This window comes from Celeribacter halophilus, assembly GCF_900114135.1.
GTDB classification, from domain to species: Bacteria; Pseudomonadota; Alphaproteobacteria; order Rhodobacterales; family Rhodobacteraceae; genus Celeribacter; species Celeribacter halophilus.
Genome location: NZ_FORY01000013.1, coordinates 52,113 through 95,200 on the forward strand (window position 1 = coordinate 52,113; position 43,088 = coordinate 95,200).

A 43,088-nucleotide genomic window follows, 5' to 3' on the forward strand; every position below is an offset into this window, starting at 1 on the left:
GCGAAAGAACTCCGGATAATCAATGAGCCCTTGCACCGGCTCATGGCGCTCCGGTGCGCCTGCGATCTGGATATGGCGCACATAGGGGGCATAGCGCGTCCAGGCAGCCAGAGCGTCTCCGGTGATGATCTGGGCATGATAGGCGTCGAATTGCAGCCCCAGATTCGGCGCATTCACCGCGTCGAGCACCTCGACGGCCAGATCGAAATCATCAAGGAAATAGCCTGGCATATCCTGCCCGTTGATCGGCTCGATGGTGAGGCTCAGCTCGGGCGCTTCTTTCGCGGCCCATGCCAGATTGCGCGTGTAGGTTTCATGCGCGGCCTCGCCTTTGGCCTTTCCCGCCATGATATGCATGTGCTGTGCGCCCAGAAATTGCGCATAGCGCAAGGCTCGTTTGAAATCGCGCCGGAACCGCTCTTCCAGCTCCGGCACGGCGGCAAAGCCGCGCTGTCCGCCGGTGTAATTCGGGGGCGGCACATTGATGAGCACCATGTCGAGCCCCAGATCCGCCATACGCTGCGCCACCTCGGAGGCAGGTTCGTCATAGGGGAACAGCACTTCCACAGCCGTGAAACCGCAGGCTTTGGCCTCCGCAAACCGCTCAAGGAGCGGGTATTCCTTGAACAGAAAGGACAGGTTCGCGGCAAATCTGGGCATGATGTCCTTTCGCAAATCTTGGCTCGGATGGTCTTGTCGGAATGTTAGGCGAGGTCCGCCGCCTTGGCAATTTCGAAGAAAGACCCGGCAGACCAGACACCGAACAGCGCCTCTCCGTCGATCTCTTCCGTCACCGCGTGATCGACGAGGCGAAAAAAGCTCTTGCGGTCTATGAGTGCCTCAAGTCCCGCGCGCACCTCGACATAGGGCGCAGGCTCACCGTCGCGGGTCTCGACGCGAATCGGGTGTTCCGCATCGGCGGTCACCTTATCGCCCACGGAGGTGTGGAAGGTGAGCCGCTGGTCCTTGCCTTCGCCTTCGATGTCGAAATCCACCGCCAGAAACGGCGCATCATCCACGGTGATGCCGACTTTCTCCACGGGGGTCACAAGGAAATACTTGTCGCCCTCGCGTTTGAGCACGGTCGAGAACAGCCGCACCAAGGGCGCACGGCCAATCGGCGTGCCCAGATAGAACCACGTTCCGTCCCGCGCAATGCGCATGTCGAGATCGCCGCAAAACGGCGGATTCCACTTGTCCACCGGCGGTAATCCGCGCCCTTTTGCGGCTTTCACGGCGCTGGCGATGCTTTCTGCAGAAACTGCCATGGAAAAATCTCCTTCTGACCCTTTTGTCATTTGTGCTTTGCATGCGACACGGGTCTAATAGTGCCATGGTTCGACCCGAGGAGTAAGACATGACCGACACCGACCTCGTAGCCGAGATCGAAACGCTGGGCGCAAAGCTTGGTGAAGCGAAAGCCTCCATCACCCGCCGCTTTGTCGGTCAGGAGGCTGTGGTCGATCTGGTGCTGTCCTCCATGCTCTGCGGAGGACATGCGCTCTTGCTGGGCCTTCCGGGGCTGGGCAAGACGCGGCTGGTCGATACGCTGTCCACCGTGATGGGGCTCAATGGCGCACGGGTGCAGTTCACGCCCGATCTGATGCCCGCCGATATTCTGGGTTCCGAAGTGCTGGAAACCGCCACGGATGGCTCGCGGGCCTTCCGCTTTATCAAGGGGCCGGTGTTCTGCCAGTTGCTTCTGGCCGATGAGATCAACCGTGCCAGCCCGCGCACCCAGTCCGCGCTCTTGCAGGCGATGCAGGAGAAAACCGTCACCATCGCGGGCCAGCCGCATGAACTGGACGCACCGTTTCATGTTCTGGCGACGCAGAACCCTCTGGAGCAGGAGGGCACCTATCCGCTGCCCGAGGCCCAGCTTGACCGCTTTCTGGTGCAGGTCGATGTGGACTATCCCGACCGCGACACGGAGCGCGACATACTTCTGGCCACCACAGGGGCGCAGGAGGACGAGGCGCATCAGGTGTTCACCGCGGAAGAATTGATTAACGCCCAGAAATTGTTGCGCAAGATGCCGGTGGGCGAACAGGTGGTGGAAATGATTCTCGACCTCGTGCGCGCCTGTCGTCCGCATGAACCTGAAGCCGGCGAGGCGGTGAATGCCGCTGTCGCATGGGGTCCGGGTCCGCGTGCGGCTCAGGCCTTGATGCTCACAACCCGCGCCCGTGCGCTTCTTGACGGGCGTCTTGCACCCGGTCCCGAAGATGTGCTGGCGATGGCGCGTCCTGTTCTCATTCACCGCATGGCGCTGACATTCGCGGCGCGGGCGCGTGGGGACGATCTCGGCGCGATCATCGCCGATGTGGCCGAAACCTCTCTGAAAGTCCGGTCTGCCGCGTGACTCAACCCCGCTCCACTTCCGGTTTGAACACTGGCCCGAACACAGGTCCGAATACTGGCCTGCGCGCCCGCGCCGAAACGCTCAGCTCCCCCTTGCCGCCGTTGCAGGCACGGGCGGAGCAATTGGCCCGCACGCTTTTGATGGGCGGGCACGGGCGGCGACAATCGGGCATGGGTGACGAATTCTGGCAATACCGCCCCGCGCAGGCGGGTGATCCGGGCCGCTCTATCGACTGGCGCAGGTCGGGACGCTCCGACGGGCATTTCGTGCGCGAAAAGGAATGGCAGGCGGCGCAATCCGTGCATCTCTGGGTCGATCTGTCGGCCTCGATGGGTTTTGCCTCGGATACGGCCCTGCCGCAGAAATCCGGTCGAGCGGCCTTGCTCGCAATGGCGCTCTCGATCCTGCTGATGAAAGGCGGGGAGCGTGTGGCGCTGGCCTCTTTGGGCACGCCGCCGCGCATCGGGGCCTTGCAACTCCGGCGCATTGCCGAGGGCCTGTCGCAAACGGCGGGCGAGGACTATGGCGCACCGGATGCCGCGCTGTTCCTGCCACATGCCCGCGCGGTCTTCCTCTCCGATTTTCTCGGCCCTGTTGAAGCGGTGGAAAAGGCTGTTGCTGCCGCCTCGGATCGCGGCATTTCCGGTGTGCTCTACCAGATTCTCGATCCCGCCGAAGAAGCATTCCCCTATCGCGGACGCACGGTGTTCACCTCCATGACAGGCGCGCTCCGGCATGAGACATTGCGCGCCACCGACCTGAAAACCCGCTATCTGGAGCGGCTGGCCGAACGCAAGGACCGGTTGCGCGAAATCGCCCGTCATGCGGGCTGGCGCTTTGCCACGCATCACACGGATCACAGCGAACTGTCCGCGCTCTTGTGGCTTTACGAAGCTTTGGAGGGGCCGCGCTGATGTGGGTTCTGGGTCCGATCGGATTTACCGCGCCTTGGGCGTTGCTGGGACTTCTGGTCCTGCCGCTGCTCTGGCTCTTGCTGCGTGCCGTGCCGCCCGCACCGGTCAAACGCCGCTTTCCCGGTGTCGCGCTGTTGCTGGGTCTCAAGGATGAAGAGGTCGAGGCGGACCGCACCCCATGGTGGCTTTTGCTGTTGCGAATGCTCGCCGTGGCCGCGCTGGTCGTGGCCTTTGCGGGCCCTGTGCTCAACCCGCGTGTGGAGCGCGGCGGTTCGACCGACCCGCTGCTGGTGCTGATGGACGCAAGCTGGGCCTCCGCGCCGGATTGGTCCGTGCGTATGGGGCGGGTGTCGCAGGCGCTTGACGAGGCCGAAGCGGACGGGCGTGTGGTCTGTCTCCTGCCTGCCACGGCGCTTCCGGCGGAGGGCTGCGCCTTTCTCGCCCCTGCGGACTGGCGCTCGCGTCTGGCGGGACTTGCACCTGCGGGGTTTGCTCCTGACATGGATGCTTTGAGCGGTGTGGTCTCAGCCTTGCCGCAGGACGTGGAAACGCTCTGGCTCTCCGATGGTCTGGCCCGCGAGGGCCGTGCGGAGGTTCTTGCGGATTTGCAGGGCTTGGGGCCGGTCTCCGTCTTTGAAACCGCGCGGCCCATAATGGCGCTGGGCCCGTTGAGCCTGACCGAAGAGGGTGTGTCTGTGCCGGTTCTGCGTGCGGATGCCTCGGATGAGGCTTTGGTGACGCTTCTGGCGCATGGTCCCGATCCGGCTGGGGTGCCGCGTGTGCTGGACCGTCAGGAGGTTGTGTTACCTGCCGGTGCCGCCTCGGTGCCCGCCGTTTTTGACCTGCCGCCGGAACTGCGTGCCCGAGTGACACGGTTCGAGATCGAAGGTCTGCGCTCGGCAGGGGCGAAACGGCTCACAGATGACAGTCTCAAACGCCGCGAAGTCGGTCTCGTCGTGGTGCGCGAAGGCGGCGAGGGGCTTCAGCTTTTGTCGCAACTCCACTACCTGCGTGCGGCGCTGGCGGGCAAGGCGGATGTGCTCGAAGGGGCGTTGCCTGATCTGATTCTGGCCAATCCCGATGTGATCATCCTTGCCGACGTGGCGCGGCTTTCCGGTGGCGAAGTGGCTGACCTTCTCGATTGGGTGAATGAGGGCGGAATGCTGCTGCGCTTTGCCGGACCCAATCTTGCCGCCTCCGATGTGGCGCGGGAGGGGGATGATCCCCTGATGCCCGTGCGGTTGCGTGCTGGCGGGCGCACATTGGGCGGTGCGATGAGCTGGGGCGAGCCGAAACGCCTGCGCCCCTTTGCCGAGACCTCGCCCTTTTACGGTCTGCCCGTGCCGGAAGATGTCGAAATCTCCGCGCAGGTCATGGCACAGCCCGACCCCGACCTCGCCAGCCGCGTGATCGCTACGTTGGAAGACGGCACGCCCTTGGTCACGCGCAAGGCGGTGGGGCAGGGGCAGGTGGTCCTGTTCCATGTCACGGCCAATGCCGAATGGTCTACCCTGCCTTTGTCGGGGCTGTTTGTCTCCATGCTCGACCGTCTGGCGGTGACATCGCGTGCGGCGATTCTCGATGCGGAGGATCTGGTCGGGCAGAGCTTGCAGCCGTTGCGGGTGATGGATGGGTTCGGACGGTTTGAAGACGCCGGAAACCTCCTGCCTGTGGCGGGTGAGGAGTTTGTATCTGCGCGGGCCTCAAACGCCACCCCGCCGGGCCTGTATCAGGGGCGCGACAGCCTGCGCGCGCTCAATGTGCTGGCTGAGGGAGAGGCGCTTACGTCCATGCGCTGGCCCGCTGATGTTGTGGTGTCCGGTGTCGAGCACCGTGGCGAGCGGGTTTTGACTCCGTTGCTCTTGCTGGCGGCGCTGGCGATTCTGGCGACCGATCTGATCGCTTCGCTCTGGTTGTCGGGGCGTTTGTTCAGGGCGCGGGTTCTGTCCTCTGTGCTGGCGGCTGTGTTTGCAGCCACTCTGGCCACGCCTCAGGCTCGTGCGCAGGAAGTGCCGGACGATTTCGCGCTGCGGGCCGCGTCGGAACTGGTGCTGGCCTATGTGCGCACCGGCGATGCCGAATTGGACCGGATGTCCGAGGCGGGGCTTGCGGGCATTTCCAATGTGCTGACCATGCGCACCTCGGTGGAGCCTGCTGCGCCCGTTGGTGTGGATCTGGAGACCGACCCGCTGGGCTTCTTCCCGATGCTCTACTGGCCGGTGACACCGGAGCAACCCATGCCTTCGGCGGCCGCCTATACCAAGCTCAACGCCTATCTGCGCACCGGTGGCGTGATTCTCTTTGACACGCGGGATGCCGATATTGCGGGCTTTGGCGCGGCCACGCCCAATGGCACCAAGCTGCAAGCCCTTGCCAGCCCGCTCGACATTCCCGCGCTTGAGCCGATCCCTGAAGATCACGTTCTCAACCGTGCCTTCTATCTCCTGCGGGAGTTTCCGGGCCGTCATGCCGGGGGCACGATCTGGGTCGAGGCCGCACCGGAGGGCGAATTGGCCGATGGCATGCCGTTTCGCAACCTCAACGACAATGTCACCCCGGTGATCGTCGGAGGTGGCGACTGGGCTGCGGCTTGGGCGATGGACGACAGCGGCGCGCCGCTTGTGCCTGTGGGGCGCGGTTTCTCCGGTGAGCATCAGCGTGAACTGTCCTATCGCTTCGGCGTCAATCTGGTGATCTATGTGCTGACCGGAAATTACAAATCCGATCAGGTCCATGTTCCCGCACTTCTCGACAGGTTGGGCCAATGATCCGCGATATCGTCTTTTCCCCGCTCGTCCCGCTGCCCGTTCTTATCGCTCTGGCCGGTCTCGTCACCGCTCTGGTGATCTTCGCGGCATGGCGCGGCCTGTCGGGCTGGGCGCTGCGGGCTGTGGCGGCGCTGGGCATTGTGGCCGCACTGGCCGGACCGTCACTCAAAGAGGAAACCCGCGAGCCGCTCTCGGATATTGTCTTCCTCGTCATCGACGAAAGCGCCTCCCAAGACCTCGCGGACCGCCCCGCACAGATCATGCAGGCCCGCGCCGCGCTGGAGGCACGGATCACCGCCCTGCCCAATGTGGAACTGCGCGAGATCACCTTGGCGGATGCGCCGGACAATCAGGGCACGCTGTTGATGACCGCCCTGAGCGAAGCCATGGCCGACGAGCCGCGCGGGCGTCTGGCGGGGGCGGTCCTGCTCTCGGATGGCCAGCTTCACGATGTTGACCTCGCCCCCGATTTCCCCGCGCCTGTGCATCTCATGCTGACCGGCACGCCCGAGGACTGGGACCGCCGCCTTGTGATCGAGAGCGCGCCGAGCTTTGCCATCATGGGCGAGGAGGTGACGCTCAAACTCCGCGTCGAGGATCAGGGCGCGGCCCCCGAAGACATGACCACCAGCTCGATCCTGATTTCCATCGATGGCGACGCGCCGATGCGGTTCACCATTCCGGTCGGGCGCTCGATTGACCTGCCGTTAGTCCTGCCGCACGGGGGGATGAACGTGATCCAGTTCACCCTGCCCGAAGCCGAAGGCGAACTGACCACGCGCAACAACTCCGCGATGGTGCAGATCAACGGCGTGCGCGACCGCCTGCGTGTGCTTCTGGTCTCCGGCGAGCCGCACAATGGCGAGCGCACATGGCGCAACCTGCTGAAATCCGACCCGAGCGTTGATCTCGTGCATTTCACCATTCTGCGCCCGCCCTCGAAACAGGACGGCGTGCCGGTCACGGAACTTTCGCTCATTGCCTTTCCAACCCGTGAATTGTTCATGGAAAAGGTCGATGATTTCGATCTGATCATTTTCGATCGCTACAAGCTGCGCGGCATCCTGCCCGCCTCCTATCTCGACAATATCGCACGCTATGTCGAACAAGGCGGCGCGGTGCTGTTTGCCGCAGGGCCGGATTTCGCCTCTGCCGACAGTCTCTATCGCTCGCCTTTGGCTCGGATCATTCCGGCCACGCCGACAGGGCGGGTGATCGAAGCCCCTTACCGCCCACGTCTCACCGATCTGGGCGCGCGCCATCCGGTGACGGAGGGGCTGGGTGGTCTGCAATTTGCCGATGACGAACCCGCATGGGGCCGCTGGTTCCGGCAGGTGGAGCTTGAACCGGAAGATCAGGCGGAAACCGTGATGTCGGGGATCGATGGGCGGCCCTTGCTGGTGCTGGACCGCGTGGGCGAGGGGCGCGTGGCCGTGCTTGGCTCCGATCATGCGTGGCTCTGGACGCGCGGTGTCGAGGGCGGCGGGCCGCAGCTTGAACTGCTGCGCCGCCTTGCGCACTGGATGATGAAAGAACCGGAACTGGAAGAAGAGGCGCTCACGGCCACCGCCGAGGGCAACACGCTCACCATCACACGGCGCAGCCTCACCGAAGGCGCGCGTTCCGTGACGGTCGAAGCGCCCGATGGCACCGTGACCGAAGTGCCGATGGAAGAGGTCGCCCCCGGTCGCCATATGGCCGAGGTCACGGGCGGGGAGATGGGGCTGTATCGCCTGTCCGAAGGAGATCAGAGTGCGGTCATGGTGCTTGGTCCATCCGCACCGCGCGAATTCGAGGAAACCATTGCCACAGGGGACAAGCTGTCGCCGGTGATCAAGGCGCGTTCCGGCGGTGTTTTTGCGCTCTCTGACGGTGTGCCGCGTCTGCGTCTGGTCGAGGAGGGACGCGTTGCGGCTGGACGCGGCTGGTTCGGCATCACTCCGCGCGAGGCCTATGTGACCCAATCGACCCGTCTCACAGCGCTCTTGCCCGGCTGGCTCTGGCTGGTGCTTCTGGCGGGGCTGTCCGTGGCGGCGTGGCTGCGCGAAGGGCGGCGGTGAAGGGTCGGCGGTGAGGGCTTGTCGCCCGTCACCTGACGCTTGTTTCCGAACGCTTTCACATGGCACTCGCGCCGCCGGTTTCTCAGCAGGCGTAAAGCGCCGGACATGCTGGTGCCGGTGTGAATGTGGCGTGTGACTGTCGGGAAGGCCCCTTCGGACAGTGTCCTGCGGGTGCGGGCCAGTCGCGGGCCTTCCGCAATCAACCGATCTCTCCAGTCGATTGCGAAAGGCGTTAGCGTCAGAGGGCTTTCGCTTGGGCGAAAGACACAAGGCGTCGGGAGTTTTCGTCCCAAAGGTGAAGCCGGACACTGTGAAAGCTCTGACGGATCGTCATGCGGTTGCTTTCGGCCAGTTCCTTGTGATCGCGTAGCACTTCGGGCAGGCGATAGAAGGGGATGCGGCTATACAGGTGATGCACATGATGCACCCCGATATTGGCGCTCACCCATTGCAGCACCGGCGGCAGCACATAGTAGGAACTGCCCTTGAGCGCGGCGTCGTGCAACTGCCAGTCTTCTTCGCTGTCCCAATGTGTGGTCTCGAACTGGTGCTGGACATAGAACAGCCAGACCCCTGCCGTGGCCGCCAGCAATGTGGTGGGCAGGAAGATCAGCAGCACAGGGGCCAGCCCGCCGAAATACCAAACCAGCGCCACCCACAGGACAAGGGCGATATTTGTGCCCATTGCGCTGATCCAGTATTTGACGCTGCCCATCAGGCCCAGCGGCAGTCTGTTTTGCAGGATGAACAGATAGCCCGGTCCAAGACAGAACAGGACAACAGGGTTGCGATACAGGCGGTAGAGCAATTTCTTGTGCGGCTTGAGAGCGCGGTATTCTGCCAGCGTCAGGGTCTGGATGTCGCCCACGCCACGGCGTCCGAGGTTGCCCGCCGAACTGTGGTGGATGGAATGCGAGCGCCGCCATACGTCATAGGGCGTCAGGGTAAGAACCCCGATCGTGCGCCCGATCCAGTCACTCAGGGTCCGGTTGCGAAAGAGCGATCCGTGTCCGCAATCGTGCTGGATGGCAAACAGGCGCAGCAGGAAGCCCGCGTTGAGCAGAGAGAGTGTGAAGGTCAGCCAGTAGCTGATCGACATGGACCACCATGCGAGGGCCCAGAGAATGAGGAATGGCCCCACAGTGACCGCAAGCTCGAAAGAGCTGCGGATCGGATCGGGATCACGGTATTTCGCGAGAACTCTGGCCCATTTTTTAGCGGAATGGGCTTCGCTGCGCTGACTTGCAGCTTCGATTTGATCAAACATCAGCTACTGTCATCTCTGGCGCTGGCTTTGTCAACGCAGAAACGGAGTGGGACAGGGGTGATGTCGTTTTTCGTTGCGTCGTGAGTGAGGGGGCAAGGGAGGGATTACGCATTCGTGAAAAGACCGGTCGCGGACACGGTCACGCGCGCTTTAAAAGACCGGTCGCGGACACGGTCACGCGCGCTTTACCTGACAGATGCCCGACACATGTCCGACAGAAGTCCGACGTTTTGCCGACAGGGCATAATCGGGGCGAGCCGGTCCGGTTTGTGAGCCGATCCGGTCGCGCGTTGTTTGCGGTTTTCGGAGGGTTAGGTTTCGTCGCTGAGCAGGATTTCACGCGAGGTAGAGGCAAACTCCCGCCGCAGCATGATGAAGATCACCAAGGTGCCGCCAAGCAAAAGCCCCTCCGGTCCCAACAGCCATGACAGCGCGCCCAAAGCGAAATAAATCCCGCGAATTCCGGCATTAAAGGCGCGGGCCGCTGTGATGTTGAGTTCGCCAGCCTTGCGTGCGCGGGGGAGGGCTTGGGGGTCGGCTTCATCGTTGCTGACCGAGGCCATCACCACGCCGCAATAGCCGAAGAGACGGTTCGACCAGATGAATTTCAGAAAGGCGTTTGTGATGAAAAACAGCGCCAGAAGGATTTTCACCTCCCATATGATTGCAGGCGCATCCAGCGCCAGATCCCGCGCCACACCACTCAATCGCTCCGCATTTGAAATCGCCGCCAGCCCGCCACCAATCGCGATCAGGCAGGCCGAAGCGAGAAAGGATGTGCCCTCCCGCAGCGTTGCAAGCACGGTGGCATCAAAGATGCGGGGTTTGCGGGTGATCATATGGACCATCCACTCGCGCCGGTAGTCGGCGACAAGCACGGAGGTTGAAATCCGCTTTTTTGGCGGATTCTCGATCACATAGCCCAGAATGCCCCACGCCGAGAGCAGGTAGATTACGGCGAGGCCGTCGAGCACGGTGAAATATCGAAGCTGATCAAAGAGTTCCATGTGTGCAGCATTACGCAAGAGCATCGCCCTTGTCACATCTAAAAATTGGTTATAAAATCTGACCAATAGGAGAGGAGCCCCCATGGATATGCCAGCCCCGAATTCGGGCATACAAGCCCGAAAGCCGGAGATTGCACGCCGTCTCCGTGCTGTGCTCCCGCCGGATGCGGTGATTGAAGCACAGGAAGAATTAAAAGCCTATGAATGCGACGCGCTGACGGCCTACCGCTGTCCGCCGCTTCTGGCTGTTTTGCCGGAAACGACAGAGCAGGTCGCGCAGATCATGGCCATCTGTCATGACATCGGTGTGCCTGTGGTGCCGCGTGGCGCGGGGACTTCTTTGGCGGGCGGGGCCTTGCCCACGGAGGATGCGGTGATTCTCGGCGTGGCGCGGCTGCGTGATGTTCTGGAGATCAACACGGACGACCGCTATATCCGCGTGCAAACAGGCATGACCAACCTTGCCGTGAGTGCTGCTGTCGAGGACGAGGGCTTTTTCTACGCTCCCGATCCGTCCAGCCAGCTGGCCTGCGCGATTGCGGGCAATATCGCGATGAATTCCGGCGGCGCGCATTGTCTCAAATACGGGGTGACGACGAATAACCTTCTGGGCGTGACGATGGTCATGGCCGATGGGGATATTGTCGAGATCGGTGGCGCGGAGATGGAGGCCGCCGGACTTGACCTTCTGGGGCTGATCTGCGGGTCCGAAGGGCAATTGGGGATCGTGACAGAGGCGACCCTGCGTATTCTGCCAAAACCCGAAGGGGCGCGGCCTGTGCTCTTGGGTTTTGACAGCAACGAAGTGGCAGGGGCCTGTGTGGCCGACATCATCCGCTCCGGTCTGATCCCCGTGGCAATCGAATTCATGGACCGCCCCATCATCCGCGCAACCGAAGAGTTTTCGGGCGCGGGCTATCCCGATTGCGAGGCGCTTTTGATTGTCGAGGTCGAAGGCTCCGCACAGGAAATAGACGACCAGCTTGCCCGCATTGTCGAGATTGCGAAACGGCATGATCCGGTCACGATCCGCGAAAGCGAAAGCGCGGAAGAAAGCGCCCGCATCTGGCTTGGTCGCAAATCGGCCTTTGGTGCGATGGGGCAACGTGGTGACTATATCTGCCTCGACGGCACGATTCCGGTGGGCGAATTGCCTTCCGTGCTGACGCGTATCGCGGAACTGGGTGCGCAATACGGCCATATGGTTGGCAATGTGTTCCACGCGGGCGACGGGAATATGCACCCTTTGATCCTGTATAATGCCAATGAGCCGGGGCAGCTGGAAAGCGCGGAACAGCTTGGTGCGGAGATTTTGAAACTCTGCGTCGATGCTGGCGGCTGTTTGACCGGAGAGCATGGTGTCGGGGTCGAGAAACGCGAGTTGATGACGCATCAGTTCGCCCCTGTTGATCTGGAGGCGCAGATGGACGTCAAGGACGTGTTCGATCCGGCATGGCTTCTGAACCCTGCGAAGGTCTTTCCGCTCGCGGTCAGTGCATCGCGGAGGACGGCAGAATGAGTATTTCGGTAGCAAAGGAAACAGGCGCACCGCAAAGCGAGGCGGAGTTGCGCGATGTGATCCGCGCTGGTGGGCCGTTTGTGATCGAAGGCGGCGGCACGCGGCGCATCGGACTGGCGCAGGGAGAGGTGCTCTCGACACGGGCGCTGACGGGGGTAAGCCTTTATGAGCCGGGCGCACTGACACTGGTGGTCAAGGCGGGCACGCTCCTGTCGGAGATCACTGCGCTGCTGGCGTCTGAAAACCAGCGGCTTGCGTTTGAAGTGCCGGATATGCGCGGCTTGCTCGGGCGTGATGGCGAAAGCACCATCGGCGGTGTGGTGGCCACGAATGCTTCGGGGCCGCGACGTGTGGCGCTTGGGGCCTGTCGCGATTTTTGCCTCGGTGTGCGCTATGTCGACGGGCGCGGGCAGGTGGTGAAGAACGGCGGGCGGGTGATGAAGAACGTCACCGGGCTGGATCTGGTGAAGCTGATGGCGGGAAGCCACGGGACGCTGGGTGTGATCACCGAAGTGAGCCTCAAGGTGCAGCCTTTGCCGGAGACTGTGGTGACGTTGAAAGTGCCGCAATGTGAGGCTTTGGACGCGGTCGGGATCATGTCCGACATTCTGGGCCAGCCCTTTGATCTGACGGGGGCGGCGTGGTCGGACACAACTGTGTTCTTGCGTCTGGAAGGCATTGAGACCGCACTCAAATACCGGATCGGCCGGATCAGGGCGCGTTTGGGTCGGGATGTGGCAGAGCTGTGGGGTGCCGCACTTAGTGACCCGATCTGGCAGGCGCTTCGCGATGTGGAGCAGTTTCATGATCGCGCGGGGGATGTGTGGCAACTGTCCGTGAGGCCGTCTGATGCGGCAGCACTTGTCGAGGCAATCTGTCCCGAAGATGTCATCTATGATTGGGGTGGCAACCGGCTTTGGCTGTTGACCGCAGAAGGCACGGATGTGCGGGCCAAGATGCACAGAGGCCATGCCACACTGGTCCGCGCCAGTGACGGGACCAAAGCGCGGCTCGGCGTGTTTCATCCGCAAAGCGCGGCGATTGAGCGGGTCAGTGCGGGGCTTCGGCACAAATTCGACCCTGAAGGCAAATTCAACCGTGGGATGATGGGCTGATGGCGATTATTGTGATTTTGTTCGTTATCCCCGTGGCCACGCTGGTCGGATTGGCGGTTTTGCCTGCGGGGCGGCCCGCGCTTGTCGGGCACATCGTAGTGGCATCGGTCGCGGCATTGGCGGCGATGACTTTCCTGCCTTTGAGTGCGTCGAACGGTCCTGACGACTGGTTCCACGGGATTGAATTGGTGCCTATTTTTTCGGCCGGGATCAGCGTCGTGCTCGTTGGTATCGCGCAAGGGTGGCGGTGGTATCGTATCCGCAAGGGCAAGGAGACCTACTACATTGCGGCTCTCCTACTGTGCCTGCTCCCCATTCTTGTAATTGCCGCGCAGATGTAAGGGACGGACGATGCAAACAAATTTTACAGCCGAACAGCTGACCGATCCCGGAAACGAGCGCGCCAATGAAATCCTGCGGGCCTGTGTCCATTGCGGGTTCTGCACAGCGACCTGTCCGACCTATGCGGTGCTGGGCGACGAGTTGGACAGCCCGCGCGGGCGTATCTATCTCATCAAGGATATGCTGGAAAACGACCGGCCCGCTGACGAGAAAACTGTTAAACATCTGGACCGCTGCCTGTCCTGTCTGGCCTGTATGACCACATGTCCGTCGGGGGTGCATTATATGCATCTGATCGACCATGCGCGGGTGCATGTGGAAAAGACCTACAAGCGGCCTTTGACGGACCGGCTGCTGCGTTGGGTGCTTGCGAAGATTCTGCCTTATCCCTCGCGCTTCCGGATGGCTTTGCGCGGGGCGAAACTTGCGCGGCCCTTCCGCCATTTGATGCCTGATCCGCGGCTCAAGGCCATGCTCGATATGGCCCCCAAACATATCCCGCCCGTTTCGCGCAATGATGATGCGCAGGTGTTTCCGGCACAGGGCGGGCGTCGGATGCGTGTGGCTTTGATGACGGGTTGCGCGCAAAAGGCGCTTGATACGGACATCAACGACGCAACCATCCGGTTGCTCAGGCGGATGGGATGCGAGGTCGTGGTTGCTCAGGGCGCAGGGTGTTGCGGTGCGCTGACCCATCACATGGGCAAGGAGGCCGAGGCGCACGGGACTGCGGTGAAGAACATTCACGCATGGATGCGGGAAATCTCGGGCGAGGGGCTGGATGCGATTGTGATCAACACGTCGGGCTGTGGCACGACCGTGAAGGATTACGGCCATATGTTCCGCAATACGGAACTGGCGGGGGAGGCGGCGCAGGTGGCTGCACTGGCGAAGGATATCTCCGAAGTGCTCATGCAGCTCGACCTGCCCGATGGGAAACAGGACCTCAAAGTGGCCTATCACGCCGCCTGTTCGCTGCAACATGGTCAACAGATCAAGAATCACCCGAAGGCGTTGTTGAAGCGAGTCGGATTCGAGGTTGTCGAGCCGCGTGACAGCCATCTGTGCTGCGGTTCTGCGGGCACCTACAACTTGTTGCAGCCGGAATTGTCAAAAAAATTGAAAGAGCGGAAAATAAAATCGCTCTCGGCGAAGACCCCAGATGTGGTGGCTGCAGGCAATATCGGCTGCATGATGCAGATCGGATCGGGCATGGATGTGCCGGTTGTGCATACGGTCGAGCTCCTCGATTGGGCAACAGGTGGCCCAAAACCGCCCAAATTGTTCTCGAATCGGTCATAATGGTGCCTTGAACGCCCTCTAGCGCTTAGGGGGAACCGGACCAGAGGGCTGTTATGAAGAAAATTCTAACCATCTTTTTCATCTTCCTGATGGCAGGTCAGGCGCATGCGGATAGCAAGCTCAAGACCTTCCGCACGGGTGATGACAGCAAGGGGTGGGAAGCCGTCGGACGTCTCGATTTTGACGGGCGCAGCTTTTGCACCGGTGCCCTGATCACCGAAACACTGGTCCTCACTGCGGCGCATTGCATGTATGACATTGACGATCATACGCCGCACAGACCGAAAGACATCACTTTCAAGGCCGGATGGCGCAATGGTCAGGCGCAAGCTTACCGTGCCGCCAAAGCAATCTACGTGCATCCGGGTTTCGCGCTCAATTCCGGCGACTTGCATGACCGTCTGGTGAATGACGTGGCGCTTGTCGAACTGGATCGCCCTGTGCGCAATAGCTCCGTGCGGCCGTTCTCGGTCTCAGCGCGCCCTGAAAAGGGGCAGGCCGTGGGTGTCGTTTCTTATGCCCATGACCGCGCGGAAAGCCCGTCCCTGCAGGAACTCTGTCATGTGGTGGCCCGTCAGGGCGGGGTGCTTGTGACCTCTTGCGAAGTGGACTTCGGATCATCCGGTGCGCCGATTTTTGACATGACCGGCGCAACGCCTCGGATCGTCTCTGTTGTCTCCGCCAAAGCGAAGTTCCGTGGCGATCGTGTGTCTGTCGGCACCTCTTTGGACGGTGCCCTGTCCGACCTTTTGCAAATGGCATCGGCAGGGCGCAGCACGTTCAAAAAAGCCAGCACAGAGCCGCTTCCCGAGTTGACCCATACAGAATATGTGGTGGGAATTTCCGGTCAGTAAGCGGCCCTCACCCTCTTGAAATCGCATGGTTTGATCCCCAGATTCCTGATGTCGGATGCCTCAATAGGGTCCGGCATCCCGCCTGTCCGATGATCGGAAGGCACCAAACTGGAATCGCTCAATGGAGGATACCCATGCGTAATTTTGATATGACACCGCTTTACCGTGCCACCGTCGGCTTCGACCAAATCGCCGACCTGATGGACCGTGTGCTGACCCAAGACGTCAGCCAGCCCAGCTACCCGCCCTACAATATCGAAAAGACCGCTGAGGACGCCTGGCGTATTTCGCTTGCCGTGGCGGGGTTCTCGACCGAGGACATTGCCATCGAGCAGCGTGAAAATGCTCTGGTGATTTCGGCGCGTCGTGCCGATAGCGAGGAAGATAAGGGCAAAACCTATCTCCATCGCGGCATCGCCACCCGCGCCTTCGAGCGCCGGTTCACATTGGCCGAACATGTGAAGGTCACGGGCGCAAGCCATGAAAACGGCATGTTGCACATCGATCTGAAACGCGAAGTGCCCGAAGCACTCAAACCGCGTCAGATCGCGATTGCCGGACCCAAGACGGTCGAAACCAAGGTAATCGAAAAAGACGCCGAGGCTGTTGAGGTCTGATTGCGGTCCGTTTCCTTTGTGGGAAAAATACTCACTCAAACGCCCGCCTTTGGCGGGCGTTGCCGTTTTCGTTGTGTGGAAATGCGGTTTTGTGAAAGGAAATATCGCGAGAATGTGGGATCTGCGTCATTTTCGTAAAGGGGGGTGTGCTTCACATCATATGTCAGTCGCATTGACATAAATGCTCAAAAGCGCGAGATCGGGGCGCTGAATGGAGAATATTATGAGTCTGTCCGAGAAACCGCTTGAGAAAACAACCGCACGCCTGACCGCACTTTTTGCCGACAGGACACAGCGTATGAAGGCGTCTGAAATCCGCGAGCTTCTCAAACTTCTGGATCAGCCGGACATTATTTCCTTTGCCGGCGGCATTCCCGATCCGGCATATTTCCCGCGCGAAGCCTTTGCCGAAGCGATGAGCAAGGCGTTGAGCGAACAGGCGGCTTCTGTGGCGCTGCAATATTCCACCTCGGAAGGCTACACACCGCTGCGCGACTGGATCGTGGGCTACATGGCACGCCACGGTGTGACCTGCACCCGTGACAACATCCTGATCACCGCAGGGTCACAGCAGGCGCTGGATTATCTCGGGAAAATCTTTCTGGACCAAGGCGATACCGCACTTGTGACCTGGCCGACCTATATGGGCGCTCTGGGGGCGTTCAATGCCTATGAGCCGCGTTATGACCGGATTGACCCGCAAACCAACCGTCCGGTCGAGGATGTGTTGGCGGATGCCAAAGCCGCAGGCGGCGCGGTCAAATTTGCCTATCTCTCGACAGATTTTGCCAATCCGACAGGGGTGACCCTGACCGAGGAACAGCGACGCATGGTTCTGGCGCGGGCGGACGCTTTGGGCTGTGCCGTGATCGAAGACGCGGCCTATCAGGAATTGCGCTATCGTGGCGAGGAGATCAAACCGATCCTTGCGCTGGAGATCGAGGAGAAGAGCGACATTGACGCCTGCCGCACGATCTATCTCGGCTCTTTCTCGAAAACGCTGGCACCGGGGTTGCGTGTCGGCTGGGCCGTGGCGGCGAAACCTGTCATCAGCCAGTTGGTTCTGACCAAACAAGCCGCAGATCTTCAGACCGCTACCATCAATCAGATCGCGGTGAGCGAAGTGGCGCATGGTGTCTTTGACGCACATGTTGCGACGCTGCGCGAAGTCTACGGCGCACGGTTGCAGGCGATGCTGGCCGCTCTGGAACGCCATATGCCGGAGGGGATCGCATGGACGAAACCCGATGGCGGGATGTTCGTCTGGGTGACCTTGCCGCGTGACATGGACGGGGCGGAGCTGCTCAAAGAGGCGCTCAAGGCCAATGTCGCCTTTGTGCCGGGCGGGGCTTTCTATGCGGACGGGTCGAATACCAACACGCTGCGGCTCAATTTCTCCATGTCGGCGGCGTCGAAAATCGAAGAGGGCATCGCGCGGCTCGGTCAGGTCATTCGGGACCAGATGTGACCCTCGTGGGATAGCGGCCACGGCACTACGCCCTGCAATCACGTGCCGGTTGATGTGATTGAGGTGAACGCTGGCGAGGGTCGCGATGTGGTGGTGTGCAAACCGTTCGGACACAAAAGAGGGGCTTCATGCCCCTCTTTCTATATGTGGTCCTGCGCAGGTCTCAGTCGGGTCAGTAGCCGAACCGGCCAAGTGCGCGGTAGTCGATGGCCTCAAGCAGCGGCAGAACCACTTCGCGCGGTTCGCCGGTTGCCTGCACCAGAATCCGGCCTTCGATCAGAGCGGAAAGATCCCCCTCGTTGTCGAGGAATTTCTCGCGCCCGACACGCACGGTCTTCATGCCCATATTGCCCGCATTCTGGATCATGCCGCCCATCATGGCGATCATTGGGCTGTCAACGAGTATGGTGAGGGTGATCTCTTCGCCTGCGTCATTGGAATACCGTTTCGCCGTAACCGTGCCGCCACCCATCATGGCATAGCCGGCGGAGGCATCTGTGTCCTCCTCTGCGGTCCAGCCCTCAGGTGCTTCCGGCAAGAATCCTGCCAGTGCGCCGGTTTGCATCTCTTGCAGCAACTGTTTGGCGTAATTTAGTTCTTCAATCGCATAGGTGACATCGCCATCTTCGTAGGCCGTCATTGCGCTTTGTAGCGTGTCAGTGATTTCATCTGCCACTGCAGTTGAAGCGAGTAAAACCGTGAGGCTGCCGCCGAGCAAGGTTTGTATCAGTTTCATATGGATCCCCTCCGATGATGATAGGCTTATAAAATACCCTGAATTCTGTGCCGACAGGGGAGGAAAAAAGGTTTGACCACCAGATCGGCATGTTGCCGCGTATTGTGAGCAGATCAGTTGGTATAAGCGCAATCAACAGGGTCGACCTGATGGGGCACCCTCACTGGCCTTGACCACGCGTCAAATCACCTCGCGCTTTTGCGGGCGGGCGGTTAAGATGCGACGAGCCGGACCGATCCGGCGCGGCAGATGGAGTGCCATGTTGGGCTTTTTACGATTTCTTGTCATCGGTTTCGTTCTCATGACGGTGCTTTACGGGCTTTTGACCGTCTATGTTCGCTCGCTGACCCGAGAGCGCCTCGAAGAAGAGTGGGAAAAAGAGGGTTCCATTGGCGAGCGTGATGCCTATGTGGAGGAGGGGATCAAAGACTACGAGCGTTCCTTTCGCCCGAAACTCCTGCTTCTGGTCTATATCCTGCCGCTGATTGCGTTTTGTGCAATCTTTTACGTTACGAATTTCATGTGAGGCCACCCGATGCGCTACGTTAAATGGACCCTGATTGCCCTGATCGTGCTCTTTATCGGAGGGTTCTTTCATTACACCTTGCCACAGCATGACATCGTGCGGATCGTGAACACCTACGAAGAACGTCAGGATATTGACGGATGGACCACGCTGTTCTGGCAAGAGGCGGGCAATGGCACCGTCAATCAGCAAAGCCGTGATGTGCAGTTCATTCAGGCCGTGCGCCCCAATGGCAAAAGCATCGTCTACCGCAACGAGGACACGGGCTGGGGCTGGCCGCCGTATTTCAAATTCGACACGGCCAATCTCTATACCGAGGCCAATGACGCGATCTCGACCAAGGACAATCCCGAATGGGTGTCTGTGACCCACTATGGCTGGCGGTCGGAAATTCTGTCGATTTTCCCCAATGCTATCGCGATCAAGCCGGTGTCGGGACCGGATGCGCGGATTATCCCTTGGGTCAACATCATTATCCTGACGCTGCTCGCGGTTCTGATCCTGACGCTTTATCGCATGTGGCAGCAATTCCGCGAACGCACCATCGAGCCGCTGGTCGAGGATGTCGAAGACGTCTTGGAACTTGCCGACGAGAAAAAAGACAGCGCCGTGGACAAGGTCAAACGCTGGTTCAAACGGTAAGGCCGCGTAGGCCGGACAGGTATGAGACAGAAAGGCCGCAGAGTGTTGCTCTGCGGCCTTTCCTTTATTCTCCGTAAGGCACCCAGATCGTCTTGACCTCGGTCGCCTGTGCCAGCCAGTCCCGCGCAGGGTATTCACGGGTTTGCCCGTTGTTCACCCATGTGCGCTTCAGGTTTCCGGCGCTTTCGCGTTCGATCCCGCCGGAGATTTCGGCGGAGGAAAAGCTCCACACCGCATCCACATCAAGATGTCCGGCCATAGTCTTGGCCAAGTCTCCGTGCGGGCCGGTCAGGATATTGACCACGCCTGCGGGCACATCCGATGTGTCGAGCACCTGATAGAAATCGGTCGCGGTCAGCGGGTAGGCTTCGGAAGCCACCGCGACCACGCGGTTGCCCATAGCGATGGTGGGCGCGATCACGTCGATCAGCCCACCCAGAGGTCGGTCGTCACAAAACGCCCCGATCACGCCCACGGCTTCGTTCATGGCCAGAGCAACGCCGCGCATCGGCACGGGTTTCGCCGCTCCGTCGAGCTTGTCGCACCATGCCGCGTAGGTGAAGAGCGTATCAATCGCCCCTGTCACTTCGGCTTGCGCCTTGGCCTCTGTGGTGCCTGTCATATCCCGAATGCGCGTGGCAAATTCATCGGCGCGGGCAGAGAGGTTCTCGCCCACGAAATACAACACTTGCGCGCGGTTGTGCGCGGTGGCCTTTGTCCAGCCGCCTGCCTTCTGCGCGGCTTCGACAGCGTTACGGATGTCTTTGCGCGAGGCAATCGAACTGTGGCCCAGCAGCTTGCCCTTGGGGGAATAGACCGCCTGCGAATAGCCGCTGTCCGGCCGTGCCTGCTTGCCGCCGATGTAGAGTTTCGCCGTGCGATCCAGCCCCAAGACTTCGATATCGTCGGGCTTCACATGCGCCTTCGCGGGTTTCACAGCTGTGGCTTTGCCCTTGGGCTTTGTGTAAGCCATGAGACCTTCCCAGCCACCTTCGCGCCCGTAGCCGCTTTCGCGCACCCCGCCAAAACCCGCCGCCGCGTCGAATATGTTCGAGCCGTTGACCCAGACAACACCGGCCACCAGCTTCGGCGCGATGTCGAGCGCCAGATTGACATTCTCGGTCCAGACCGAAGCCGCCAGCCCGTAGCGCGTGTTATTCGCCACCTGCACCGCCTCCGCAGGGGTGCGGAAGGTCGTGGAGGCCAGCACGGGGCCGAAGATTTCTTCCTGCATCAAAAGGGAGGACGGCGCCAGATCGGAGATCAGCGTGGGCGGGTAATAGCAGCCCTCCGGCGCTTTCACCGGCTGGTGCACCGTGCCCTCAGGGCCTCCCTTGGCCACAAGGTTTTGGATGCGATCCAGTTGCACGGGGTCGACAATCGCGCCCACATCAATGCATTTGTCCAGAGGGTTGCCGATGCGCAGCTTGGACATGCGCGCAACGAGGCGTTTGTGGAAATCCTCCGCAATGCCTTCCTGCACCAAAAGCCGCGATCCGGCGCAACAGACCTGACCTTGGTTAAAGAAAATCGCATCCACCAGCCCCTCAATGGCGCTGTCGATATCGGCATCCTCGAACACGATGTAAGGCGACTTTCCGCCCAGTTCCAAGGTGAGCGACTTGCCCGATCCTGCGGTCGCCTCGCGAATGCGCCGCCCCACAGCGGTGGAGCCGGTAAAGGCGATCTTGTCCACGTCGGGATGGGTCACGATCATCTCGCCCACAGCCCCGTCGCCCGTCACGATGTTGACGACACCTTTCGGCACGCCGGCCTCCTGACAAATCTGCGCAAACAAAAGCGCAGTAAGAGAGGTATATTCCGCAGGTTTCAGCACCACGGTGTTGCCCATAGCAATGGCGGGGGCCACCTTCCATGCCAGCATCAAAAGCGGGAAGTTCCACGGGATGATCTGTCCGCAGACGCCAAGCGCCTCGCGGTCGGGCAATTCCGCATCCATAAGCTGCGCCATGCCCGCGTGGTAATAGAAATGCCGCGCCACAAGCGCTACGTCGATGTCGCGGCTCTCGCGGATCGGCTTGCCATTGTCGAGCGTCTCCAGAACGGCAAAGAGACGCGCGTGTTTCTGCACCAGACGCGCCAGCGCATAGAGCACACGGGCGCGGGCCTTGCTGTCCTTGGCCCATTTGCCCTGCGCCTTGCGCGCCGCGGCCACAGCCGCCTCCACATCCGCCTCATTCGCCTGCGTCAGATGCGCCAGAACCTCGCCCGTGGCCGGATTCCTCGCCTCGAACACCTCGCCCGGCTCTGTCATCTTCCCGCCAATGAAATGGCCGAACCGGTCGCCATTATCCATCAGCCAACGCAGCGCCTCTGCCGCGCTTTCGAGGGCATCTCCGTAATCCATGGTCTCGAAAATCTCTTTCACGCTCATTGCGCTGCTCCCGTATCGGCTGTTGCGGGTTTTCTGATGGCAAAAATACTCATATGTCACCCGATCGCATGGCGCCATGAGGCCGAATACTGTCCGGTGACGTGATGCTCCAACTGCCGTTCAATGTCGCCCAGGAGCGACGACGCGCCAAAGCGGAACAGATGGGGCGAGAGCCAGTGGTTGCCCAGTTCTTCCTTGATGAGGGACAGATAGACCAGAGCATCCTTGGCCTTGGAGATCCCGCCTGCGGGTTTGTAGCCCACTCGGTAGCCGGTGCGGGCGTAGTAGTCGCGGATTGCGCGGATCATGACCAGAGAGACGGGCAGGGTGGCGTTCACGCTTTCCTTGCCGGTGGAGGTCTTGATGAAATCCGCGCCCGCCATCATGCAGACCTGACTGGCTTTGGCGACATTGCGCAGCGATCCGAGTTCGCCCGTGGCCAGAATGGCCTTCACATGGGCCTCGCCACAGGTGGCGCGGAATTCGCGCATCTCGTCATAGAGCGCCTGCCAGTTGCCGGTGAGGACATGCCGCCGCGAGATCACGATGTCGATTTCTTTCGCGCCTGCCCTGACGCTTTCTTCGATCTCTTTGACGCGCAGGTGATAGGGTGAAAGCCCTGCCGGAAAGCCTGTCGAAACGGCGGCCACGGGAATCCCTGTGCCGTCGAGGGCCTCCTCGGCGGTCTCCACCATATCGTGATAGACACAGACCGCGCCGGTGGTGATCGGCCCCATGCCCAAGGCCTCCAGCAGATCGGCACGCACCGGATGGGCGGCTTTGGCGCAAAGTCTGCGCACGCGACCCGCGGTGTCATCTCCTGCCAGTGTGGTCAGGTCGATCATGGTGATGGCCTTCAACAGCCATGCCGCTTGATGGTCCTTTTTCACCGACCGCCGTCCGGGCAGGGTGGCACAGCGGCGTTCGACTGCCGAGGTGTTCACCCGCTGGCCCTGAATGATGTCGAGATCAAGCGCCATCCCCGGATTGCGCGGCTCGTGGACTTGCGGCAGATGGGGTGTTGTGCTGCGTGCATCTGTGGCAGCGGCAGATATATCGGTCGTGCTCATCGAAAGCTCCGTTTTCACTTCCCTGCAAGCTGGCACGGACGGAAGGATTTGGCAATCATTGACCAGATGGTCAAACAGGTTGAACCACGCCTTTTTGATGTTTCACACGATAATGCCGCGGCGTCATGCCAAAGCGCGCGCGAAACAGGCGGTGGAAATGGCTCATATTGTGGATGCCGATCTCGTCTGCGATCTCGGCGAGTGTGTCCGGCGTGCCCTTGAGTTGACGTGCGGCATAGTCCATCCGCAGCGCATTGATATAGTCCGAAGGGGTCTGGCCGAGACGCGCCTGCATGGTGCGCGCGACATGGGCATGGGCCTTGCCGCACAGCGCCACCAACCCCGCAGCGCCTTCGCGAAACACTTCGGGGTCTTCGGCACGCAAAAGCGCAGCGCTAAGCCAGTCCGGCAGGGCTCCGGTTTCCTCACGGGCTTCAAGCGCCAGTTCCGCGACCAGCGGCAGCAGGAATGCCTCCAGATAGAGCGCAGTCCTCGGCGCGGCTTCAAGGGCTTTGGCACTTGTGGACAGACGGGACAGATGGCGAATGTCGCGATGCACGCGCACAGGAAGTGTTTTAGGGCCGGAAAAATAGTGCGCCGCTTCGGGAAAGCGTTCGACAAGATCCTTGATGCGCTTGCGCCGCAGGATGATGTTTATGATATGGCTCTCGTCTCCGATGCCTTGAAGCGCGTGCGGAAATTCGGGGGACAGAAAGACCAGATCGCCCTCGGACAGGGTCATGTGTCCAGCCTCGGTTATGAGCCGCGCACGCCCGTTGTGCAGCCAGAACAGTTCGTAATAATCCTGATCGTGCAGCGTTTTCGGACGCTTCCGTGTCAGAACCGTGCGGGAGAAATGGAACTGTTCTCCCTTGGCCAAAATATCGGATTGCCGCAACTCGGTGATACTCATGGCTGGGATTTAACATATATCCACGCCGGAATCGTGACATTTTCTGCGGGCGTCTTGAAAGAAATCGCCGGAAATATCCGGAAATGCCACATTTGCGCGCATTTGAAGCGGCAAGTCACGGGTGACAGGGTCTGGCAAACCGGATAGATGCAGCGCAAAGACTGCCAGTTTGAGGAATCGTCCATGTCCAGCCAGAGCTTTGATCGCGATATCAAGATCGCCCCGTCCATCCTTGCCGCCGATTTTGCGAATTTCGGTCAGGAAATCGAAGCGGTCGAGTCGCAAGGGGCCGACTGGATTCACGTCGATGTCATGGACGGGCATTTCGTGCCGAACCTGACCTTTGGCCCCGCGATGTGCAAGGCGATCCGCCCGCATATCAAGACGGTGATGGATGTGCATCTGATGATCTCTCCGGTCGATCCCTATATCGAGGCTTTCGCTGAGGCCGGTGCCGACATCATCACCGCCCATGTCGAAGCTGGCCCGCATATTCACCGCACGGTTCAGGCGATCCGCGCCAACGGGGCCAAGGCCGGTGTTGCGCTCAATCCCGGCACGCCTGCCGAGAGCGTGGACTATCTGCTCGACATGGTGGATTTGATCTGTGTGATGACCGTGAACCCCGGCTTTGGCGGGCAGAAGTTCATTCACTCTCAGATCGAGAAGGTCAAACAGCTGCGCGAGATGATCGGTGATCGTCCGATCCATATCGAGATCGACGGCGGTGTGGACCCGACAACCGCACCTTTGGTCGCAGCAGCCGGTGCCGATGCGCTGGTGGCCGGTTCCGCCGTGTTCAAAGGCGGTTCGGTGACAAATCCGGCCCCCTATGGCGACAACATCCGCACCATTCGCGCCGCCGCCGAAGCCGCGCGCTAACAGATTCCGCAAACCGCTTGGGGTTTTATCCGGCGCTGAGGCGCAGCCTTTTGGTGTGGGCTGGATGCAGATTGTTGGCTGTGCGCAGAAAGTCTATGGGCGATTGGGGATATGTTGGGCTAAGATGTTTCTCACCGAAAGGGAGGAAAACATCATGTGTCAGGTATTTGCCGGGCAGGACCCGGCGCGATATGCGTCGCGCACCCGTCGTCTGCGCCTGAACGGGCAGAGTACAAGCATCCGGCTGGAGAACGCGTTTTGGGATATTCTTGACCAGATCGCCGAGGCGGACAACGTCTCGACACCGGCTTTCATCTCGAAACTGCATTCCGAAGTGCTGGAAACGCGCGGCGAACCGGTGAACTTCACGTCCCTGCTGCGGACGGCATGCCTCATCTTTGTGGCGCAGTCGGAGGGGACGGATCACAGGGACCAGAGTGTGGGGCTGGCGGCGGAATAAGCGTCATCGTGAAAATTTGCAGTGTAGTATGCCCCTACTACCTATGGGGAGGCTGAAGGGATCATCCTGAATTGGTAAGAAAATAGAACCGCTTCAGGAGGCCCAATTGGCCAAAACCATCCACAGCATGATCCGCGTTCTCGATGAGGCGCGTTCGGTCGATTTCTATCGTCGTGCCTTCGGCCTTGAGGTCGCGGCACGACTCGATTTTTCCGATTTCACGCTTGTGTATCTGAGCAATTCGGAAAGCGAGTTCGAATTGGAACTGACCGTCAATAAAGGGCAGAGCGAGCCCTATGATCTCGGCAACGGCTACGGTCATCTGGCCGTGTCGGTCGAGAATCTCGCAGAAGAACACGCGCGTCTTGAGGCTGAAGGCTTTGCGCCGCGCAAGCTGGTTGAATTCGCTCCCGATGGCGAACTCGTCGGCCGCTTTTTCTTTGTTGCCGATCCGGACGGATACCAGATCGAAGTTCTGGAGCGTTCCGGACGTTTTAAATGACATAGACGGTGCCCGCGCGAGCGGGCGCTGTTTCACTTGGTATAGGGAGGAGACCAATGACCAAGCCAGCAATGCGGGGATTAACCCGCCGCGAGCTTCTGTCGCGCGCCAGCGCCACGGGGGCGTCATTCCTGATCGGCTCAGGATTCATTGCCGCATCAGACGCCGCATGGGCGGCGGAAACCACACATCTGGACCCAAAGGTCTTTGCGACGCTCGTCCAGATGGCACGCGATATCTATCCCCACGACCGGATCCCTGACGAGAACTATGTCATCGCCGTGAAAGGCTATGACAGTGCTGAAAATGCAGAGGCGATCACCGCTGGCATCAATGCATTGAATGCGGCGGCACAGGGCAAAGGCTTTGCCTCCTATCTCGATATGGGCTGGGAAAAGGATCGGGTCGAAATCCTGCGCGGTATGGAAGAGAGCGTTTTCTTCCAGCGTATCCGCGGGGGTCTTGTGACCGGTCTTTACAACCAGAAAACGGTTTGGCCGATCTTTGGCTACGAAGGCGAGAGCTTTTCCAAAGGCGGCTACATCGACCGCGGTTTCAACGATATCAACTGGCTGTAAGGCCATAGGGGAGGAGAGAGACTATGGCTGCACCTTTTGACATGAACGACGACAGCGTGGTCGTCATTATCGGAACGGGCGCCGGTGGTGGTGTGCTGGCGAATGAACTGGCCCAGAAGGGCATCAGCGTCGTCGCACTGGAAGCTGGCGGGCGCTATATGCCGGAAGATTACATCAATGATGAATGGGAGAGTTTCGGCCAGTTGGCATGGACCGACGCGCGCACCACATCTGGTGACTGGCGCGTGGCGGATGATTTTAGCGGCTTGCCCGCATGGATCGTCAAAGCCGTCGGGGGCACGACAACTCACTGGGCGGGCGCTTCGCTGCGGTTTCAGGAACATGAGTGGAAACCCGCGACGAATTATGGCGAGGTTCAGGGGGCGAACCTTCTGGACTGGCCGATTGACGGGGCGGAGATGGCGCCTTGGTATGACAAGGCCGAAAAGAAACTGGGCGTGACGCGCACCAACGGCTGGCCGGGCCTGCCGGGCAACAACAACTACAAGGTTCTGGAAGCCGGAGCCAAGGCGCTTGGCTATGAAGAGGTTCACACAGGACGCATGGCGATCATGTCGCATGAGGATGGCGACCGGATCATGTGCCAACAGACCGGCTTTTGTTTCCAGGGCTGTAAATGGGGCGCGAAGTGGTCCTCGGCTTATACCGACATTCCGGAAGGCGAAGCGACCGGCAACCTTGAAGTGCGCGATCATGCCCATGTGGCACGTATCCTGCACGATGACGAAGGCAAGGTCACCGGCGTCGAATATTACGATGCGGATGGCGTTTTGCAGCTTCAGAAGGCCCGCGTGGTCTGCGTGGCAGGCAACTCGATTGAAAGCCCGCGTCTGCTGCTGAATTCGGCCTCAAGCATGTTCCCTGACGGGCTTGCGAACTCCTCGGGTCAGGTCGGGCGCAACTATATGCGCCATTTGACCGGCTCGGTCTATGGTGTGTTCGACAAGCCTGTGCGGATGTGGCGTGGCACGACGATGGCGGGGATCGTTCAGGACGAGGCACGCCATGACCCCGAACGCGGTTTTGTCGGCGGTTATGAGCTGGAGACCCTGAGCCTTGGCCTTCCATTCATGGCGGCCTTCCTTGATCCGGGCGGCTGGGGGCGTGAGTTTACCACGGCGCTGGACAGCTACGAGAACATGGCTGGCATGTGGATCGTGGGCGAGGACATGCCGCAGGAGACCAACCGTGTCACGTTGAACCACGACGTGACCGATCAGTTCGGCTTGCCGGTGGCCAATGTGCATTACGATGATCACCCCAATGACATCGCCATGCGCGATCATGCCTATAAACAGGGGATGGCGATCTATGATGCGGTTGGCGCAACGCGGGTTTTGCCGACGCCGCCTTATCCGTCCACGCATAACCTTGGCACCAACCGGATGTCCGAGAACCCGCGTGATGGCGTGGTCAACAAGCATGGGCAGACCCACGATATTGCCAACCTGTTCATCTCGGACGGGTCGCAATTTACCTCGGGGGCTGCGGAAAATCCGACGCTGACCATTGTGGCTCTGGCGATCCGTCAGGCGGATTTCCTGTCGTCTGAAATGTCAAAGGGCAATCTCTGATCCTTTGATCTGATCTTGCGAAACCTGAAGCGCGCGCCGGTAAAACGGTGCGCGTTTTATGTTTTGAGACCGAAGCGGTTGCCTATTGAATCGTCGTGGGCCGGTTTGAACTGTTAGATATGTGCGTAGTATTTAGGCAGGTGCGACAAAACTTTGCCTTCATATCAGTGGCTTTCGCCGCATTGCAGCGGAGTCGGGTTGAAACTTGGGCCTGATCTGTTACCTTTTCGTCAGGGTCCACGCGACGGACCTGTTCGGTCTGGCTCCGCGTTGAGCCCCATATGCATGACCGACCCGCATGGCGCTGACACGAGTTGAATGTCTTTAGCCCCTTGTCGCGCGGCCTCGACATACGAGGCGGGTGGGGCGCGCGGAACCTGAAGAGAACATATCTGAGAAAGAGCACCCAAAAGGAGCTCCCCATCAAGGATTCTATATCCCACACCCCGTCGCAGCCCTATGCCCGCGTCGCCGTTCTTGGCGCCGGAAGCTGGGGGACTGCACTCGCTTCCGTTCTTGCGCGCAATGGTCGGGAGGTGCGCCTCTGGGCGCGTCGTCCTGATCTGGCGCAACGGGTCAATGAAACCCGACAGAATGCGGACTATCTGTCAGAGGTTGATCTTCCAAACGGTCTGACAGCCACGGCTGATCTGTCGGAGGCGCTTGACGGCGCAGAGGCCGTTTTGATGGTGACCCCGTCATCGACGCTGCGCCCGATGTGTCAGGCGATTGCCCCGCATATCCCGAAAGGCATCCCGATTGCGCTGGCCTGCAAAGGCGTCGAGCGACGCACGGGGTATCTTTTGTCCGAAGTTGTTGGCGAAGAGCTTCCCGGCCATCCGGTCGGGGCCGTCTCCGGTCCGACATTTGCGCGTGAAACCGCGCTGGATCATCCGACCGCAGCGACCGTGGCCTTTCCTTTTTCCTATGCTGACCGTCTAAATCCGGCGAAAAGTCCGGCGGCGCGGCTGGCCATGTCGCTTTCGGGCGGCGGGTTCCGGCCCTATGTCTCGGACGATCTGGTGGGCGTCGAAGTGGGCGGCGCGGTCAAGAATGTCATCGCTATCGCATGCGGCATGATGTCGGGCGCGGGCTTTGCCGAGAACACCCGCGCGGCGCTGATCACGCGCGGCACCGACGAGATGAAGCAGCTTGCGCAAGCCTTGGGCGGTTCGCGTGAAACCGTGACGGGTCTTTCGGGGGCGGGTGATTTGACGCTGACCTGTAGCTCGATCACCTCGCGCAATATGTTTCTGGGCTATCAACTTGGCCAAGGCATCCCGCGCCCCTCCTGTTTCGAGGGCCGTCCTGTGGTCGTCGAGGGCGAGGTCAATGCGGTCTCTGTTACCGATCTGGCGCATCGCATCCATGTGCCCATGCCGATTTGTGAAACCGTGAATGCGGTGCTGCACAAGGGGGCCGATCTGCAAGAGGCCTTTTCCGCGCTCTGGGCCCGCCCGATTGAGGCGGAACCCAATGCGCTCGATCTGGCACTCACCCATCCCATCCCTGACATGCCTCTGCAATTCGGAGCTGACTGACCTATGACTGTTCATGTTACACCGCGTCCCGCCATTGCCGCGCGCCGCTTTACCCTTGCGACCGATCTGGACGGGACGTTTCTTGGCGGCTCGCAAGAGGCGCGCAGGGTGCTTTACGACTGGATCGAAGCCAATCGCGACACTGTCGGGCTTATCTTTGTGACCGGACGCGATCCGGAATTCATCATGGAGATGTGCCGCGAAGAGGGGCTGCCTTGGCCCGAATATGTCGTCGGCGATGTGGGCACCACGATTGCCCATGTCCGCGACGATGGCCATGTGGAGCCGATCCCCGAGCTTGAGGCGGATATTGCCGCCTGCTGGAGTGATCGCGGCGATCTCGTCCGCGCCACGCTCGAAGGTGTTTCCGGACTGACGCTCCAGCCCACCGCCTTTCGCTACCGCGTGAGCTACGATTTGACGCCCGAGACCTATGACGCCGCCGCCGAACGTCTGGTCGAAGAGCTTGGGCTGGACTGGCTCATTTCCGACAACCGCTATTTCGACGTGCTGCCCAAAGGGATTTCCAAAGGCCCGTCGATCAAGCGGCTCATTTCCCATCTGGGCATTCCCGAGGCCCGCGTGTTGTGCGCGGGTGACACGATGAACGATCTGTCGATGCTGGTCTCCGGCCTCAATGCGGTCGCTGTCGGCAACTCGGAAACCGCCCTTACACAGCGTTTGCATGGCCACGAGAGCGTCTACCACGCCCGCAGTGCCGGTGCCTCCGGCATCCTTGAAGCCATCCATGCGCTTGACCTTCATGACGCCCCGAAAGGAGTCTGATATGTCGTCCAATCTTGTGATCGTCTACCACCGCCAGCCTTACGAAGAGGTCGAGGTGGATGGTAAAATCGAATATCGCGAAAACAAAAGCCCGAACGGGATCGTGCCCACGCTCAAGAGCTTCTTTGGCCGTGTCGACAAAGGCGCGTGGATCGCATGGAAACATGCCGATGATCCGGCCAACCCCGACTTCGAGCAGGTCATCGAGATTGATGACCACTACGGCAAATATACCGTCTCGCGCCTGCCTTTGACGCCGGAACAGGTGACGAGTTTCTACCATGTCTCGTCGAAAGAGGCGTTCTGGCCGATCCTGCACGGGTTCAAGGAACGCTACAATTACGACCCTGTCGACTGGCCGACCTTCCGCGAGGTGAACTGGGCCTTTGCCGAGGCCGCCGCCGCAGAAGCCGCCGAGGGGGCTGTGGTCTGGATACACGACTATAACCTGTGGCTGGTGCCGGGCTATCTGCGCACCTTGCGGCCTGATGTGAAGATCAGCTTTTTCCACCACACGCCATTTCCGAGCGCGGATATTTTCAACGTGCTGCCTTGGCGCAAGGAGATTCTGGAAAGCCTTCTGGCCTGCGATGTCGTGGGGTTCCACATCCCGCGCTATGTGAACAATTTCGTCTCTGCGGCTCGCTCGCTGCTGGAGGTCGAGACGCTCAAACGCGAGAAGGTCAAACCTGAACTGGCCTCGGAAACTTCGGCTTTGTCGGAGCAGTCCGTGGTCACCGAGATCGGGTTCGAGGATCGCGTGGTCCGGCTTCAGGCCAGCCCCGTTGGCGTGGATGTGGAGTATATCGAAATCGTGGCCGAAAGCGACAGAACTGCCGCGAAGGTCAGGGAAATCAAGGAGGAGATCGGCGGCGCCCAGTTGATCCTTTCTGTCGGGCGCACGGATTACACGAAAGGCGGGATCGAACAGCTTGAGAGCTATGAACGCCTGCTGGAAACCCGTCCGGACCTGCGCGGCAAGGTGCGGTTGATGCATGTCTCTGTGGCGGCCAATTCGGGCATGACCGCCTATGAGGAAATCCAGCGCGACCTCGAACATCTCGCGGGGAAGATCAACGGGCGCTACGGCTCGTTTGAATGGCAACCCATCGCACTGATTTCCCGCCCTGTGCCGTTCGAGGATCTCGTGGCCTATTACCGTGCGGCGGATGTGGCGTGGATCACGCCTCTGGCCGATGGGATGAACCTTGTGTGCAAGGAATACTGCGCCGCGCGCACCGATGAGGACGGGGTTCTGGTTCTGTCCGAATTTGCGGGGGCTGCGGTGGAAGTGGCCGCCGCCGTGCCCACCAACCCCTTCTCGCACAAGTCGATGGACGGGGCGATCCAGTTCGCGCTTGATCTGCCGAAAGAGGAGCGCCGCGGGCGGATGATCTCCAACCGCAAGATGGTCAAGCTGCAAGACATCCGCTATTGGGCCGAAGACCAGATGCAGGCTTTCGGCACGGGAGACATCCCCGTGGAACTGACGCCAGAGGTGGCCTCGGCTTAAAGCGCGAAGACGGTTTCGGGCAGGCGCAAGATCAGGTTCGGGTTGGGAGAAATCTCGGCCCAGACCGGCCAGAGGCTGTCATGCCCGACGCCGAAGAAATTGCCGCCGGTTTGCGCCAGCAGGCTGGTGATGATCTGGAAATGCAGATGCGGGGCCCAGCCGCCGTTTTCATGCCAGTCGCCCAGCGGTGCAATGCTCTTGCCCGCGTCAACGGATGCGCCTTCTGCGACAAGGGGCTGTCCGAGATGGCCATAGAGCGTCCAGAACGGCGTGCCATCCTCGGTTTTATGTTCCAAAATCACCGTATGGCCGTAATCCAGAGGATCGGCATTGTAAGCCACCTGATGCACGCGGCCCGATAAGGGCGCGGTGACGGGCGTGCCTGCGGGGGCGAAAATGTCGATGCCGAGATGGCGTGCGCGTGGCTCCGGTCCGGAGGCATCGCGATACTGGTCGGCCTGATACACACGCCGCTTTTCGCCATAAAGACCATAGCCATAGAGCATGTCATCGCCTGTGCGCAGTGCTGCGAACCACGGATCAAAGGCGCGATCCGAAAAAGCGGGCATGCCCGCACGGTCGGAGGGCAGTGCGGTTGCGGGCATGTCTTGCGGGGCTGGCATCATGACGGGAGCCACAGCGGTGCGGCGCAGGTGCGATTGGATCGCGGCGGCTGTCGGGACGGGGGCATGGCCTGCGGCGTGGCGGATCACGGCGGTCAGGAACCCTGCGTCCAACTGATCGAGCCGTGCGGCGAGGGCTGTGCTCGCCTCGGCGCGGATCATGGGAAACAGCGCATCCGCCTCGCCATCCGAGAGCGCACCCTCCGTCACGCCCGCCAGAATGGCGTGGTGCAGATCGTCTGCTGCGTCCAGTCCGGCGGCAAGGCTGTGGGCAAGTTCTGTCATCTGGTCTGGCGTCATGGGGGAACTCTGATCGAAATGCTGGCGGGTGCCAATGGGACGCCGGTCATAAACGGCATCGACAGAAAGAAAAAGGCCCTCGCGGGGAGGGCCTTTGATGGGATTATTTCATCGAGCCGGTGTCGATAAAGCGCTGGTGCCAACTCAAGGCCTCGCGCAGATCGTGCGGGGCGTGGCCGCCGAAAGAGCTTTTCTTGGCGCGTTCGTAGTAATCACGCAGCATGTCGCGATACACCGGATGGGCGCATTTTTCGATGATTTGTTCGGCCTTCTTCTTCGGGTCCAGCCCGCGCAGGTCGGCAAGGCCCTGTTCGGTGACGATGACCTGAACGTCCTGATTGATGTGGTCCACATGGCTTGCCATCGGAACAATCGCGGAGATCGCGCCACCTTTGGCGGTCGACGGGGTCATGAAGATCGACACAGAGGCGTTGCGGGCAAAGTCGCCGGAGCCACCGATGCCGTTCATGATGCGAGAGCCCATGACGTGGGTGGAGTTCACATTGCCGTAGATGTCCGCTTCAATCAGCCCGTTCATCGCCACACAGCCCAGACGGCGCACCAGTTCGGGGTGGTTGGAGATCTCTTGCGGGCGCAGGATCAGCTTGTCACGGTAGCGATGCGCCTCGGCGTTGAATTTCTCCGCCGCTTCCGGTGAGAGCGAGAAGGCCGTGGCCGACGCCATGCGCAGCTTGCCCGCATCCAGCATGTCGAGCATGCCGTCCTGAATGACCTCGGTGAAGGCGGTCATGTTTTCAAACGGGCTGTCCAGCAGCCCCGCGAGCACGGCGTTGGTCACATTGCCCACACCGGATTGCAGCGGCAGAAGCTCTTTCGGCATCCGGCCCATTTTCAACTCATGGGACAGGAATTCGAGCAAGTGCCCCGCAATGTCGAGCGCGGTCTTGTCCGGTTTGGCGAAAGGCGCGTTACGGTCCGGTGTCTCGGTCTCGACAATGGCGACAATCTTGGACGGGTCCACTTTGAAATGCGGCTGGCCGATGCGGTCGTCCGCCTTGTCGAGCGGGATCGCCACACGGTTCGGCGGTAGCGCCGTGCCGTAGTAGATGTCGTGCATCCCGTTGAGATGTTCGCTTTGCCATGAGTTCAGCTCAAGGATGATCTTGTCCGCACATTCCAGCCAGGTCTTGTTGTTGCCAACAGAGGAGGAGGGGATCAGATCACCTTCGGGCGTGATGCCGGAGATTTCGATCACGGCAGTGTCGAGCTTGCCCAGAAAACCTTGCCACGCCATCGGCGCAACCTGGCTCAGGTGCATGTCGAAATAGTTCATCTCGCCCGTGTTGATCTTTTCGCGGGCAATGGGATCGGAGTTGTAAGGCAGGCGGAAGTCGATGCCGTTGGCCTTCGCCAAAGCCCCGTCAAGCTCCGGGCCGGTCGATGCGCCGGACCAGATCTTGATGCGGAAATCTTCGCCTTTGGCGTGGCGGTCTTCGATCAGGGCGGCCAATGCCAGCGGCACGGCTTTCGGATAGCCCGAACCGGTAAAGCCGCTCATGCCGACAGTCGCTCCGTTATGGACAAGGGCGGCGGCATCTTCGGCGGACATGATTTTGGATTGCAGGAAGGCGGGAACAGGACGGCGTGCAATGGTCACGAGGGAACTCTCCGGCTAGAAAATTTGCGTGGGCGCAATTCGGGAAGAGATGTCGCAATTATGTCCGACCGTTTCCTCCCAAACGCCCGTTGTCAGCATCTACGCCCGATCCGGCGGGGGCTTCCAGCCCTAATTCGACCCTAGGCGACAAGGGCAACCCCGATATACATTTTGCGCACAGATTTTTGAATCAATTTTTGCAATTGCGAATTTCGCGGAAAACTTTGCAAAGCGGTTTTGCTTGCAAACTGGCCCGCGAGGGTGGCGGGCCAGTTGGATGCCGGATTTCCGGCGGGTTGTCAGGCGGTCAGGCCGCGGTCAATCCGCAGGAACTGTTTGACGCGCGAGGCGTCTTTGGGGCCTTTGCGGGCGCGATCCATCTGGGTCCAGACCCGAGAGCGGCCAGCGGCGCGTTCTTGGGCAATATAGTGGACCAAGCGGCTGGAACCGGCATTGCGGTGGGATGTGTCAGCGATATGACGTGTCATAAGCTTTCCTCCTTTTCACATGAGTCACGGCTGTGCGAACAGCGGCCAAGGTCACTGCCGCGCACCCGTGGCGAAAGACTTCAGGCTTTGCAGTATAACAGATTCTCCCGAATTTTTATGGGCCCAGATCAAATTCGGTGCAATTGATGCCAGCGCCACAGGATTACGCCGCCAATTATGACAATCGCCAGAGACAGAAGAAATGGTGCACCGGGCAGGTAATGCGCTGTGCCGGGGCGTGAGAATATGGCGAAGGTTTCGGTCATCAGCAGCGGGCTGAAGATGGTGGCCAGCGCGGCGATGGAACTGGTCACGCCCTGTAATTCACCCTGCTGGTTGTCCGGCGTGGCGCGGCTCATCATGCCTTGCAGCGCGGGAATGGAAATGGCGGAAATGCCCGACAGGATGCTCATGATCCAGACCAGAGGCACCAAGGAGGTCAGCCCGAGGGTGAGAAACACTACGCTGTCCAGACAGATGCCCGCCATTGCCACGCGGTAGGGGCCGAAGCGGTTGACCAGAGGTCCGACCAGAAGCGCCTGCGCCAGCCCCATGCTGACGCCGAAGGTGAATAGCGTCATCCCGATGGTGGCCGTATCAAAGCCGAAGCGTTCCTCGGTGAAAAAGGCCCAGATCGCGGGATAGACGAAATAGGCCAGTTCGTAGAGGCCAAAGACGGTGAGCAGGCCGGTTAGGCCCTTGAGCTGGCCAATGGCACGGAAAGCGCCGAAGGGATTGGCTCGCCGCCATTGGAAGCTGCGGCGGTTCTCCGGCGCAAGGCTTTCGGGCATGACAATGAGGCCAAAGAGCATATTGGCACCGGCCATGGCGGCTGCGGCGAAAAACGGTGCGCGGGTGTCGACCCCTGCCAGAAATCCGCCGACCATCGGGCCGAGGGCAAAGCCCACGCCGAAAGCGGCATGGACATAGCCGAAATTGCGCGCGCGGTCTTCGGGGGCGGAGATGTCGGCCATGAAGGCCGCCGCAGTTCCGGGCGTTGCGGCGGTGATCCCCGCGACGAGCCGCCCGATGAGCAGAAGCCAGATGGTCGGCGCCAGTGCCATCACCAGATAGTCGAGCATCATCACGCCAAGGGCGGTCAGCAGGACCGGCTTGCGCCCGAAACGGTCGGAGAGGTTGCCGACGAGCGGGCCGAAGAGGAATTGCATCACGGCAAACCCGGTCGCCAGAACCCCGCCCCAGAGGGCGGCATCGGCCAATGCTCTGCCGGTCAGTTCGCGGATGAGTGAGGGCATGACCGGAAAGATCAGCCCGATCCCGATGCCGTCGATCAGAACCGTGATGGTGATGAAGAGGATGGGTAGGCGTCGGGACATGGCGTGATCCGGAATAGAGAACCTTGCCTTTGTGACCTCATGTCACAGGTCTGTCCATCATCCATCCTGCTGTTTCGGGCGCACAAGTGGTTGCAACACATCGGCAAGGCGTTCGGGCATCGAGAAATAGGGAGAATGGCCGGATGGCAGGCTGTGAACGCAGTCTTCGGGCCAGTCCGCGACCATCTTGCGTTGCTCTTCCGGCGGGACCACGCGGTCGTTTTCGCAGATCACATAGTGCCGTGGCAGGTTGCGGGAGGCGTCGGTGATGTGCAGCGGCGTGTCTTGCGGTTTGATAGCTTGCGCGCCGAGACGGGTCTTTGCGTAATCTGCTACCTCCGCCGGACAGTCGTGGAACAGCGCTTCCATGCCTTCGGCATTGAACCGGAAGGCGCGGCCATCATCGGTGCGTTCGATCAGCTTAAGGATCGGTTGGTCCTCCGCCGTCCTGCGCAGATCGGCGAGGCTCATGCCGTCTTGTGGCACATAGGCGCAGAGATAGACGAGCGCGGCGATTTTGTCGGGGGCTTTCTCTGCCGCCGCCGCGATGGCAAAGCCGCCTGCGGAATGGCCCACCAGAACGACAGGGCCACCGTGTTTGGCAATGTCGGCCAGAATGGCGTCGCGATAGCGCTCCAGCGTGACTTCGGTGTAATCCGTTAGACTCTCTCCGTGAGAGGGGAGATCAAGCGCGCGGGCCTTGAGACCACGCGCATGCAGGGCGCTTAGAAGATCACGCCAGCACCATGCCCCGTGGGCAGAGCCGTGGACCAGAAGAAAGGCAGGATCAGCCACAGCAGCCTCCATCATGGTCATGGTTGTGGGAATGGGACTGCGTGTGACCGGTCAAGTCTGGCACCGGATCATGCGGATCGGGATCGCGTTTGTCATGGGCGATTTCGGTCAGGAAATCAGTCAACAGCGCGGCATAGTCTTCTGGTGCATCAACCGGCGGGAGGTGACCGGATCGACGCATCAACTCAAACCTTGAACCGGGGATGACGCCCAAGGTCTCGCGCACCAGATCGGGCGGGGTGGAGCCGTCATACCCGCCAGCAATGCCCAGACAGGACAGGCGCAGGCCGGAGGTCGGTGTGTAGAAATCCGTGCCCGCAACCGCCGCCGCGCAGCCCAGATAGCCTTTGAGCGGCGTCTCGGTGATGGCGCGGCCCCAGCGTTGCGCCTCTTCGGTTTTGCGAAAGGCCGGTGCGAACCAGCGTTCCAGCGTGGGGGCAACGATGGACTCCAGCCCTTTTTCACGGATTTCCGAGATGCGTTTGTCCCAAACGCTGCGCACGCCGATTTTGGCCGCTGTGTTTGACAGCACCAGCGCGCGGATCTGGTCAAGGCGCTTGACCGCCAGTCCCTGCGCGATCAACCCTCCGATGGAGATGCCGACAAAGACCGCGTCTGTGACGTCGAGCGCGTCGAGAAGCTGTTCGGCGTCGCGCACCAGAGTGCCCATGGCATAGGGGCCATCGGGAGCGTCCGATCCGCCATGCCCACGCAGGTCATACCGGATGAGCCGAAGCCCCTCCGGCAGATGTGGCAGGACCGCGTCCCAGAGATGCAGGTTGGTCCCCAAAGCATGGGCGAAGACCACCGCGGGCGCGTCTTTCGGGCCGCTGTCCTCGACGTTGAGGGTGATGTTGGGCAGGTCTAGTCTCATGAGAGGGCCTCGATGAATTTGGCGATGACGGCGCGGCTTTCCGGCTCGTCGAGAAAGGGCACATGACCGCGATCCCTGACCTCGGTCGAGATCATGTCGGGGCGGCGTCTTTGCATCTCTTCCATGCAGGCGCGAGTCAGAAGGTTGGAGTTTTCGCCCCGCAAAAGCGCCAGCGGCAGGCCGCCGAGCGCGTCGAACAAAGGCCAGAGGTCCGGTAAATCCCCCGTGACACTCTGCGCTTCTATGGCGTCGCGCAGCTTCGGGTCGTAGCGCAGTTGCAAACGGCGCTCGCCTTCGGCCCAGATCCGGCGTGCGTAGACGCGCCATTGCGCGAGGCTGACATTGGGGAACTGGCGACCCAGAGCCTTGGGCAGTTTGTCGGCGGCATCATCAAAGCTGCGGTAGGCGGAGGGGCGGCCAAGGTAATCCATGATATGCGACAACCCTTCGGGGTCCATCTCCGGCCCGATGTCATTCAGCAGCACGCCGGAGAGCCGCTCTTTCGCGGTCAGGGCCAGCGCCATTGCAATCAACCCGCCGCGTGAGGTGCCCAGAATGGCCGCCTTGTCGATGCCGAGATGGTCGAGCAACGCCAAAGCATCTGCGCCCTCCTGCGGGATCGTGTAATTCATGAAATCCGGATCATAGTCCGACGCACCACGCCCGCGACTGTCGAGGCGGATGATCTGTGCGCTGTCTGCAAATTCCAGCACAGGTTCGAAATCATCCATGTTCCGCGTGAGACCAGCCAGACAGAGCAGGGGTGGCCCTTCGCCTTGGACATCATAAGCGAGCCTGATCCCGTCGGTTGTGGTGAAATGCTGAACCATGGTGTTTCCTCTCACGCGCAGATTGTCATGTCCGCGCCGGAGAGAAAAGGGGCTGGCTCAGACCAGTTCGGCCAAAAGCCGGAAGCCCGCGGTGAAATGCACGGTCAGCACAAAGGCGTAGCACGCCATAACCAGTAGTGCCTGATTGTGCGTCAGCCGGTCCTGATCCGGACGGCGGCGGTGCAGAAGGCTTTGAAGCCCCGCAGCAGCAAGGATAGCCATAGCAAGAGACTGGTCACGCAGTGCGGCAGAGGCAAAGGCTGCCGTCATGAACAGGGTCAGAAACGTGCCGAGTTGCGGCCAGAACGCGTCTGAGATCCCGCGCATGACACGTCCGCCGCCGAAGGGCAGAAACGGGAGCAGCATAACAAAGTTGAAACTGCCCAGCATGACCGCCGTGATGTGCAGGAAATTGGCCAGTCCGGGCGCAACAGGGGCCAGAACATGCGCCAGTCCAAAGGCGATAACCACGGGCGGGATGGCGAGTGCGGGGGCGTAAAGGGCCACGAAACTTTCTTCGAGCGCATGATCGAAGGGACGGTCCGAGCGGGGCGGCGCCATGAAGGGCAGGGGCACAAGCCGCACGCGGGCGACATCATGCCCGATGAGGCGAATGGCGAGCGCTGCGCCCAACTCGTGCAAGAGCACGGCCAGAATAAAACCGAAACCGAACAGCGGCGAGGTGACTGCCACGACCGCGATTGTCACCACGAAGCCGATGACCACGCTTGTCCCGTTGAATCCGCTTGCGCGAATACGGCCATGCGAAGGGGCAGGGCTTGTCACAAGGGGCAGGGCCATGACACCCAGAGCGATGGCGAGCAAAAGTAAGGTCATAGGTGCGTTGGTTCACAGCCTTGAAGTTGCATTCTGGACTTTGATGGGACTTAAATATGGCATGAATGTGGCGCGGGGGTGCCTGTGGCGCATCTTGGCAGGGAGCAACAAAATGTTTCCCAGTGAGCAACAAAGTAGGCAGCAAAACGGGCAACAAATGGGACAAAAAAGGCCCGCCACACTTGATCTGTCTTGCCCGCACCTCTGTGGGCTCTACTGTTAATGAAAAATGGCTGGAGGCCTCTCAATGAACAGCACGGTGGAAAAGCTTCGTGAAAGCCTGCGGGAATTGCAGGGGCAGCTTGAAAAAGAGGCGCTGGAGGCCCGCGAACGGTTCCAATACCGGTTCTCCAACGGACGGGTGGTTTTCGAGGAAGAAGCGCGCAAACGCGGACGCAGGCTGCGGGTGCGCTGGTCGGTGTTCTTGCGTCGGGCGCGGCCTTGGGAAATCGCCACAGCGCCGGTGATCTATAGTCTGATCATCCCCTTCGCCTTGCTGGACATCTTCGTGACGATCTATCAGCGGATCTGTTTTCCGGTCTATGGCATCCCGAAGGTCGAGCGCAAAGCCTACATCGCGGTGGACCGGCACAAGCTCACCTATCTCAACTTCATGCAGAAACTGAACTGCATCTATTGCGGCTATTGTAACGGGTTACTGTCCTATGTGCGTGAAGTGGCGGGGCGCACGGAATATTACTGGTGTCCGATCAAACATGCGCGGGCCATGCCGGATCGCCATGAAAAATATCAGCATTTTCTCGAATTCGGAGATGCTGAAAGCTGGGACAAACACTTCCATACAATGAAGAAACGCGCGCGGGCCTGTGAGGACTGTGACGGCTGCGGACCCGGTGGCGCGTCGTAACGGCTGGACGTGCGAGGCGATGGCCTGAAGGTTGGCGCCAAAGGGGCGGTTCTAAATACGCGAAAGCCCCGCCGGTGAGGGCAGGGCTTTGATCTTGGTTCTGCGTGAGCGGCCTCATTTCGAATGCATCAGAGGTTTTCGATCCGCGGCATTCCCATGATGTGATAGCCGCCATCTACACGGATGATCTCGCCCGTGGTGAATTTGCCACCATCCGACGCCAGATAGACCGCCGTGGCTCCGACCGCCTCAAGCGTGGCGTTGGATTGCAGCGGGGCGTTTTGCTCGGCATGTTTGTAGGTCCGGCGTGCTCCGCCAATGGCAGACCCCGCAAGTGTTTTCATCGGACCCGGAGAGATCGCGTTCACGCGGATGCCTTCGGGGCCCAGATCATTGGCCAGATAGCGCACGGAGGATTCCAGCGCCGCTTTCGCCACACCCATGACGTTGTAATTCGGCACAACCTTGTTCGACCCTTCAAAGGTCAGCGTCAGCAAGGTGCCGCCCTCGGTCATCAGTTCGGAGGCGCGATTGGCCACGTCGATGAAGCTGTAGCAGGAGATATGCAGAGAATTCTTGAAGTTCTCCACAGAGGTATCACGGAAGCGCCCTGTCAGCTCTGCCTTGTCGGAATAGGCGATAGCGTGGACGACGAAGTCGAGCTTGCCCCACTTGGCTTTGAGCGCGGCAAAAGCCTCGTCCATCTGGGCGGGGTTGGTCACGTCCACATCCACCATCGTGTCGGACCCGACGCTTTCCGCCAGTGGTTGCAGCCGCTTGCCGAAGGCCTCGCCCTGATAGGTGAATGCCAGCTCTGCACCCTCGGCAGCACAGGCTTTCGCAATGCCCCAAGCAATCGAGCGTTCATTGGCGACGCCCATAACGAGCCCGCGTTTGCCTTTGAGAAGATCAGCCATGTTTTTTATCCGTGATATTTCGACAAAAGCATCGAGCCGTTGGTGCCGCCAAACCCGAAGGAATTGGTCATCACCGTATCGAGGCCCGCATTTTCCACCAGCTTGGTTGCGATTTCGCCTTCGTGGATCGCGGGATCGAGGGTCTCGACGTTGATCGACGGGATGATGAAGTCGTTTTCGAGCGCCAGAAGGCAATAGACCGCCTCTTGCGCACCGGTGGCCCCTTGGGAGTGACCGGTCATGGATTTGGTCGAGGAAATCACCGGCGTGTTGCCTTCACCGAAGACGCGGCGCACGGCTTCGACCTCGCCGACGTCACCCACAGGTGTGGAGGTGCCGTGGGCGTTGATGTAACCGACCTTGCGGCCTTCTTCGAGCGTCTGGAGCGCCAGACGCATCGCCCGCTCGCCGCCTTCACCGGAGGGCGCAACCATGTCGGCCCCGTCGGAGGTGGCGGCAAAGCCGGTTACTTCGGCATAGATCTTGGCGCCACGCGCCTTGGCATGTTCGAGTTCTTCAAGCACCAGAACCGCCCCGCCGCCGGAGATCACGAAACCGTCGCGGTTTGCGTCAAAGGCACGCGACGCCTTGTCCGGTGTGTCGTTGAATTTCGACGACATCGCACCCATCGCGTCGAACAGACAGGACAGGGTCCAATCCAGCTCCTCGCCGCCACCTGCGAACATCACGTCCTGTTTGCCCATCATGATCTGCTCGGAGGCAGACCCGATGCAATGCAGCGAGGTCGAACAGGCCGAGGTGATCGAGTAGTTGATCCCCTTGATCTGGTAAGCGGTGGCCAGATTGGCGGAAATCGTGGAGGCCATACATTTCGGCACAGCAAACGGCCCGACGCGCTTGGTGGACATGGTCTTGAGCACGGATTGATGCGCGGTCAGCATGGCGGAGGTGGACGGACCACCCGAACCGGCAATCAGACCGGTGCGCGGGTTCACCACGTCACTCTCCTCGAGACCGGAATCGGCAATCGCCTGACCCATGGCAATATAGGCATAGGCAGCCCCCGGTCCCATGAATCGCAGCGCGCGTTTGTCGACATGGGACTTGATATCAATGTTCACGGCCCCCGCAACCTGCGAGCGGAAACCGTATTCCTTCATGTCTTCATTGGCGGTAATGCCGGATTTACCCGCCTTTAGAGAGGCAAGAACTTCTTCGGCATTATTGCCGATGGAGGAGACGATCCCCAAACCTGTGACGACGACGCGACGCATTGCGTGCTCCTTCTATTGCTTGGGTTTGTTGTAAGGCAGGGGGGGAGGGGCGTGCAAGGGGGAGGGTGGTCGTAAGCAGTTGAAGAAATTTTTGGGAAAAATTGTTTCAAGGTGGATCACTCCAAACGATCGTCCTTGGTGTTGAATGATTGATTCAGAGTGTCGGGAAACCAATTGCAGAATAGGTCATTCTCACTTTCTAGGGATGGAGTTGCTGGATTTTTTGCGATGCGATTGCCATTTAAACCTGCAAAATTGGGGAAATTTTTAAATTCAATCATAATGCCATTGACCTGCCCCCCATCGGCCCCTCGTTCATAATGAGAGTCTGCGGGTTTGATTTTGATAATCATGGATTTCGGTTTGGGCAAGCGCGCCGTGCGCGGAGCCCTCAAATTGCTCAAGCGCTCGGCGCGCCTGCAGTGGCGTTTGGTTTCCAAGTGATGAGTGCGGCCTGACGGCATTGTAGTCGTATCGCCAAAGGGCCAGCTTCCGCCGCGCTTCGTCCAGAGTGTCGAATATCTCCTCATTCAACAACTCGTCGCGCAGACTGCCATTGAAGCTTTCGATAAAGGCATTCTGCTGTGGCTTGCCTGGGTCAATGTAATGCCAAGGCACCTCGTTCGCGTCCG

41 protein-coding genes (1 of these 41 only partly in view) are annotated in these 43,088 nt (G+C 60.4%); 22 read left to right on the plus strand and 19 right to left on the minus strand.

The genetic code is table 11. The features are described from left to right. Both BM152_RS13575 and BM152_RS13580 read right to left on the minus strand, forming a co-directional pair. On the minus strand, positions 1–660 hold the 5' portion of the coding sequence (locus tag BM152_RS13575) for a hydroxypyruvate isomerase family protein (protein WP_066608740.1). Its footprint begins 105 nt before the window's first position; 660 of the gene's 765 nt are visible here — the first part of the coding sequence; the start codon lies at positions 658–660; the stop codon falls past the left edge of the window. 44 nt (positions 661–704) lie between these two features. Further along, entirely contained in the window at positions 705–1,268 is a 564-nt protein-coding gene (locus tag BM152_RS13580; protein WP_066608743.1) for a DUF1285 domain-containing protein, read from the minus strand. Positions 1,269–1,357: 89 nt separating this feature from the next. Here BM152_RS13580 and BM152_RS13585 point away from each other — a divergent pair, with 89 nt between their 5' ends. The 4 genes from BM152_RS13585 to BM152_RS13600 are packed head-to-tail and all read left to right on the plus strand — an operon-like array spanning position 1,358 to position 8,104. After that, positions 1,358–2,362, plus strand: coding sequence for an AAA family ATPase (locus BM152_RS13585; protein ID WP_066608746.1), 1,005 nt, complete (start codon positions 1,358–1,360; stop codon positions 2,360–2,362). 23 nt (positions 2,363–2,385) lie between these two features. Beyond that, positions 2,386–3,276: a DUF58 domain-containing protein gene (locus tag BM152_RS13590; protein WP_414835864.1), complete on the plus strand. Its 891-nt coding sequence runs from the start codon at positions 2,386–2,388 to the stop codon at positions 3,274–3,276. Continuing rightward, positions 3,276–6,044 (plus strand): DUF4159 domain-containing protein, encoded by a 2,769-nt coding sequence (locus BM152_RS13595; protein WP_066608749.1) that lies wholly within the window; start codon positions 3,276–3,278, stop codon positions 6,042–6,044. The genes BM152_RS13590 and BM152_RS13595 overlap by 1 nt, the downstream gene beginning before the upstream one ends. Beyond that, positions 6,041–8,104: a hypothetical protein gene (locus BM152_RS13600; RefSeq protein ID WP_066608752.1), complete on the plus strand. Its 2,064-nt coding sequence runs from the start codon at positions 6,041–6,043 to the stop codon at positions 8,102–8,104. Before BM152_RS13595 ends, BM152_RS13600 begins: the two co-directional genes overlap by 4 nt. 238 nt (positions 8,105–8,342) lie before the next feature. Here the strand turns inward: BM152_RS13600 and BM152_RS13605 are convergent, their stop codons facing one another. Together BM152_RS13605 and BM152_RS13610 are read right to left on the minus strand one after the other, a co-directional pair. Continuing rightward, positions 8,343–9,371: a fatty acid desaturase gene (locus BM152_RS13605; RefSeq protein WP_066608755.1), complete on the minus strand. Its 1,029-nt coding sequence runs from the start codon at positions 9,369–9,371 to the stop codon at positions 8,343–8,345. A 311-nt stretch (positions 9,372–9,682) separates the two neighbouring features. Then, positions 9,683–10,378: a DUF599 domain-containing protein gene (locus BM152_RS13610; RefSeq protein WP_066608758.1), complete on the minus strand. Its 696-nt coding sequence runs from the start codon at positions 10,376–10,378 to the stop codon at positions 9,683–9,685. Between the two features lie 82 nt (positions 10,379–10,460). Here BM152_RS13610 and BM152_RS13615 point away from each other — a divergent pair, with 82 nt between their 5' ends. The 7 genes from BM152_RS13615 to BM152_RS13645 all read left to right on the plus strand — a co-directional run bounded on the left by BM152_RS13615 (position 10,461) and on the right by BM152_RS13645 (position 17,595). Continuing rightward, entirely contained in the window at positions 10,461–11,897 is a 1,437-nt protein-coding gene (locus BM152_RS13615; RefSeq protein WP_066608760.1) for an FAD-linked oxidase C-terminal domain-containing protein, read from the plus strand. Next, positions 11,894–13,012, plus strand: coding sequence for an FAD-binding protein (locus BM152_RS13620; protein ID WP_066608762.1), 1,119 nt, complete (start codon positions 11,894–11,896; stop codon positions 13,010–13,012). Before BM152_RS13615 ends, BM152_RS13620 begins: the two co-directional genes overlap by 4 nt. After that, complete coding sequence (locus tag BM152_RS13625) at positions 13,012–13,353, plus strand: hypothetical protein (RefSeq protein WP_066608763.1); 342 nt, start codon at positions 13,012–13,014, stop codon at positions 13,351–13,353. The genes BM152_RS13620 and BM152_RS13625 overlap by 1 nt, the downstream gene beginning before the upstream one ends. 10 nt (positions 13,354–13,363) lie before the next feature. Further along, positions 13,364–14,656, plus strand: a complete 1,293-nt coding sequence (glcF, locus tag BM152_RS13630; RefSeq protein ID WP_066608771.1) for a glycolate oxidase subunit GlcF — start codon at positions 13,364–13,366, stop codon at positions 14,654–14,656. Positions 14,657–14,709: 53 nt separating this feature from the next. Then, a complete protein-coding gene (locus BM152_RS13635) occupies positions 14,710–15,510 on the plus strand; it encodes a trypsin-like serine peptidase (RefSeq protein ID WP_066608773.1) in 801 nt (266 codons plus the stop codon). 134 nt (positions 15,511–15,644) lie between these two features. Beyond that, on the plus strand, positions 15,645–16,127 hold the full coding sequence (locus BM152_RS13640; RefSeq protein ID WP_066608778.1) for an Hsp20 family protein: 483 nt from the start codon (positions 15,645–15,647) through the stop codon (positions 16,125–16,127). Between the two features lie 223 nt (positions 16,128–16,350). Then, entirely contained in the window at positions 16,351–17,595 is a 1,245-nt protein-coding gene (locus BM152_RS13645) for an aminotransferase-like domain-containing protein (RefSeq protein ID WP_231730595.1), read from the plus strand. 172 nt (positions 17,596–17,767) lie between these two features. Here BM152_RS13645 and BM152_RS13650 read toward each other — a convergent pair whose 3' ends face one another. After that, positions 17,768–18,331, minus strand: a complete 564-nt coding sequence (locus BM152_RS13650; RefSeq protein WP_066608783.1) for a hypothetical protein — start codon at positions 18,329–18,331, stop codon at positions 17,768–17,770. A gap of 217 nt (positions 18,332–18,548) precedes the next feature. Here BM152_RS13650 and BM152_RS13655 point away from each other — a divergent pair, with 217 nt between their 5' ends. Then, positions 18,549–18,857, plus strand: coding sequence for a hypothetical protein (locus tag BM152_RS13655; RefSeq protein ID WP_244524891.1), 309 nt, complete (start codon positions 18,549–18,551; stop codon positions 18,855–18,857). Positions 18,858–18,866: 9 nt separating this feature from the next. Next, positions 18,867–19,499: a DUF1523 family protein gene (locus BM152_RS13660; protein WP_066608789.1), complete on the plus strand. Its 633-nt coding sequence runs from the start codon at positions 18,867–18,869 to the stop codon at positions 19,497–19,499. Between the two features lie 64 nt (positions 19,500–19,563). Here BM152_RS13660 and BM152_RS13665 read toward each other — a convergent pair whose 3' ends face one another. The 3 genes from BM152_RS13665 to BM152_RS13675 all read right to left on the minus strand — a co-directional run bounded on the left by BM152_RS13665 (position 19,564) and on the right by BM152_RS13675 (position 23,877). Then, complete coding sequence (locus BM152_RS13665; protein ID WP_066608794.1) at positions 19,564–21,894, minus strand: aldehyde dehydrogenase family protein; 2,331 nt, start codon at positions 21,892–21,894, stop codon at positions 19,564–19,566. A gap of 56 nt (positions 21,895–21,950) precedes the next feature. Further along, positions 21,951–22,964 (minus strand): deoxyribose-phosphate aldolase, encoded by a 1,014-nt coding sequence (gene deoC, locus BM152_RS13670; RefSeq protein ID WP_066608797.1) that lies wholly within the window; start codon positions 22,962–22,964, stop codon positions 21,951–21,953. 70 nt (positions 22,965–23,034) lie between these two features. After that, positions 23,035–23,877 (minus strand): helix-turn-helix transcriptional regulator, encoded by an 843-nt coding sequence (locus tag BM152_RS13675; RefSeq protein WP_066608799.1) that lies wholly within the window; start codon positions 23,875–23,877, stop codon positions 23,035–23,037. 183 nt (positions 23,878–24,060) lie between these two features. Here BM152_RS13675 and rpe point away from each other — a divergent pair, with 183 nt between their 5' ends. The 8 genes from rpe (at position 24,061) to ggpS (ending at position 31,734) form a co-directional block, all read left to right on the plus strand. Further along, positions 24,061–24,759 carry a ribulose-phosphate 3-epimerase gene (gene rpe, locus BM152_RS13680; RefSeq protein WP_066608802.1) on the plus strand — a complete coding sequence of 233 codons (699 nt, stop codon included), beginning with the start codon at positions 24,061–24,063 and terminating at the stop codon, positions 24,757–24,759. 154 nt (positions 24,760–24,913) lie between these two features. Continuing rightward, positions 24,914–25,219, plus strand: coding sequence for a ribbon-helix-helix domain-containing protein (locus BM152_RS13685; RefSeq protein ID WP_066608878.1), 306 nt, complete (start codon positions 24,914–24,916; stop codon positions 25,217–25,219). Between the two features lie 106 nt (positions 25,220–25,325). Continuing rightward, a complete protein-coding gene (locus BM152_RS13690; RefSeq protein WP_066608805.1) occupies positions 25,326–25,721 on the plus strand; it encodes a VOC family protein in 396 nt (131 codons plus the stop codon). Positions 25,722–25,777: 56 nt separating this feature from the next. Then, entirely contained in the window at positions 25,778–26,299 is a 522-nt protein-coding gene (locus tag BM152_RS13695) for a gluconate 2-dehydrogenase subunit 3 family protein (RefSeq protein ID WP_066608808.1), read from the plus strand. Positions 26,300–26,322: 23 nt separating this feature from the next. After that, positions 26,323–27,894, plus strand: coding sequence for a GMC family oxidoreductase (locus BM152_RS13700; RefSeq protein ID WP_066608811.1), 1,572 nt, complete (start codon positions 26,323–26,325; stop codon positions 27,892–27,894). Positions 27,895–28,328: 434 nt separating this feature from the next. Further along, positions 28,329–29,435, plus strand: coding sequence for an NAD(P)H-dependent glycerol-3-phosphate dehydrogenase (locus tag BM152_RS13705; RefSeq protein WP_066608881.1), 1,107 nt, complete (start codon positions 28,329–28,331; stop codon positions 29,433–29,435). A gap of 3 nt (positions 29,436–29,438) precedes the next feature. Next, on the plus strand, positions 29,439–30,221 hold the full coding sequence (locus BM152_RS13710) for an HAD-IIB family hydrolase (RefSeq protein WP_066608814.1): 783 nt from the start codon (positions 29,439–29,441) through the stop codon (positions 30,219–30,221). A gap of 1 nt (position 30,222) precedes the next feature. Then, entirely contained in the window at positions 30,223–31,734 is a 1,512-nt protein-coding gene (ggpS, locus tag BM152_RS13715) for a glucosylglycerol-phosphate synthase (RefSeq protein WP_066608818.1), read from the plus strand. Here the strand turns inward: ggpS and BM152_RS13720 are convergent. The 8 genes from BM152_RS13720 to BM152_RS13755 all read right to left on the minus strand — a co-directional run bounded on the left by BM152_RS13720 (position 31,731) and on the right by BM152_RS13755 (position 39,436). Beyond that, positions 31,731–32,657, minus strand: coding sequence for a peptidoglycan DD-metalloendopeptidase family protein (locus tag BM152_RS13720; RefSeq protein ID WP_066608821.1), 927 nt, complete (start codon positions 32,655–32,657; stop codon positions 31,731–31,733). The genes ggpS and BM152_RS13720 overlap by 4 nt on opposite strands. A gap of 103 nt (positions 32,658–32,760) precedes the next feature. Beyond that, complete coding sequence (locus tag BM152_RS13725; protein WP_074914338.1) at positions 32,761–34,275, minus strand: succinyl-CoA:acetate CoA-transferase ScpC; 1,515 nt, start codon at positions 34,273–34,275, stop codon at positions 32,761–32,763. Positions 34,276–34,574: 299 nt separating this feature from the next. Next, positions 34,575–34,763 carry a hypothetical protein gene (locus BM152_RS13730; protein ID WP_066608823.1) on the minus strand — a complete coding sequence of 63 codons (189 nt, stop codon included), beginning with the start codon at positions 34,761–34,763 and terminating at the stop codon, positions 34,575–34,577. A 128-nt stretch (positions 34,764–34,891) separates the two neighbouring features. Beyond that, entirely contained in the window at positions 34,892–36,100 is a 1,209-nt protein-coding gene (locus BM152_RS13735) for a TCR/Tet family MFS transporter (protein WP_066608826.1), read from the minus strand. Positions 36,101–36,157: 57 nt separating this feature from the next. After that, positions 36,158–36,895 carry an alpha/beta fold hydrolase gene (locus tag BM152_RS13740; protein ID WP_074914342.1) on the minus strand — a complete coding sequence of 246 codons (738 nt, stop codon included), beginning with the start codon at positions 36,893–36,895 and terminating at the stop codon, positions 36,158–36,160. Then, positions 36,888–37,769 (minus strand): 3-oxoadipate enol-lactonase, encoded by an 882-nt coding sequence (gene pcaD, locus BM152_RS13745; RefSeq protein ID WP_082715466.1) that lies wholly within the window; start codon positions 37,767–37,769, stop codon positions 36,888–36,890. The genes BM152_RS13740 and pcaD overlap by 8 nt, the downstream gene beginning before the upstream one ends. Then, a complete protein-coding gene (locus BM152_RS13750; RefSeq protein WP_066608834.1) occupies positions 37,766–38,599 on the minus strand; it encodes an alpha/beta fold hydrolase in 834 nt (277 codons plus the stop codon). Before BM152_RS13750 ends, pcaD begins: the two co-directional genes overlap by 4 nt. A gap of 57 nt (positions 38,600–38,656) precedes the next feature. Next, positions 38,657–39,436, minus strand: a complete 780-nt coding sequence (locus tag BM152_RS13755) for a zinc metalloprotease (RefSeq protein WP_066608839.1) — start codon at positions 39,434–39,436, stop codon at positions 38,657–38,659. A gap of 247 nt (positions 39,437–39,683) precedes the next feature. Between BM152_RS13755 and BM152_RS13760 the strand changes: the two genes are divergently transcribed. Continuing rightward, a complete protein-coding gene (locus BM152_RS13760) occupies positions 39,684–40,304 on the plus strand; it encodes a hypothetical protein (RefSeq protein ID WP_066608843.1) in 621 nt (206 codons plus the stop codon). Between the two features lie 128 nt (positions 40,305–40,432). Here BM152_RS13760 and BM152_RS13765 read toward each other — a convergent pair whose 3' ends face one another. The 3 genes from BM152_RS13765 to BM152_RS13775 form a co-directional block, all read right to left on the minus strand. Then, positions 40,433–41,221, minus strand: coding sequence for an enoyl-ACP reductase FabI (locus BM152_RS13765; protein WP_066608851.1), 789 nt, complete (start codon positions 41,219–41,221; stop codon positions 40,433–40,435). A gap of 5 nt (positions 41,222–41,226) precedes the next feature. Next, on the minus strand, positions 41,227–42,456 hold the full coding sequence (gene fabB, locus BM152_RS13770) for a beta-ketoacyl-ACP synthase I (RefSeq protein WP_066608852.1): 1,230 nt from the start codon (positions 42,454–42,456) through the stop codon (positions 41,227–41,229). Between the two features lie 315 nt (positions 42,457–42,771). Beyond that, the coding region (locus BM152_RS13775) for an integrase core domain-containing protein (RefSeq protein WP_139222506.1) at positions 42,772–43,088 on the minus strand (317 nt) is incomplete at its 5' end.

Coding starts and splice junctions, on each gene's coding strand:
- BM152_RS13580 (WP_066608743.1), bottom strand. CDS start 1,268: ATGGCAGTTTCTGCAGAAAGCATCGCCAGCGCCGTGAAAGCCGCAAAA.
- BM152_RS13585 (WP_066608746.1), top strand. CDS start 1,358: ATGACCGACACCGACCTCGTAGCCGAGATCGAAACGCTGGGCGCAAAG.
- BM152_RS13595 (WP_066608749.1), top strand. CDS start 3,276: ATGTGGGTTCTGGGTCCGATCGGATTTACCGCGCCTTGGGCGTTGCTG.
- BM152_RS13600 (WP_066608752.1), top strand. CDS start 6,041: ATGATCCGCGATATCGTCTTTTCCCCGCTCGTCCCGCTGCCCGTTCTT.
- BM152_RS13605 (WP_066608755.1), bottom strand. CDS start 9,371: ATGTTTGATCAAATCGAAGCTGCAAGTCAGCGCAGCGAAGCCCATTCC.
- BM152_RS13610 (WP_066608758.1), bottom strand. CDS start 10,378: ATGGAACTCTTTGATCAGCTTCGATATTTCACCGTGCTCGACGGCCTC.
- BM152_RS13615 (WP_066608760.1), top strand. CDS start 10,461: ATGGATATGCCAGCCCCGAATTCGGGCATACAAGCCCGAAAGCCGGAG.
- BM152_RS13620 (WP_066608762.1), top strand. CDS start 11,894: ATGAGTATTTCGGTAGCAAAGGAAACAGGCGCACCGCAAAGCGAGGCG.
- BM152_RS13625 (WP_066608763.1), top strand. CDS start 13,012: ATGGCGATTATTGTGATTTTGTTCGTTATCCCCGTGGCCACGCTGGTC.
- glcF (WP_066608771.1), top strand. CDS start 13,364: ATGCAAACAAATTTTACAGCCGAACAGCTGACCGATCCCGGAAACGAG.
- BM152_RS13635 (WP_066608773.1), top strand. CDS start 14,710: ATGAAGAAAATTCTAACCATCTTTTTCATCTTCCTGATGGCAGGTCAG.
- BM152_RS13640 (WP_066608778.1), top strand. CDS start 15,645: ATGCGTAATTTTGATATGACACCGCTTTACCGTGCCACCGTCGGCTTC.
- BM152_RS13645 (WP_231730595.1), top strand. CDS start 16,351: ATGAGTCTGTCCGAGAAACCGCTTGAGAAAACAACCGCACGCCTGACC.
- BM152_RS13650 (WP_066608783.1), bottom strand. CDS start 18,331: ATGAAACTGATACAAACCTTGCTCGGCGGCAGCCTCACGGTTTTACTC.
- BM152_RS13655 (WP_244524891.1), top strand. CDS start 18,549: ATGCGACGAGCCGGACCGATCCGGCGCGGCAGATGGAGTGCCATGTTG.
- BM152_RS13660 (WP_066608789.1), top strand. CDS start 18,867: ATGCGCTACGTTAAATGGACCCTGATTGCCCTGATCGTGCTCTTTATC.
- BM152_RS13665 (WP_066608794.1), bottom strand. CDS start 21,894: ATGAGCGTGAAAGAGATTTTCGAGACCATGGATTACGGAGATGCCCTC.
- deoC (WP_066608797.1), bottom strand. CDS start 22,964: ATGAGCACGACCGATATATCTGCCGCTGCCACAGATGCACGCAGCACA.
- BM152_RS13675 (WP_066608799.1), bottom strand. CDS start 23,877: ATGAGTATCACCGAGTTGCGGCAATCCGATATTTTGGCCAAGGGAGAA.
- rpe (WP_066608802.1), top strand. CDS start 24,061: ATGTCCAGCCAGAGCTTTGATCGCGATATCAAGATCGCCCCGTCCATC.
- BM152_RS13685 (WP_066608878.1), top strand. CDS start 24,914: ATGTGTCAGGTATTTGCCGGGCAGGACCCGGCGCGATATGCGTCGCGC.
- BM152_RS13695 (WP_066608808.1), top strand. CDS start 25,778: ATGACCAAGCCAGCAATGCGGGGATTAACCCGCCGCGAGCTTCTGTCG.
- BM152_RS13700 (WP_066608811.1), top strand. CDS start 26,323: ATGGCTGCACCTTTTGACATGAACGACGACAGCGTGGTCGTCATTATC.
- BM152_RS13710 (WP_066608814.1), top strand. CDS start 29,439: ATGACTGTTCATGTTACACCGCGTCCCGCCATTGCCGCGCGCCGCTTT.
- ggpS (WP_066608818.1), top strand. CDS start 30,223: ATGTCGTCCAATCTTGTGATCGTCTACCACCGCCAGCCTTACGAAGAG.
- BM152_RS13720 (WP_066608821.1), bottom strand. CDS start 32,657: ATGACGCCAGACCAGATGACAGAACTTGCCCACAGCCTTGCCGCCGGA.
- BM152_RS13730 (WP_066608823.1), bottom strand. CDS start 34,763: ATGACACGTCATATCGCTGACACATCCCACCGCAATGCCGGTTCCAGC.
- BM152_RS13735 (WP_066608826.1), bottom strand. CDS start 36,100: ATGTCCCGACGCCTACCCATCCTCTTCATCACCATCACGGTTCTGATC.
- pcaD (WP_082715466.1), bottom strand. CDS start 37,769: ATGAGACTAGACCTGCCCAACATCACCCTCAACGTCGAGGACAGCGGC.
- BM152_RS13750 (WP_066608834.1), bottom strand. CDS start 38,599: ATGGTTCAGCATTTCACCACAACCGACGGGATCAGGCTCGCTTATGAT.
- BM152_RS13755 (WP_066608839.1), bottom strand. CDS start 39,436: ATGACCTTACTTTTGCTCGCCATCGCTCTGGGTGTCATGGCCCTGCCC.
- BM152_RS13760 (WP_066608843.1), top strand. CDS start 39,684: ATGAACAGCACGGTGGAAAAGCTTCGTGAAAGCCTGCGGGAATTGCAG.
- BM152_RS13765 (WP_066608851.1), bottom strand. CDS start 41,221: ATGGCTGATCTTCTCAAAGGCAAACGCGGGCTCGTTATGGGCGTCGCC.
- fabB (WP_066608852.1), bottom strand. CDS start 42,456: ATGCGTCGCGTCGTCGTCACAGGTTTGGGGATCGTCTCCTCCATCGGC.